The sequence below is a fragment of the Stenotrophomonas sp. ATCM1_4 genome (genome assembly GCF_004348115.1).
GTDB classification, from domain to species: Bacteria; Pseudomonadota; Gammaproteobacteria; order Xanthomonadales; family Xanthomonadaceae; genus Stenotrophomonas; species Stenotrophomonas capsici.
In genome coordinates, this window is the sequence record NZ_QPFB01000001.1 from 194,653 (window position 1) to 248,748 (window position 54,096).

General features: G+C 64.3%; 63 protein-coding genes, 2 tRNA genes and 1 pseudogene (2 of these 66 cut by a window edge). 53 read left to right on the forward strand and 13 right to left on the reverse strand.

Features of this window, described 5'->3' with window-relative positions:
* The 3 genes in view from ATCM_RS00880 to ATCM_RS00890 are tightly spaced (at most 36 nt apart) and all read left to right on the forward strand, a layout consistent with a single transcriptional unit that may run on beyond the window.
* Positions 1 to 348, forward strand: partial view of a pyridoxal-phosphate dependent enzyme gene (locus ATCM_RS00880; protein WP_132862416.1) — the final stretch only. Its footprint begins 615 nt before the window's first position; only the last 348 of its 963 coding nucleotides appear in the window; the start codon falls outside the window, past its left edge; its stop codon occupies positions 346 to 348.
* On the forward strand, positions 333 to 950 hold the full coding sequence (locus ATCM_RS00885) for a YdcF family protein (RefSeq protein WP_165931091.1): 618 nt from the start codon (positions 333 to 335) through the stop codon (positions 948 to 950). Before ATCM_RS00880 ends, ATCM_RS00885 begins: the two co-directional genes overlap by 16 nt.
* A 36-nt stretch (positions 951 to 986) precedes the next feature.
* Positions 987 to 1,412, forward strand: coding sequence for a ketosteroid isomerase-related protein (locus ATCM_RS00890; protein WP_132862418.1), 426 nt, complete (start codon positions 987 to 989; stop codon positions 1,410 to 1,412).
* 75 nt (positions 1,413 to 1,487) lie between these two features.
* Here ATCM_RS00890 and bioC read toward each other — a convergent pair whose 3' ends face one another.
* From bioC to bioB, 5 genes are all read right to left on the reverse strand, one after another.
* Positions 1,488 to 2,369 (reverse strand): malonyl-ACP O-methyltransferase BioC, encoded by an 882-nt coding sequence (gene bioC / locus ATCM_RS00895; protein WP_132862419.1) that lies wholly within the window; start codon positions 2,367 to 2,369, stop codon positions 1,488 to 1,490.
* A gap of 26 nt (positions 2,370 to 2,395) precedes the next feature.
* A complete protein-coding gene (locus tag ATCM_RS00900; RefSeq protein WP_132862420.1) occupies positions 2,396 to 3,178 on the reverse strand; it encodes an SDR family oxidoreductase in 783 nt (260 codons plus the stop codon).
* Positions 3,179 to 3,224: 46 nt separating this feature from the next.
* Entirely contained in the window at positions 3,225 to 3,992 is a 768-nt protein-coding gene (bioH, locus tag ATCM_RS00905) for a pimeloyl-ACP methyl ester esterase BioH (protein WP_132862421.1), read from the reverse strand.
* A gap of 16 nt (positions 3,993 to 4,008) precedes the next feature.
* Positions 4,009 to 5,220: an 8-amino-7-oxononanoate synthase gene (bioF, locus tag ATCM_RS00910; protein WP_132862422.1), complete on the reverse strand. Its 1,212-nt coding sequence runs from the start codon at positions 5,218 to 5,220 to the stop codon at positions 4,009 to 4,011.
* Between the two features lie 80 nt (positions 5,221 to 5,300).
* Positions 5,301 to 6,329: a biotin synthase BioB gene (gene bioB / locus ATCM_RS00915; protein WP_132862423.1), complete on the reverse strand. Its 1,029-nt coding sequence runs from the start codon at positions 6,327 to 6,329 to the stop codon at positions 5,301 to 5,303.
* Positions 6,330 to 6,378: 49 nt separating this feature from the next.
* On the opposite strand from bioB, the gene ATCM_RS00920 reads away from it, so the two are divergent.
* Positions 6,379 to 7,104: a ComF family protein gene (locus tag ATCM_RS00920; protein WP_132862424.1), complete on the forward strand. Its 726-nt coding sequence runs from the start codon at positions 6,379 to 6,381 to the stop codon at positions 7,102 to 7,104.
* 79 nt (positions 7,105 to 7,183) lie between these two features.
* Positions 7,184 to 7,750, forward strand: a complete 567-nt coding sequence (locus ATCM_RS00925) for a DUF308 domain-containing protein (RefSeq protein ID WP_132862425.1) — start codon at positions 7,184 to 7,186, stop codon at positions 7,748 to 7,750.
* 136 nt (positions 7,751 to 7,886) lie between these two features.
* On the opposite strand, the gene ubiA is transcribed toward ATCM_RS00925, so the two are convergent.
* Positions 7,887 to 8,783 carry a 4-hydroxybenzoate octaprenyltransferase gene (gene ubiA, locus ATCM_RS00930; RefSeq protein WP_132862426.1) on the reverse strand — a complete coding sequence of 299 codons (897 nt, stop codon included), beginning with the start codon at positions 8,781 to 8,783 and terminating at the stop codon, positions 7,887 to 7,889.
* A gap of 126 nt (positions 8,784 to 8,909) precedes the next feature.
* Here ubiA and ATCM_RS00935 point away from each other — a divergent pair.
* The 8 genes from ATCM_RS00935 to ATCM_RS00975 all read left to right on the forward strand — a co-directional run bounded on the left by ATCM_RS00935 (position 8,910) and on the right by ATCM_RS00975 (position 13,498).
* Positions 8,910 to 8,986: transfer RNA gene (locus tag ATCM_RS00935), tRNA-Arg, on the forward strand.
* Positions 8,987 to 9,147: 161 nt separating this feature from the next.
* Complete coding sequence (locus ATCM_RS00940) at positions 9,148 to 9,780, forward strand: integrase arm-type DNA-binding domain-containing protein (protein ID WP_207911757.1); 633 nt, start codon at positions 9,148 to 9,150, stop codon at positions 9,778 to 9,780.
* Positions 9,781 to 10,503: 723 nt separating this feature from the next.
* Complete coding sequence (locus ATCM_RS00950; protein WP_132862427.1) at positions 10,504 to 10,872, forward strand: Ref family recombination enhancement nuclease; 369 nt, start codon at positions 10,504 to 10,506, stop codon at positions 10,870 to 10,872.
* Positions 10,869 to 11,552, forward strand: coding sequence for a hypothetical protein (locus tag ATCM_RS00955; protein ID WP_132862428.1), 684 nt, complete (start codon positions 10,869 to 10,871; stop codon positions 11,550 to 11,552). The genes ATCM_RS00950 and ATCM_RS00955 overlap by 4 nt, the downstream gene beginning before the upstream one ends.
* A gap of 336 nt (positions 11,553 to 11,888) precedes the next feature.
* Positions 11,889 to 12,320 (forward strand): structural protein P5, encoded by a 432-nt coding sequence (locus ATCM_RS00960; protein WP_132862429.1) that lies wholly within the window; start codon positions 11,889 to 11,891, stop codon positions 12,318 to 12,320.
* Positions 12,320 to 12,643 (forward strand): hypothetical protein, encoded by a 324-nt coding sequence (locus ATCM_RS00965; protein WP_132862430.1) that lies wholly within the window; start codon positions 12,320 to 12,322, stop codon positions 12,641 to 12,643. Before ATCM_RS00960 ends, ATCM_RS00965 begins: the two co-directional genes overlap by 1 nt.
* Positions 12,644 to 12,752: 109 nt before the next feature.
* Positions 12,753 to 13,031, forward strand: a complete 279-nt coding sequence (locus tag ATCM_RS00970; RefSeq protein ID WP_207911759.1) for a hypothetical protein — start codon at positions 12,753 to 12,755, stop codon at positions 13,029 to 13,031.
* Positions 13,028 to 13,498 carry a lysis system i-spanin subunit Rz gene (locus tag ATCM_RS00975; RefSeq protein ID WP_132862431.1) on the forward strand — a complete coding sequence of 157 codons (471 nt, stop codon included), beginning with the start codon at positions 13,028 to 13,030 and terminating at the stop codon, positions 13,496 to 13,498. The genes ATCM_RS00970 and ATCM_RS00975 overlap by 4 nt, the downstream gene beginning before the upstream one ends.
* A gap of 16 nt (positions 13,499 to 13,514) precedes the next feature.
* Here ATCM_RS00975 and ATCM_RS00980 read toward each other — a convergent pair whose 3' ends face one another.
* The gene (locus tag ATCM_RS00980) at positions 13,515 to 13,706 is read right to left on the reverse strand and encodes a hypothetical protein (protein ID WP_243693933.1); all 192 of its coding nucleotides are present in this window, start codon (positions 13,704 to 13,706) and stop codon (positions 13,515 to 13,517) included.
* 129 nt (positions 13,707 to 13,835) lie between these two features.
* Here ATCM_RS00980 and ATCM_RS00985 point away from each other — a divergent pair, with 129 nt between their 5' ends.
* The 24 genes from ATCM_RS00985 to ATCM_RS01100 all read left to right on the forward strand — a co-directional run bounded on the left by ATCM_RS00985 (position 13,836) and on the right by ATCM_RS01100 (position 32,801).
* Complete coding sequence (locus tag ATCM_RS00985; RefSeq protein WP_132866025.1) at positions 13,836 to 14,195, forward strand: DUF1064 domain-containing protein; 360 nt, start codon at positions 13,836 to 13,838, stop codon at positions 14,193 to 14,195.
* Complete coding sequence (locus ATCM_RS19035; protein WP_165931093.1) at positions 14,195 to 14,362, forward strand: hypothetical protein; 168 nt, start codon at positions 14,195 to 14,197, stop codon at positions 14,360 to 14,362. Before ATCM_RS00985 ends, ATCM_RS19035 begins: the two co-directional genes overlap by 1 nt.
* 556 nt (positions 14,363 to 14,918) lie before the next feature.
* Positions 14,919 to 15,338, forward strand: coding sequence for a P27 family phage terminase small subunit (locus ATCM_RS00995; RefSeq protein ID WP_132862433.1), 420 nt, complete (start codon positions 14,919 to 14,921; stop codon positions 15,336 to 15,338).
* A 10-nt stretch (positions 15,339 to 15,348) separates the two neighbouring features.
* Entirely contained in the window at positions 15,349 to 17,031 is a 1,683-nt protein-coding gene (locus ATCM_RS01000; RefSeq protein ID WP_207911761.1) for a terminase TerL endonuclease subunit, read from the forward strand.
* Complete coding sequence (locus ATCM_RS01005; RefSeq protein ID WP_207911762.1) at positions 17,028 to 18,314, forward strand: phage portal protein; 1,287 nt, start codon at positions 17,028 to 17,030, stop codon at positions 18,312 to 18,314. The genes ATCM_RS01000 and ATCM_RS01005 overlap by 4 nt, the downstream gene beginning before the upstream one ends.
* A 4-nt stretch (positions 18,315 to 18,318) precedes the next feature.
* Positions 18,319 to 19,182, forward strand: a complete 864-nt coding sequence (locus ATCM_RS01010) for a head maturation protease, ClpP-related (RefSeq protein ID WP_132862435.1) — start codon at positions 18,319 to 18,321, stop codon at positions 19,180 to 19,182.
* Between the two features lie 12 nt (positions 19,183 to 19,194).
* Entirely contained in the window at positions 19,195 to 20,598 is a 1,404-nt protein-coding gene (locus tag ATCM_RS01015) for a phage major capsid protein (protein WP_132862436.1), read from the forward strand.
* 57 nt (positions 20,599 to 20,655) lie between these two features.
* Positions 20,656 to 20,895: a hypothetical protein gene (locus tag ATCM_RS01020; RefSeq protein ID WP_132862437.1), complete on the forward strand. Its 240-nt coding sequence runs from the start codon at positions 20,656 to 20,658 to the stop codon at positions 20,893 to 20,895.
* 2 nt (positions 20,896 to 20,897) lie between these two features.
* Positions 20,898 to 21,242: a head-tail connector protein gene (locus tag ATCM_RS01025; protein ID WP_132862438.1), complete on the forward strand. Its 345-nt coding sequence runs from the start codon at positions 20,898 to 20,900 to the stop codon at positions 21,240 to 21,242.
* Positions 21,242 to 21,580 carry a phage head closure protein gene (locus ATCM_RS01030; RefSeq protein ID WP_207911763.1) on the forward strand — a complete coding sequence of 113 codons (339 nt, stop codon included), beginning with the start codon at positions 21,242 to 21,244 and terminating at the stop codon, positions 21,578 to 21,580. The genes ATCM_RS01025 and ATCM_RS01030 overlap by 1 nt, the downstream gene beginning before the upstream one ends.
* A gap of 2 nt (positions 21,581 to 21,582) precedes the next feature.
* The gene (locus ATCM_RS01035; protein WP_132862439.1) at positions 21,583 to 22,071 is read left to right on the forward strand and encodes a hypothetical protein; all 489 of its coding nucleotides are present in this window, start codon (positions 21,583 to 21,585) and stop codon (positions 22,069 to 22,071) included.
* Positions 22,071 to 22,421, forward strand: a complete 351-nt coding sequence (locus ATCM_RS01040) for a DUF3168 domain-containing protein (protein WP_132862440.1) — start codon at positions 22,071 to 22,073, stop codon at positions 22,419 to 22,421. The genes ATCM_RS01035 and ATCM_RS01040 overlap by 1 nt, the downstream gene beginning before the upstream one ends.
* A 67-nt stretch (positions 22,422 to 22,488) precedes the next feature.
* A complete protein-coding gene (locus tag ATCM_RS01045; RefSeq protein WP_132862441.1) occupies positions 22,489 to 23,031 on the forward strand; it encodes a phage tail tube protein in 543 nt (180 codons plus the stop codon).
* Between the two features lie 54 nt (positions 23,032 to 23,085).
* Positions 23,086 to 23,448: a phage tail assembly chaperone family protein, TAC gene (locus tag ATCM_RS01050; protein ID WP_132862442.1), complete on the forward strand. Its 363-nt coding sequence runs from the start codon at positions 23,086 to 23,088 to the stop codon at positions 23,446 to 23,448.
* Positions 23,445 to 23,690, forward strand: coding sequence for a hypothetical protein (locus tag ATCM_RS01055; protein ID WP_132862443.1), 246 nt, complete (start codon positions 23,445 to 23,447; stop codon positions 23,688 to 23,690). Before ATCM_RS01050 ends, ATCM_RS01055 begins: the two co-directional genes overlap by 4 nt.
* Positions 23,691 to 23,700: 10 nt before the next feature.
* Entirely contained in the window at positions 23,701 to 25,890 is a 2,190-nt protein-coding gene (locus ATCM_RS01060) for a hypothetical protein (protein WP_132862444.1), read from the forward strand.
* Entirely contained in the window at positions 25,887 to 26,474 is a 588-nt protein-coding gene (locus tag ATCM_RS01065) for a DUF2460 domain-containing protein (RefSeq protein WP_132862445.1), read from the forward strand. The genes ATCM_RS01060 and ATCM_RS01065 overlap by 4 nt, the downstream gene beginning before the upstream one ends.
* Entirely contained in the window at positions 26,471 to 27,355 is an 885-nt protein-coding gene (locus tag ATCM_RS01070; protein WP_132862446.1) for a DUF2163 domain-containing protein, read from the forward strand. The genes ATCM_RS01065 and ATCM_RS01070 overlap by 4 nt, the downstream gene beginning before the upstream one ends.
* Complete coding sequence (locus tag ATCM_RS01075; RefSeq protein ID WP_132862447.1) at positions 27,352 to 27,759, forward strand: C40 family peptidase; 408 nt, start codon at positions 27,352 to 27,354, stop codon at positions 27,757 to 27,759. The genes ATCM_RS01070 and ATCM_RS01075 overlap by 4 nt, the downstream gene beginning before the upstream one ends.
* A gap of 74 nt (positions 27,760 to 27,833) precedes the next feature.
* Positions 27,834 to 28,796 carry a hypothetical protein gene (locus ATCM_RS01080; protein WP_132862448.1) on the forward strand — a complete coding sequence of 321 codons (963 nt, stop codon included), beginning with the start codon at positions 27,834 to 27,836 and terminating at the stop codon, positions 28,794 to 28,796.
* Entirely contained in the window at positions 28,793 to 29,809 is a 1,017-nt protein-coding gene (locus tag ATCM_RS01085; RefSeq protein WP_132862449.1) for a hypothetical protein, read from the forward strand. Before ATCM_RS01080 ends, ATCM_RS01085 begins: the two co-directional genes overlap by 4 nt.
* Positions 29,809 to 32,043: a phage tail protein gene (locus ATCM_RS01090; protein WP_132862450.1), complete on the forward strand. Its 2,235-nt coding sequence runs from the start codon at positions 29,809 to 29,811 to the stop codon at positions 32,041 to 32,043. The genes ATCM_RS01085 and ATCM_RS01090 overlap by 1 nt, the downstream gene beginning before the upstream one ends.
* Positions 32,040 to 32,390, forward strand: coding sequence for a DUF2793 domain-containing protein (locus ATCM_RS01095; RefSeq protein ID WP_132862451.1), 351 nt, complete (start codon positions 32,040 to 32,042; stop codon positions 32,388 to 32,390). The genes ATCM_RS01090 and ATCM_RS01095 overlap by 4 nt, the downstream gene beginning before the upstream one ends.
* A gap of 63 nt (positions 32,391 to 32,453) precedes the next feature.
* The gene (locus tag ATCM_RS01100; protein ID WP_132862452.1) at positions 32,454 to 32,801 is read left to right on the forward strand and encodes a hypothetical protein; all 348 of its coding nucleotides are present in this window, start codon (positions 32,454 to 32,456) and stop codon (positions 32,799 to 32,801) included.
* Between the two features lie 17 nt (positions 32,802 to 32,818).
* Here the strand turns inward: ATCM_RS01100 and ATCM_RS01105 are convergent, their stop codons facing one another.
* Both ATCM_RS01105 and ATCM_RS01110 read right to left on the reverse strand, forming a co-directional pair.
* On the reverse strand, positions 32,819 to 33,040 hold the full coding sequence (locus tag ATCM_RS01105; RefSeq protein WP_132862453.1) for a hypothetical protein: 222 nt from the start codon (positions 33,038 to 33,040) through the stop codon (positions 32,819 to 32,821).
* Positions 33,033 to 33,266, reverse strand: coding sequence for a hypothetical protein (locus tag ATCM_RS01110; protein ID WP_132862454.1), 234 nt, complete (start codon positions 33,264 to 33,266; stop codon positions 33,033 to 33,035). Before ATCM_RS01110 ends, ATCM_RS01105 begins: the two co-directional genes overlap by 8 nt.
* Before the next feature lie 52 nt (positions 33,267 to 33,318).
* On the opposite strand from ATCM_RS01110, the gene ATCM_RS01115 reads away from it, so the two are divergent.
* The 6 genes from ATCM_RS01115 to ATCM_RS01140 all read left to right on the forward strand — a co-directional run bounded on the left by ATCM_RS01115 (position 33,319) and on the right by ATCM_RS01140 (position 38,163).
* Positions 33,319 to 34,263: an SOS response-associated peptidase family protein gene (locus tag ATCM_RS01115; RefSeq protein ID WP_132862455.1), complete on the forward strand. Its 945-nt coding sequence runs from the start codon at positions 33,319 to 33,321 to the stop codon at positions 34,261 to 34,263.
* A gap of 39 nt (positions 34,264 to 34,302) precedes the next feature.
* Positions 34,303 to 34,659 (forward strand): hypothetical protein, encoded by a 357-nt coding sequence (locus tag ATCM_RS01120; protein WP_132862456.1) that lies wholly within the window; start codon positions 34,303 to 34,305, stop codon positions 34,657 to 34,659.
* A 233-nt stretch (positions 34,660 to 34,892) separates the two neighbouring features.
* Positions 34,893 to 35,747 (forward strand): hypothetical protein, encoded by an 855-nt coding sequence (locus ATCM_RS01125; protein WP_132862457.1) that lies wholly within the window; start codon positions 34,893 to 34,895, stop codon positions 35,745 to 35,747.
* Between the two features lie 76 nt (positions 35,748 to 35,823).
* Complete coding sequence (locus ATCM_RS01130; RefSeq protein ID WP_132862458.1) at positions 35,824 to 36,180, forward strand: hypothetical protein; 357 nt, start codon at positions 35,824 to 35,826, stop codon at positions 36,178 to 36,180.
* A 422-nt stretch (positions 36,181 to 36,602) separates the two neighbouring features.
* Positions 36,603 to 37,511, forward strand: coding sequence for a DNA-processing protein DprA (locus tag ATCM_RS01135; RefSeq protein WP_132862459.1), 909 nt, complete (start codon positions 36,603 to 36,605; stop codon positions 37,509 to 37,511).
* Complete coding sequence (locus tag ATCM_RS01140; RefSeq protein ID WP_132862460.1) at positions 37,492 to 38,163, forward strand: phosphoribosyltransferase; 672 nt, start codon at positions 37,492 to 37,494, stop codon at positions 38,161 to 38,163. Before ATCM_RS01135 ends, ATCM_RS01140 begins: the two co-directional genes overlap by 20 nt.
* Before the next feature lie 368 nt (positions 38,164 to 38,531).
* Here ATCM_RS01140 and ATCM_RS01145 read toward each other — a convergent pair whose 3' ends face one another.
* Positions 38,532 to 39,542, reverse strand: a complete 1,011-nt coding sequence (locus ATCM_RS01145) for a site-specific integrase (protein WP_132862461.1) — start codon at positions 39,540 to 39,542, stop codon at positions 38,532 to 38,534.
* 106 nt (positions 39,543 to 39,648) lie between these two features.
* Here ATCM_RS01145 and dusA point away from each other — a divergent pair, with 106 nt between their 5' ends.
* From dusA to ATCM_RS01165, 4 genes are all read left to right on the forward strand, one after another.
* Entirely contained in the window at positions 39,649 to 40,647 is a 999-nt protein-coding gene (gene dusA, locus ATCM_RS01150) for a tRNA dihydrouridine(20/20a) synthase DusA (protein WP_132862462.1), read from the forward strand.
* Positions 40,648 to 40,969: 322 nt separating this feature from the next.
* Positions 40,970 to 41,218, forward strand: coding sequence for a hypothetical protein (locus tag ATCM_RS01155; RefSeq protein WP_132866029.1), 249 nt, complete (start codon positions 40,970 to 40,972; stop codon positions 41,216 to 41,218).
* Between the two features lie 71 nt (positions 41,219 to 41,289).
* Positions 41,290 to 41,973, forward strand: a complete 684-nt coding sequence (locus ATCM_RS01160) for a response regulator transcription factor (RefSeq protein WP_003469280.1) — start codon at positions 41,290 to 41,292, stop codon at positions 41,971 to 41,973.
* 23 nt (positions 41,974 to 41,996) lie between these two features.
* Complete coding sequence (locus ATCM_RS01165; RefSeq protein WP_132862463.1) at positions 41,997 to 43,424, forward strand: ATP-binding protein; 1,428 nt, start codon at positions 41,997 to 41,999, stop codon at positions 43,422 to 43,424.
* Positions 43,425 to 43,516: 92 nt separating this feature from the next.
* Here the strand turns inward: ATCM_RS01165 and ATCM_RS01170 are convergent, their stop codons facing one another.
* On the reverse strand, positions 43,517 to 44,293 hold the full coding sequence (locus tag ATCM_RS01170) for a M90 family metallopeptidase (RefSeq protein WP_132862464.1): 777 nt from the start codon (positions 44,291 to 44,293) through the stop codon (positions 43,517 to 43,519).
* An 8-nt stretch (positions 44,294 to 44,301) separates the two neighbouring features.
* A complete protein-coding gene (locus ATCM_RS01175; protein ID WP_132862465.1) occupies positions 44,302 to 44,592 on the reverse strand; it encodes a hypothetical protein in 291 nt (96 codons plus the stop codon).
* A gap of 126 nt (positions 44,593 to 44,718) precedes the next feature.
* Between ATCM_RS01175 and birA the strand changes: the two genes are divergently transcribed.
* The 4 genes from birA (at position 44,719) to ATCM_RS01195 (ending at position 47,357) form a co-directional block, all read left to right on the forward strand.
* Entirely contained in the window at positions 44,719 to 45,684 is a 966-nt protein-coding gene (birA, locus tag ATCM_RS01180) for a bifunctional biotin--[acetyl-CoA-carboxylase] ligase/biotin operon repressor BirA (protein WP_132862466.1), read from the forward strand.
* Positions 45,681 to 46,418, forward strand: coding sequence for a type III pantothenate kinase (locus ATCM_RS01185; RefSeq protein ID WP_132862467.1), 738 nt, complete (start codon positions 45,681 to 45,683; stop codon positions 46,416 to 46,418). The genes birA and ATCM_RS01185 overlap by 4 nt, the downstream gene beginning before the upstream one ends.
* Before the next feature lie 9 nt (positions 46,419 to 46,427).
* Positions 46,428 to 47,216: an SPOR domain-containing protein gene (locus ATCM_RS01190; protein WP_132862468.1), complete on the forward strand. Its 789-nt coding sequence runs from the start codon at positions 46,428 to 46,430 to the stop codon at positions 47,214 to 47,216.
* A 65-nt stretch (positions 47,217 to 47,281) separates the two neighbouring features.
* Positions 47,282 to 47,357, forward strand: a tRNA-Thr gene (locus ATCM_RS01195).
* 259 nt (positions 47,358 to 47,616) lie between these two features.
* On the opposite strand, the pseudogene ATCM_RS01200 reads toward ATCM_RS01195, so the two are convergent.
* Positions 47,617 to 48,721, reverse strand: a pseudogene (locus tag ATCM_RS01200) (transposase); the annotation flags it as partial.
* Between the two features lie 571 nt (positions 48,722 to 49,292).
* On the opposite strand from ATCM_RS01200, the gene ATCM_RS01205 reads away from it, so the two are divergent.
* Together ATCM_RS01205 and ATCM_RS01210 are read left to right on the forward strand one after the other, a co-directional pair.
* Positions 49,293 to 49,832, forward strand: a complete 540-nt coding sequence (locus tag ATCM_RS01205) for a hypothetical protein (protein WP_132862469.1) — start codon at positions 49,293 to 49,295, stop codon at positions 49,830 to 49,832.
* Between the two features lie 155 nt (positions 49,833 to 49,987).
* On the forward strand, positions 49,988 to 54,096 hold the 5' portion of the coding sequence (locus ATCM_RS01210) for an OmpA family protein (RefSeq protein ID WP_165931094.1). 3,277 nt of this gene lie beyond the right edge of the window; only the first 4,109 of its 7,386 coding nucleotides appear in the window; it begins with the start codon at positions 49,988 to 49,990; its stop codon lies off the right edge, out of view.

Sequence of the window (54,096 nt, forward strand, 5' to 3'; positions counted from 1 at the left end):
CTGGCCGAGCCGGCCGGTGCCGCCGATACCGCGCGTTCTCTGGCCGCCGGCGAACGACTGCTGGACTTCGTGCCGGACACGGTCTGCGATGGCCTGCGCGGCGCGCTGGGCGCACCGAATTTCGAACTGCTCAACCAGCGCGCCGAGGTGATCACCGTCGATGACGTGGACACCGTGACCGCGATGCGGCGGGTCTGGCAGGTGATGAAGCAGGTGGTCGAGCCGTCATCGGCGATCACCCTGGCCGCGGTGCTGGCACAGCCGGAGCGTTTCGCCGGCCGCAACGTGGGGTTGATCTTCAGCGGCGGCAACGTGGATCTGGATGCGTTGCCGTGGGGGAAGGAATGAGCAGCAAGGGACGCACCGGCCTGGTGGGTTGGTTGTGGCGGTTCGGGGTGTTGCTGGCGTTGTGGTTGCTGGGCGTGGCGGCATGGATCATCTGGGTGGGTGACCGCGACCAGGCCGCGCCGGCCGACGCGATCATCGTGCTGGGCGCGGCGGCCTATGACGCCAAGCCTTCGCCGGTGTTCGAGGAGCGCATCCGCCACGGGCTGGACCTGTACCGGCAGGGCTATGCGCCCAAGCTGATCTTCACCGGCGGGTTCGGCGGGTCACGCGCGCGCTTCTCCGAGTCGCAGGTGGCGCGCCGCTACGCGCTCAAGCAGAAGATCCCGGCCGAGGACATCCTGATCGAGACCCGCTCGCGGACCACGCGGCAGAACCTGGTCGAGGCGCGCCGGGTGATGGCGCAGAACGACATGCACCGGGTGATCGTGGTCAGCGACCCGCTGCACATGGCGCGCGCGCTGCGCCTGTCGCACGAACTGGGCATCGACGCGTTGGCCTCCTCCACGCCGAGCACGCGCTTCCGCAGCTTCCACACCAGCTGGCGCTTCCTGGCGCAGGAAATCTATTTCTTCCACCGCGACCTGTTCGTCAAGGGCGCCTGAGGCGCGACGGCGGCGCACGACACGCAGGGGTTCTGCATGAGCAACGACGATACTTCCCGCCAGCAGGCGATCGCGCTGGTGCGCGGCTACTACGATGCCTTCAACCGCGGCGATTGGGCCGGCATGCTGGAACGGCTGTCCGACGACGTGGCGCATGACCTGAACCAGGGCGCGCGCGAGGTCGGTCGCCAGGCATTTGCCGTGTTCCTGCAACGCATGGAAGCCAGCTACCGCGAGCAACTGCGCGATGTGGTGGTGATGGCGAGCGAGGATGGCCTGCGGGTGGCGGCCGAGTACGTGGTGCATGGCCAATACCACCACACCGACGACGGCCTGCCGCCGGCGCAGGGGCAACGCTATGTGCTGCCGGGCGGTGCGTTCTTCGACGTGCGTGATGGGCGGATCAGCCGCGTGAGCAATTACTACAACCTGCAGGACTGGATCACGCAGGTCAGCGCCTGATCCGGCGCTGAGGCGGTATCGGCTTCGCGGCCGGGGCCGCTCCTGCGCGATGCCGCCTTGCGCGCGGGGCCGCGCCTACTGTTTGCGGCGGATCGGGATGGCCGACACCGGCACGGCGGCGACGTCGTGGCCGTGTTCGCGGATGGGGGCGCCCGGTTCCGGTGCCCAGGCATGGGCGTAGATGACTTCCCAGCTGCTGGGAAGCTTGCCGTCGGCGCCGCGCAGCGGCTCGTAGGCCTGGCTGGCGGCGGCGAAGCGGCTGCGGCCGGTCAGCGTGTGGCGGCGGTTGCTCATCGCGTTGGTCGCGCCGATCGCCTTGAGCTCGCGCATCAGCGCCGGCAGGTCGTCGTAGGTCAGGGTGAACAGGTCGCGGTCCAGCACCGGGTCGCGGAAGCCGGCCATCATCAGCGCATCACCGAACTGGGCGATCTGCACGAAGCGGCTGACGTGCGCGGTGTCGTCGGCCTGTGCGAAGGCTTCGCGCAGTTCCACCAGCGTGTCCGGGCCGAAGGTGGAGCACACCAGCAGGCCGCCCGGCTTGAGCACGCGGCGGAAGCCGGCGAACACCGCCGGCAGGTCTTCCACCCACTGCAGGCACAGGTTGCTGAAGATCACGTCCACGCTGTTGTCGGCCAGCGGCAGGGCGCGCGCGTCGGCGCACACCCGCGAGAACGGGCGCCACCAGCCGGCCTGCTGCTTTGCCTCGACCAGCATCGGCAGGGCCAGGTCCAGCGCGATCACCTGCGCCTTGGGCCAGCGCTTCTTCATCACCGCGGTGGCGTGGGCCGGGCCGCTGCCCACGTCCAGCACCACCTGCGGTTGCTTGTCGGCCAGGTAGTCCAGCGATTCCAGCAACCGCTTGGCCACCTCCTGCTGCAGTGCCGCCGCGGCGTGGTAGCTGGAGGCGGCACGCGAGAAGGCGCGGCGGACGTGCTTGGGATCGAACAGGGAAGACATGGCGGGTACGTCGGTAAGGTCGGGAGTCAGAAAGTGCCGGGGTAGGCGCCGCCGTCGGTCAGCAGGTTCTGCCCGGTGATGTAGCCGGCATGCACGCTGCACAGGAACGCGCAGGTGGCACCGAACTCGTCGGCAGTGCCGAAGCGGCCGGCGGGGATGCTGCCCTGGCGGCGCGCGGAGACGTCCGCCAGCGGCTGCCCTTGCTTGTCCGCGCTGGCCTGCAGGATGCCGCGCAGGCGGTCGGTGTCGAAGGCGCCGGGCAGCAGGTTGTTGACGGTGACATTGCGGGCCAGGTGGGTGCGGGCGATGCCGGCGATGAAACCGGTCAGGCCCGAGCGTGCGCCGTTGGACAGGCCGAGCACGTCGATGGGGGCCTTCACCGAGCTGGAGGTGATGTTGACCACGCGCCCGTAGCCGCGCGCGGCCATCGCATCGACGGTGGCGCGGATCAGTTCGATCGGGGTAAGCATGTTGGCGTCCAGCGCGGCCAGCCAGGTGTCCCGGTCCCAGTCACGGAAATCCCCGGCGGGTGGGCCGCCGGCGTTGGTGACCAGGATGTCGACCTGCGGGCACGCCGCCAGCGCCGTGGCACGGCCCTGCGCGGTGGTGATGTCGGTGGCGACGGTGACCACCTGCGCGGCACCGGGCAGGGCGCGCAGGTCCGCTGCAGCCGCTTCCAGTGCGTCGGCACCGCGCGCAACGATGACCACGTTGACGCCTTCGGCCGCCAATGCGCGTGCGCAACCCAGGCCAAGGCCTTTGCTGGCACCACAGACCAGGGCCCAGCGGCCGGCGATTCCAAGATCCATGCTTATTCCTCGTGCGACGCGGGGAGCGACATGATCGGACAAATGCTCACGCGCAGCCTGCAACGAAGTGTTGCAGCAGCCCGGCGACCTGGTCGGCGTGGCCCAGGAACGGCGCGTGGCCGCCGCCTTCGATGGTGTGCGCGGCGTGCAGCCCGTCCGGCGCCAGTGCGGCTGCGGCGTGCATCGCGCGGGCCGGCACCAGCCGGTCGCGCTGGCCGCCGATCCACAGCCCCGGCTTGCGCAGGCTGGGCAGGGCACCGCGCAGGTCGCTGCGCTCGAGCAGGGCCAGGCCTTCGTGCAGGGCGCGCGGCGCCGGCTCGCCGCGGGCGACCAGGGCCTCGCGAAGGGTGCGCAGCTCGCTGCGGCCGTGCTGCGAGCCCATCACGTCCAGCGCGAGGAAGCGCTCCAGCGTGCCGCGGTAGTCCTGTTCCAGGTCACGGCCGAACTGTTCGAACACGCTGGCCTGGACCGCATCGGGCCAGTCTTCGCCACGCACGAAGCGTGGCGTGGCGGCCAGCATGGCCAGGCCGCGCACCTGCGGCAGGGTGGCGGCGGCATGCAGGGCCACCAGCCCGCCCAGCGACCAGCCGCACCACACTGCGGGCGGGGTGGCGGCGGCGATGGCGTTGACCAGGTAGGGCAGGCGCAGCGGCGTGGCGTCGTCACGGCTGTGGCCATGGCCGGGCAGGTCGACCAGGTGCAGCTGGAAATGCGGCGCCAGCCGCTCGACCAGCGGTGCGAAGATGCCGCCATGCAACGCCCAGCCGTGGATCAGGACCAGTGCCGGTCCGCTGCCGGTGACTTCGATATGCATGGGGCGTACAACCTGCTCAGGCGCCGACGGTGTTCAATGATTTCTGGTACAGCACCAGGTCGCGGGCCTTGGCGATGGCTTCCAGCAGCGCCTTGACCTGGTCCACGGTGTGCAGCGCCGACAGCGTCACGCGCAGCCGCGCCTTGCCTTCGGGCACGGTCGGCGGGCGGATCGCGCTGACCAGGAAGCCGGATTGTTCCAGCGTCGCCGACAGCGCCATCACCGTGGCCTCGTCGCCGCACAGCAGCGGCTGGATCGGGGTTTCCGACGGCATCAGCTCCAGTCCGTGGCGGCGCGCGCCCTCACGGAAGGTGGTGATCAGCTCGGTGAGTTTGTCGCGGCGCCAGTGGTCGCGGCGGGCCAGCTTGACCGCCGCCAGCGAGGCGGCGGCCTGCGCCGGTGGCAGCGCGGTGGTGTAGATGTACGGGCGCGCGGTCTCGGCCAGGTGCTGGATCAGCGCATCCTCGCCCAGCACCACCGCACCGTGGCCGCCGAGCGCCTTGCCCAGCGTGGCCAGCTGCAGCGGCACTTCGTTCACGCCCAGCCCGGCGTCGGCCACGCAGCCGCGGCCGTGCTCGCCGACCACGCCGATGCCATGTGCGTCGTCGACGTAGAACAGGGCTTCCTGCATGCGCGCCACCAGCGCCAGCGAGCGCAGCGGGGCGATGTCGCCATCCATGCTGAAGACGCCGTCGCTGATCAGCATGGCCGCGCCGTCGGCGGCGTTCTTGAGCTGGCGCATCGCGCCTTCGCTGTCCAGGTGCGGGTAGCGGCGCAGCCGGCAACCGGCCAGGCGGGTGGCGTCGAGCAGGCTGGCATGGTTGAGACGGTCCTGCACGCAGACGTCGGTCTCCTCGCTCAACAGCGCCTGCTGCACGGCCAGGTTGGCCATGAAGCCGCTGTCGAACAGCAGCGCACGCGGGTAGCCGAGCCAGTCGGCCATTTCCCGTTCCAGCTGCTGGTGCAGGCTGTGGTGGCCGCAGACCAGGTGCGAGGCAGTGCTGCCCACGCCCTCGCGCGAGGCCGCGTCCTGCAGCGCGGCGATGACCTCGAACTGTTGGGCCAAGCCGAGGTAATCGTTGCTGCAGAAGCCGGTCAGCCAGCGGCCATCGACCTCCAGGCGCACGCCATCACGCCGGCCGACGGTGCGGCGGGTGCGGATGCGGCTCTGCGCGAGACGCAGCTTACGCTGGTCCTGAATGCGGTCGTGGATGTCGGGACGGGCCATGGCAGCGGTTCATGGTCGGACGGCCGGTTAGCGTAACCGGTTGCCCGCGAGAATTCCCGGAGGCGGTCGCCAGCCGGGGCTCAGGCGCCGTGGGCGCAGGCCGGGGCGATGTCCAGGTGCACCGTGCCGGGGTGGTCGTGGTCGTCCGCGTCCACGCTCACCTGCATCGGCCGGATGCCGAGGCGGGCGAACAGGGCCTGGTCGCGCTCGGTGTCCGGGTTGCCGGTGGTCAGCAGCTTCTCGCCGTAGAAGATGGAGTTGGCACCGGCCAGGAAGCACAGCGCCTGCAGTTCATCACTCATGCTCTCGCGGCCGGCCGACAGGCGCACCATCGAGCGCGGCATGGCGATGCGGGCCACGGCGATCATGCGTACGAACTCGAACGGGTCCAGTTCGGCACTGCCGTGCAACGGGGTGCCGGCCACCTGCACCAGCCGGTTGATCGGCACCGAATCCGGGTGCGCCGGCAGGTTGGCCAGCGCCAGCAGCAGGCCGGCGCGGTGCTCGCGGGTCTCGCCCATGCCGACGATGCCGCCGCAGCAGGTCTTCAGGCCGGCGTTGCGCACGTGTTCCAGCGTGTCCAGGCGGTCCTGGTACTGGCGGGTATGGATGATCGAGTCGTAATAGTCCGGCGCGGTGTCCAGGTTGTGGTTGTAGTAGTCCAGCCCGGCGTCCTTCAGTGCCTGTGCCTGGTGGCCTTCCAGCATGCCCAGGGTGGCGCAGGTCTCCAGGCCAAGCGCCTTCACTTCCTGGATCATCGCCGCGACCTTCGGAATGTCACGGTCCTTGGGCGAGCGCCAGGCCGCGCCCATGCAGAAGCGCGAGGCGCCGGCCTGCTTGGCGGCACGGGCGCGGGCGACCACGCTGTCGGTGTCCATCAGCTTCTGCGCGTCCACGCCGGTGTCGTAGCGCTGGGCCTGCGGGCAGTAGGCGCAGTCTTCCGGGCAGCCGCCGGTCTTGACCGACAGCAGCGTGGAGACCTGCACCTCGGCCGGGTCGAAATGGGCGCGGTGCACGCTGGCGGCCCGGTGCAGCAGTTCGGGGAACGGCAGCTCGAACAGGGCCAGCAGCTCTTCGCGTTTCCAGTCGTGGCGGATGACAGCGGACATCGGTGTTACCTGACGGTGGTGACTACAGAAGCGGCGCAGTCTGGTGAGCATGCGCGAAGCTGTCAACCTGAACATGATATCGATGGTTTACAGGATGGCCGGAGGGCTGTCCCGCGGGGTGTTCCCGCCGCAGTGCCTGGTGTGCGGCGAGGCCGGTGCCGGCGGGCGCGACCTGTGCCGCGCCTGCGCCGGGGACCTGCCGTGGCAGGGTGCGGCCTGCCTGCGTTGCGCGCTGCCCCTGTCGGCCGGTGATGTCGGGCAGGTCTGCGGGTTCTGCCGGCAGCAGCGGCCGGTGCTGGAGCAGGTGCACGCGGCATTCCTGTACGCCAGCCCGGTCGATGGGCTGCTGCGGCGCTTCAAGTTCCATCGCGACCTGCCGGCCGGCCGCCTGCTGGCCGGGTTGATGGCCGAGCGGTTGTCCGGCGTGGCGCGGCCACAGGCGCTGCTGCCGGTACCGCTGCACCGTGCGCGGCTGCGCCAGCGCGGCTATGACCAGGCACGCGAGCTGGCCCGGCCCCTGGCCCGGGCGCTGGGCATCCCACTCTGCGATGGCCTGCGCCGGACGCGCGCGACCCTGCCGCAGTCGGAGCTGGATGCCGACCAGCGGCGGCGCAACCTGCGCGCGGCCTTCCTTGCCAGGCCGGGCTTGCCGGCGCACGTGACATTGCTGGATGACGTGATGACCACCGGCACCACGCTGCAGGCGGCGGCGCTTGCCCTGCGCCGTGCCGGCGTGACCCGGGTGGACGCCTGGGTCTGCGCGCGGGTGCCGTGATCGCGCCATGACAGCGCCGGTGGCATAAAGTCAGTGCCGAGGGGGTATCAACTTTCGTGCATCACATGAGGAGATGGCTATGGGCGGTTCCCCGGTGTTTCCCGCAGGTTCGTTGTTCAGTGCGCTGACGCGCAACTGGTGGGTGGTGCTGCTGTTCGGGCTGCTGGCGGTGGTGTTCGGCGTGCTGACGCTGATGTCGCCGGTGCGCACGGCGGCCCTGCTGGCGTGGTGGCTGGGCGTGATGGCGGTGGTCGAGGGCGTGGTGGTGCTGGTCGGCCTGGCCAGCGGCGCGGCGCCGGTGTCCCGGGGCTGGGCGGTGTTCTATGCCCTGGTATCGATCGCCTTCGGCGTGCTGGCCATCCTCAACCCGTTGGCCACGGCCAGCGTGTTGCTGTTGTTCCTGGCCGGCTGGCTGATCGTCGGTGGCATCTATCGCATCGTGTTCGCCATCCGCGTGCGCAAGCACATCCGCGGCGAGTGGATGTTGGTCCTCAGTGGCCTGCTGGCGGTCGCGCTGGGCGTGATGTTCGCGCTCAACCCCTTGTCGGGGCTGATGGTGACCTCGTTGTGGATCGGTGCGCTGGCCCTGGTGTACGGGGTGCTGCAGGTGATCGCGGCGTTCCGCTTGCGCGCGCTGAAAGCCTGAGCGACGCAGGTGCGGCCTGGGCCGCGAAGCCGGCGATGGTGCCGGGGCGGGAAGAGCCGGTACCCGTTGCAGGGTGTCGGCCTCGCGCCTGGAGGCGCTCCAGCATAGAAAGAAGGCCCGCATTGCGGGCCTTCTGCTATCGGTTGAGGTATTGGCTGGCGACGATGCCGGCAAACAACACCGCGCCGACCCAGTTGTTGTGCAGGAAGGCCTTGAAGCAGGGCTCGCGCTCGCGGTTGCGGCACAGCCAGAACTCGTAGACCACCATTGCCAGGGCCACCGCCAGGGCGGCCCAGTACGCGCTGCCGAGCGCCGCGCGCTGCCCGACCAGGGCCATCGCGCCGAAGAACAGGGCGTACAGGATGCCCTGAATGACCAGGTCCAGCTCGCCGAACAGGATGGCCGTGGAGCGCGAGCCGACCTTCAGGTCGTCGTCGCGGTCGACCATGGCGTACCAGGTGTCGTAGGCGGTGGACCAGAGGATGTTGGCGCCGTACAGCACCCAGCCCAGCGGCGGCACTTCGCCCTGCACCGCGGCGAACGCCATCGGGATGCCCCAGCCGAAGGCCATGCCCAGGTAGACCTGCGGCAGGTGGGTGTAGCGCTTCAGGTAGGGATAGCTGGCGGCCAGGAACACACCGATGAAGCTCAGGCCGATGGTCAGCGCATTCATCGTCAGCACCAGCGCGAACGCCACCAGCATCAGCCCGGCGAACAGGGCCAGCGCCTCGCGGCCGGAGACCGCCCCGGTGGCCAGCGGCCGCTCCTTGGTGCGCTTGACGTGTGGGTCCAGCCAGCGGTCGGCGTAATCGTTGATCACGCAGCCGGCCGAGCGGGTCAGCCAGACGCCGGCGGTGAACACGAACAACGTCCACAGCGGGGGCAGGCCGTCGGCGGCCAGCCACAGCGCCCACCAGGTGGGCCACAGCAGCAGCAGGGTGCCGATCGGGCGATCGGCGCGCATCAGCTTCCAGTAGTGCCCGAACCGCGACGGGGTGCCGGCGGCGGGCGGATTTCGGGGGAGACGGCTCATGCGTAAAGGGTACCAGTTGGGCCCGGGCGGGCCCCAGCGCGATGATTAAGCTGAGTGGGGGAAGACCTGCGGCGACTTTGTCGTTAGAATGCGCCTCCGCCCGGCGATCCGGGTCGGGTCTACTCTGCGCCCGTAGCTCAGCCGGATAGAGTAGTGGCTTCCGAAGCCATTGGTCGGGGGTTCGAATCCCTCCGGGCGCGCCAGATTGAAGTCCGAGCATGTCTCAGGATGTCCAAAACCCCAGAGAAATCTGGGGTTTTTCTTTATCCGTGGTCCAGTCAGGTCCGGGGGCATCTGTTGCAATCCAGGTCATCCGGGGCAAGTTCGGGGGCATCCAGACCCCCGAAATGCGGACATGCCCCCAATGGCCCTGACTGACATCCAAGTACGTAAAGTCAAGCCTGTTGAGAAACCCCAGCGACTCTTCGATGGCGGAGGGCTCTACCTTGAGGTCACCCCAGCGGGTGGCAAGCTTTGGCGGTGGAAGTATCGCGTTGCTGGAAAGGAAAAGCGGCTGGCCTTGGGTTCATACCCGGAGGTGAGCTTGGCTGAGGCCCGTGAGAAGCACATGGCGGCGCGAAAGACTTTGGCTAACGGCATTGACCCTGGCGAGCAGCGGAAGCTCGAAAAGCTGGTTCGCAGCGGAGGCTCTGAGAACAGCTTTGGGGCGATCGCGCTGGAGCTTCTTGCTATGCGAACCAAGAAGAACGCTAAATCCACGGTTGTAAGGAACGGAAGGATCATTGAGAAGGATCTCAATCCTTACATTGGTGAAAGGCCGATCAATGAGATTTCCGCTGTCGAACTGCTTGCTGTGCTGCGAAAGATGGAGAAGAGGGGGGCGGTGGAGACGGCGCATCGAGCGCGTGGTATTGCAGGAATGGTTTTCCGGTATGGAGTTCCCAGGATTTCCCAGACAGAGCTAACCTCTGTTGGGGGGCATTGGGAGACAGTCATGTCTGCAGGCAAGATCACCAGCAAGACCCGGCAAGCCTAAAAATTCATCGATGCGCATCGGGACGAGTTCAGTGTCCAGATGATGTGTCGTCTGCTTGGGGTTGCTCGAGCCGGCTACTGCGCATGGCGTGAACAACCGATTTCCGATCGAGCGCAAGAAGATGCGCGGTTGCTTCGCTTGATACGTGCGTCGTTTACCGTCAGCCACGGAATTTATGGCGCCCCCAAGGTGTTTCTCGACCTGAGGGAGCAAGGGGAGGCATGCAGCAAACATTAGGTTGCCCGCTTGATGCGGGTGAACGGATTACACGCGTTGCATAGCTATTACATACGGTACATCCCCGCTCCAGAACCTCATGTCTTGATCCCTAATTTTCTCCAATGTCAGTTCAGCGTATCGCGCCCGAACGAGGCGTGGGTGAAGGATATTACCTACATCCGCACGTGGCAGGGTTGGCTGTACCTGGCGGTTGTGCTGGATCTTTTCTCGCGCAGGATTGTTGGTTGGGCTGTCAGACCAACGATTGATCGAGAACTTGTTCTGGATACCGTGATGAAAGCCGTGCGCAGCCGACGGTAATCCCCCCGCAGATTAGCTGACGCCAAAAGTGGAATTTTCTCGTACCCTTTTGGCCCTGCGAGATCGAGAGGGCGACCTGCCGGAGGCCCCCGAGCCCGACCGCCCTGCGTCGAGCGCTGGTGGCAAGAACAGGTTCTTTGGCGGTGGACGCCGCGGCGGCTTCGGGGATCAGGACTGATGGCGATGCAGCACTCCACGGGCACTCCGACCGCGGCGGAAGCCGCGCGCATCGAAGCGGCGAAGGCTGGCCCGTGCATGGCTTGCCTGTCGCTGCTGCTGGCCGGGCTGCTGGACGCTGGGCTGGTCGTCTACGGCTGCGACTACAACCATGCCAAGAGCGGCAACGTGCGACGTGGGCACATGTTCGGCTACGCGCTCTGCACCTGGCACCACCGTCGGCACCCGATTGAGGGCAACACCTTCGCAACGATGCGGGAGGTGTACGGCCCGAGCCTGCTGGATGGCTCCCGTGTGTTCCACGAGACCTACGGCACCGATGACGACCTGATCGAGCAACAGACCTACGTGATTGAACAAAGGAGAGCGGCATGACCGACGTGCGCGAAATGCTGGGGGCGCGGTTCAACGCCAAGACCGCCCGCTTTGATGCTGGCCCTGGCGGCGGCAAGCCGACTTTCGAAGCCATCGACGTGGCTCACGCGCTCGGGCTGGTTCCGGCCGGCTTGGGCCGAGAGGTCCTTGAATGTTGCTACCTGGACGCGGAGGTGAGGCCTTCGCCGAAGCTGCGGGTCCACGTGCTGAATGCCGTGATGGGCGAGTGGCGCCGGCAGGAGGATGCCCTTGCCGCTGCAAAGCTGGAACTGGGCTTCTGTCAGGCCATGGCCGAGTTCGCGCGCTCGATGTCGTCCGAGTTGCGGACCAAGCTCGAGGAGGCCCAGGGCGCGTACGACAGTGCCAAGGCGCAGTGCTGGCCCCGCGACGCCGCGGCGATGCTTGCGCCGATCACCCTGGCAGCGCTGCAGGAAGTGGCCGGGTGTTCCGCATGCGATGCCTGCCATGGGTTCCCGATGGTCCCCTGCACGCGCTGCGGCGGTACCGGTTACGTGTCCTGGTCCGAGCGCACCCGCGCGACAGCCATTGGTCGCAGCAAAACCGTGTACCGAACCATCTGGGCGGCGATGTACAACTGGATCGTTGCGCTGCTTCGCAATGCTGAGCAGGAAGCCGCTGAAGTGATGAAACGCGCGCTGACCACGAGAGAAGTTGCGTAGCGAAATGGTCGGTTGAAGCCCGACCGCTTTGCGCTATAGCCTGTGTACATTCGGCAGATTGGCCCAATAGGGCCAAACCCGCCAGGAAGCCCCGCCCATGTGCGGGGCTTTTCATTTCAACCCCGATCACCACCGCGCCGAAATCCCCTCCGCTCGCCGTGAGGCGATTGGGGCCGGTGCCGCGCGCAAGCGCGTCAGTCCCGCCATGCCTGGCCTGTGCACCTAGGCAGCGGTGGTGATCGGTCCTTCTACGCCCGTCCACTCTCACCGGACCAATCATCGAGCCAGCCAGCCGGCTGCGGTGACGGGCACCTTTGCCACACAGGGGATTCACCCATGAGCACGAAGCAGGAGCCGCGCGGCGTCCGCAACAACAACCCGGGCAACATCGACCGCAGGGCCCAGGTGTGGCAGGGCGAGGACCGCAGCCCAGCAGCACTGGCGAGGGAGGAGCGCTTCTGCGTGTTCGATACGCCGCAGGCTGGCTTCCGCGCGCTGGCAAAGACCCTGCTCACGTATCAGAACAAGCACGGGCTGAGGACGGTCCGCGAGATGATCAACCGCTGGGCGCCGCCGGTGGAGAACCCCACCGAGGCGTACATCACCCAGGTGGCCCGGGAGGTCGGTGTGGGCAGCCGTGAGGTGGTGAACCTCAACAAGCAGGTACCGCTGCAGCGCATGGTGACGGCCATCGCCCGGCACGAGAACGGCGGCCTGTTCTGGGATGAGGCGGTGATCGAGGCTGGCGTGCGCCAGGCTCTCGCCTGATGGACGGTGATCCGAGCACCGCGCCCTGGTGGGCGGCCGGCGGTGCCTTCGCGCTGTGGCTGGTCCGGGAAATCTGGGGCGTCATCGCGAGCCGGAAGAAGGACCGCACCGAGACGGACGCCAACGTCACCCTGGTGGGCGGCCTGACAGAGCGCATTGATCGCCTTGAGCAGTCGCAGGCCCGGATGGACACGCAGCTGGACGAGGAGATCAAGCTGCGGCGTGAGGCCCAGGAGGAAGCGCACCGGTTGCGCATGCGAGTGCAGACGCTGGAAGGCCTGCTTCGCGGACTGGGGGCGGTAATCCCGCCCGAACCGCCGTGATGTACCTGGGCATAGGCCTGCTGGTCGGCCTGGCCGTCGGCGCGCTGGCGTACTGGCACGGCGACATCGGAATGGACCCATGACAGCCCTCGCGGGCGCGGAGGTTTGAATGAACGCACTTCAACGCCCCGGCTACGATGCTCTGTGGGGCTGGTTCGGGCTGAGTCGCGCATCTTGGCTCCCGCTGCCGCGCGTGCTGATGCATGAGATGCCGGACGACTGGCAGGCCCGGATGACGGTTCTGCTGGAGGAGTTCGACGCGGCGTTCAAGAACCTGCCTCGCTACGACGTGCAGATCCAGCTCAAGCAGAACGGCCGGTTTGTACCGATGCCGGGCTGGATCAGCTACAGGCACCCCGACCGGGCAACCATTGAAGGTTTCAGATGACCAGAGTGCACATCGTCGTCGGGCTGTTGCTGTTCCTGGCGGGGTTCTTCCTGGGCCGGGAGTGGCGTGACCGCAGTGCGGACATAGCCGCCGGCAAGCAGGAAGTGAAGCAGCTCAACAGCCAGGTGCAGGCCGAGCAGGGTGCTCGCGCGCTGGAACAGACCAAGGGTCAGGAGTTGGCCCAGATCGGAGCGAAGCATGAAGAAGACCGGGATGCGGCCGAGGCCGTCCCTGCTGCTGTTGTTGCTGACCTGCGTGCTGGCAACCTCCAGTTGCGGCGGCAGTGGGCAGCGTGTGAAACCAACCGTGTGTCCGAGTCCGCAGCCGGCGCCGCCGAACGTGATGCGCTCGCCGAGCTACGAGCAAAGGATCAGGGTGATCTTGTTCGAATCGGCCGAGAAGCCGACGACCAAATCAGAGCCTGCCAAGCGGTAGTGAGGTCCGATAGGAACCAGCCCTCGTCATGAGGGCTGGCGGTGATCGTTACGGGGCAGGGCAGGCTTCCGCTTTGCAGCGCTCATAGGCTGCATAGCATTGCTCATCGGTGAAAACGCCATTCTGCAGGCAACGGTTGAGTTGCACTTCGCACATGGAGCAGGGAGTCACCTGCGCGGTAGCGAAGCCGGATACGGCAACGAGCAGGAACAGTACGGTCTTCAAGGCCTTCTTGATCATCACGTCAGTCCTTTGCTTGCCCGGGATAGGGCAAGCCCGACGCTACATAGAGAAACGCACCCGTTCAATCTGCGCTGCCGCACGCGGTGAGTGCAGGTGATGGAGCGTGATTCAAAGGGGATGGAATTCATGGCGCCACATTGCAAGAGCCGTGCTCATCTGGCTCTCGGTCGGCTCAAGACTGGTGAATTGAACAAGACCGAGCAGGCCTATGCCGAGCGGCTGCGCGCGCTGGAGCATGCGGGGAAGATCCTCTGGCACAAGTTCGAGGGTCTGAAGCTGCGGCTCGCGGACAACACGTTCTACACGCCGGACTTTGCAGTGCTGGCTGCTGATGGCGTCATGGAGCTGCACGAGGTAAAGGGCTTCTGGCAGGACGATGCCAGGGCCAAGATCAAGATTGCCGCGGCGATGTACCCGTTCCGGTTCCTCGCCGTGAAGGTGAGGGCCAAGCGGGACGGCGGCGGCTGGGACGTGGAGGAATTCTGATGGACACGCTGAGAGCGGTTGACGAGCGACTGGAGCGTATCGAGAGGAGGCTGGATGCACTGCTCGCCGCGCTGGCCGACGACGCCCAGGACGATGAGCAGGTCCAATTGTCGTTGGATGGCGAGCCGTGTGGGGCCTCTCGCGATCAGAACAGGGGGCTGGGCTGATGCCTTCCTTCGCGCCTAAGCACAAGCCGATGCAGCGCATGGCACCTGTACACACACCACCTGTCGCTGAGCCGCAGCGATACGGGAATGGGAGAGGCGGCAGGCCATGGCGCAGGCTGCGTGACCGCATCCTCGTACGTGACCGCTACCTGTGCCAGTGCGGCGAGTGCCAGGCAGGTGGGCTGCCCCTGCTGGCCGATGAGGTCGATCACATCATCCCGATAGCGGAAGGCGGCACGGATGAGGAGAGCAACCTGCAGGCCATGAGCAGCGTCTGCCACGCAAAGAAGACGGCCGAGGAGGCTGGAAGGGGATCGCGGCGGAGAGTGGAGTCCGACTCCACCCGCTGACTGGCGAGCGGCGGAGATGCGAGGGGGCATGAGAACCGTTCTCAAACGCATCCCGGCATTCGTTCAGCTATGTGAAGATAAGAATGATTCTCATCCATACCCCGGGGGGAGGGGAAATTTTTTGAGGTCGTTCCCCCTCGGACACCGGCCGCCCAGTGGTTTTTTTGCACCGTCAATTCAGAAATTTCAGTTTTTGAGGTTCCGACATGGCCCGACCCCGTAAGCCGACATCGCTAAAGGTGGTGGCCGGGACCGACCGGCCCGACCGCGAGCCAGCAGCAGTAGCCGAGTTGCCGCTTGTCGATTCCGTGCCATCGCCGCCCGACTGGTTGCCGAACGGGCACGCGATCAAGGAGTGGAACCGGTTGGCCCCGATTCTCCACGCGAACAAGTTGCTGACTGAGGCGGGTCTGTCCGCCCTGGGCCAACTGTGTGCCCTGCATGGAAAGGTGGTGCAGCTCTACTCCGCCGGGGAGGCACCGGTTGCGTCGATGGTGGCGCAGCTGCGCGGGCTGATGAACGACTTCGGGCTGACCCCCGTTGCACAAGGGAAGGTGAGGCCGAATGGCGACACGGAAAAGCCGGGCAACAAGTTCGGGGCACTCGGCCAGCCCGGCACCAGGTGACTACGTAGATGTGGCGGTGGCCTATGCAACTGAGGCTGCAGCGAACAAGGGGAAGCGATTCGGACGGCTCATCCATCTTGCCGCAAAGCGGTTCCTCGGCGACCTGAAGCGCGCACAGAAGAATGGGGCTCCGTTCTACTTCTCGCGCGAGCATGCCAACCACGTCTGCAGCTGGATCGAGCTTCTACCGCACGTCGAGGGCAAGTGGGACACCCCCGAGATCAGATTGCATGCCTCGCACGTCTGGTTTCTCGTGCAGTTGTTCGGCTTCCGCAAGCCAGATGGGAATCGCCGGTTCACTTCGGCCCTATTCGCAGTGGCCCGCAAGAACGCGAAGTCCACGTTGGCCGCAGCGATCCTGTTGTACTGCGAGTGCTGCGAGAACGAGGAAGGCGCGCAGATCATCTCAGCGGCGACCACATTCTCCCAGGCATCGATCATCTTCAACGTTGCCAAGCGCATGGTTGAGAAGACGCCGGACCTGCGGGAGCAGTATGGGTTGGAGACGTGGGCCAAGTCGATCAGCCGCGTGGAGATCGGCGCGAGCTTCAAACCTGTGCACGCGAAGGCGAGCACGCAGGACGGCCTCAATCCGTCGCACGTTGGACTTGACGAGATCCATGCGCACAAGACGCCCGACCTACTGAACGTCCTACAGTCGGCAGCCGGTGCACGTGGTAACCCACTGTGGCTATTCACCACGACAGAGGGCTACACCAACCCTGGGCCATGGGCAGAGATCCGGCAGTTTGCCAAGCAGCTATTGGAGGGCGTCTTCGGCAACACCGCAGACCACTACCTGGTGCTGTTCTTCGCGGTGGACAAGAGCGACCGGGACTTTGACGAGTCCGCGTGGTTCAAAGCTAATCCGCTGATGGACGTAAACCCGAAGCTGCTGACCGCGATTCGCAAAGAGGCGGTCGAGGCCAAGGCCATGCCGTCGAAGCTGGCGGAGTTCCAGATCAAGCGGTTGAACCGGCCAGCATCACAGGCCAATGGTTTCATCCTGCTGCCGAAGTGGAACAAGTGCGCGGGTGTGGTGGATCTGGAGGAACTGAGAGACGTTCCGTGCTGGGGCGGGCTCGATCTTGCGAGCACAACCGACCTAACGTCCATGCGCCTGGTATGGCGCGTGGAGGACCGAATCCTTACCTGGGGACGCCGCTGGGTGCCTGCCGAGGCCGTAAAGAACCGAAGCGAGCGCGGAACTGTTCCGTATCAGGGGTGGGTTACAGCAGGGCACATTGAGCAGACCGAAGGCGAGGTGACCGACTATGCGGTGATCGAGCAAGCGGTACTCGAAGTGCACGATCGGTTCAACCTGCAGGCGATGGCCTTTGATAGGTGGAACGCAACTGAAATGGTCAGCCGCTTGGTCACTGCGAACGTTCCGATGGTGGAGTTCATCCAAGGAACGAAGTCGTATCACCCCGCTGTGCGGGAGCTCGAAATGGCATACGTCGCCGGCCGGCTGGTGCACACCGGTGATCCGGTGCTGTCCTGGTGCGCATCGAACTTGGTTATTCGTCGGGACCATAACTTAAACATGGCACCGGACAAGCGTAAGTCGCCGGAAAAGATCGATGACATCACAGCACTCCTGATGGCGATAGGCCTAAGTATCCCGGCGGACTGCAACGAGGACGGAAATATGGACGACTGGCTGAACGATCCCGTGAGGAATGCAAGGTGAAAAGAAACAAGCCGATAGCCGGAATCATGGGTCGAATCGCCGCGGCGATTGATGGATGGGTGCGTTCGTTCACGACGAGGGATGAAGAACTGTACGTGGACCGGGAGATGGTAAGCGAGTCAGGCGTTTCGGTCACTCCTCGCGCCGTGCTCCAAGTGGATGCAGTCTGGGCGTGTGTAAGGTTGATCTCCGAGACGATTGCGACACTTCCGCTGTCTATCTACGAGCGCACCAGCAGCGGTAAGCAGGTGGCTAGCAATCACCCGCTACATTTCGTCGTACATGACCAGCCGAACGCCGATTCGACGGCTGCGATCTTCTGGGAAGCCATGATCGTCGCCATGCTGTTGCGCGGCAACGCGCACGCGGAAAAGCTATATGCCGGGCAACGAGTCATCGGGCTGCAGTTCTTGGACCCGGGTAGGTTGACGGTGAATCAAGACGCCAATGGAAAAAGGGTCTACACCTACAAGCGCTCGAACGGGACGCCCCGAGTCATTCCCGCAGAGAGAATATGGCGGATACCCGGCTTCACGTTGGACGGCGATAACGGCGTTTCGGTGATTGCCTACGGCGCAAAGGTTTTCGGGAATGCAATCGCGGCCGATCGCGCAGCGGCGAGGACCTTCAAGAACGGTCTATTGCAGACGCTGTACTACAAGATCAATGCCTTTCTGAAGCCAGAGCAGCGCACCGAGTTCAAGAAGAACCTACTTGGGGCGATTGAACGCGGCGAGACGCCGCTGCTGGAGGGCGGCACCGAGGCTGGAACGCTCGGCATCAACCCGGCTGATGCCCAGCTCCTCGAATCGAGGTCATTCGCTGTTGAGTCGATATGCCGTTGGTTCCGAGTGCCTCCATGGATGGTTGGACACACCGAGAAATCGACCAGTTGGGGCACAGGCATCGAGCAACAGATGATTGGCTTCCTGACATTCACACTTGGGCCCTGGCTTCGCCGGATTGAACAGGCCATCAGCAAGGACCTGATGACGCCTGCTGAGCGGATCAAGTTCTACCCGAAATTCACGGTTGAGGGCCTGCTTCGTGCGGATAGCGCTGGCCGCGCCGCGTTCTACGGTGTGATGGTGGATAAGGGCATTCTCACCCGCGATGAGGTCCGAGAGCTGGAGGACCGAGCGCCGATGGGCGGCAATGCCGCTGCGCTGACCGTGCAATCCGCCATGACCACACTGGACAGCGTTGGCCACGCGTCCGATGTAAACAAAGCCAGGGCCGCTCTCCGCACGCTCCTGGGCTTCTCAGAAGACAAGAAGGACTGACCATATGACGATCAAGACACTGCCGGGTGTGCCGGAGGGTCGCCCATGCGCCGCTGTCAGCAGCCAGATCCAGCCGCGCGCCCTTGACCGCTGGGAGGCTGGCGTCAGGGCGGCCTCCGACACCGATGCGGAACGATCCATCAGCATCTACGACGTGATCGGCTACGACTACTGGACCGGCGAAGGCGTGACCGCCAAGCGCATCGCGGCATCCCTGCGCGGGATGGGGAAAGGGCCGGTCACGGTCAACATCAACAGCCCGGGCGGCGACATGTTTGAGGGCCTGGCGATCTACAACCTCCTGCGCGAGCACGACGGCGAGGTCACGGTGAAGGTGCTGGGCTTGGCGGCATCGGCTGCGTCTGTCATCGCCATGGCCGGTGACACGGTCCAGATCGCACGCGCCGGCTTCCTGATGATCCACAACGCATGGGTGGTTGCTGTTGGGAATCGTCATGACCTTGCCGACGTGGCCGCAACGCTCAAGCCATTCGACGAGGCGATGGCCAGCATCTACGCGGCGCGTACCGGTGCCGAGCAGAGGGCGATGTCCAAGTTGATGGATGCCGAGACATGGATCGGCGGTGCCTCCGCTGTGGAGGACGGCTTTGCCGACGAGCTGCTCGCCTCTGACCAGGTGGAGAAGGGCGCCAGCAAGGAGAACGCCTCAGCAGTTCGCCGCGTGGAGGCGGGCTTGCGCGCTACCGGAATGCCGAAGTCCGAAGCCATGCGTTTGATCAGTGAAATCAAGTCCAGCCGGGGCGAGCCCGCTGGCAGCGGTGAGGGTGATCCCACCGATAACGGCCGCAAGGCCATCCGTGTGCAGGCAGAGCCTCTGCCGCGCCTTTCGTTCAACCTCCCGAACTAGGAGCAATACCCAATGAAGTCCATGAAGCTCTCCGCTACCTTTTACCTGGTCGTTCTCGCCATCGCCTCAGCGATTCCGTTGATGGTTGGTGCATCCACGAGCCTGACTCTGCCGGTGATCGGCATGAGCCTGCTGGGGAGCGCCGGTGTGATTGTCCTGGCGTCCATGCTGATCAAGCCCAGTGCAAGCCGACAGTTCCGTTGCCATTCGCAGTTCGGTGATGTCGGCGAGGATGTTGAAAAGCAGTACAAGCAGGTCAGCGCCGACCTCAAGACGGTAGGTGACCAGCTGAAGTCCTACGCGGAGGTTGCTGCGAAGAACTCCGAGTTGTCGTCCGAAACCCGGGCCAAGGTCGACGAAATGCTGACCAAGCAGGGTGAGCTGCAGGCCAACCTGCAGGCGGCTGAGCAGAAATTGGCCAAGATCGAGGCCAATGGTGCCGGCGGTGACGTGCAGCACCAGTCCTTCGGCCAGCTGTTCGTCAACGGCGAAGAGTTCCAGGCCTTCGCAGGCAGGACCACCCCGCGTGGCCGTGTCGACATGACCTTCAGTGCTGCGATCACGTCGGTCACCACGGACACCGATGGCGCGGCAGGTGATCTGGTCACCAGTACCCGACTGCCGGGCATCATCGCGCCGCCGGATCGTCGTCTGACGGTACGCGACCTGATCACCCCGGGTCGCATGGATGGCAACGCGCTGGAGTACGTGAAGGAGACCGGCTTCACCAACAATGCGGCGCCGGTAGCCGAGGGCGCGAAGAAGCCGGAGTCCAGCCTGAAGTTCGATCTGGTGAGCACCACTGCCAAGGTGATTGCGCACACCATGAAGGCATCGCGCCAGATCCTCAGCGATTCCTCGCAGCTGGCCAGCTACATCGACGGTCGCCTGCGCTATGGCTTGGCCTTCAAGGAAGAGCAGCAGTTGCTCAACGGCGATGGCACCGGGCAGAACCTGTTGGGCATCATCCCGCAGGCCACTGCTTACGTTGATCCGATCGCCCTGGCCGACGCAACCGTGATCGACAAGATCCGCCTGGCCATGCTGCAGGCCCAGTTGGCAGAGTTCCCGGCCAGCGGCATCGTGATGAACCCGATCGACTGGGCGCGTGTGGAGCTGGAGAAGGACACCACCGGCCGATACATCATCGGCAACCCGCAGGGCGTCATCGGCGCCACCTTGTGGAACCTGCCGGTGGTGACCACCCAGGCCATTGCCGAGGACAAGTTCCTTACCGGCGCCTTCCGCTTGGGCGCCCAGGTCTTCGACCGCTGGCAGGCGCGCGTCGAAGTGGCCACCGAGAACGAGGACGACTTCGTCAAGAACCTGGTGACCATCCTGGCTGAAGAGCGCCTGGCCCTGGCCGTGTACCGCCCGGAAGCCTTCATCTACGGCGACCTGGGCAACGTCGTCTAATCCGTCGTTCCAGAGCAACCCGGCCTGCCACCGCGCAGGCCGGGTTTGGAGAGGATCATGCTAATCAAGTTCAAAGAGCCCGACCCGCGGGCCGGCACCACCGTGCGGATGGACAGCAGCCGCGGGCAGCACTTCATCAACACGGGCGCCGCCGACGCCGTGAGCGAGCAGCCCCAAACAGAGCTTCCGGAGCCGCTGCTGGAAGAAGCCACCGTCGCTGAAGCGGCCGAGGAAGCCGACGCCGTCAGCGGGCAACCCGCGGGCAGAAAGACCCGCAAAGGCCAAGCCAGGGCCTGACCATGGAGCTGATCACCCTTGAACAGGCGCGCACGCACTGCAGGATCGATTCGGAAGACGACACGATGCTGGAGCTGTACGGCAGCGCATCAGAAGAGGCGGCGCAGCAGTTCCTCAATCGCCGAGTGTTCCCAGATGCCGACACCATGGCCGCCGCCGTTCTCGACGGCACTGCTGGCATCGATCCCATCCTCGTCAATGACTCGATCAAGGCCGCTGTGCTCCTGATGCTCGGCCACCTATACCGAACGCGGGAAGACGTACAAGGGAGTGGTGGGGCGACAGTGCAGGTACCGATGGGGGCGCACAGTTTGCTCTGGCCGTACCGCATCGGCTTGGGGGTCTAATGAGCATCGGAGCCGGAGAGCTGCGTCATCGCGTACTAATCCAGCAGCAGGTGACGACCCGAGACGATGACGGCGTGTCGTATACCACCTGGGCCGACGTGGCCATGGTGTGGGCCGCCGTTGAGCCGCTGTCGGCGCGTGAGTTCATCCAGTCCGGGCAGACGCAGGCGGCGGTCACGGCGCGCATCACGATCCGGTACCGCGCCGGGCTGCAGGCTTCGATGCGCATCCTGCACCGCAGCCAGGTCTACAACATCGCCGGCCTTCTGCCCGATGAGGTGTCTGGCCTGGAGTACATCACAATCCCGGTGTCAGGCGGCGTCAATGAGGGGCAATAGCCATGGATGTTGGCCGTGTAGAGATCAGGGGGGCAGACGAGATTCAGCGCCTACTGAAGAATCTTCCCACCGAGGTCGTGAGCAAGCGTGGCGGTCCGGTGAAACTTGCCCTTGCGAAGGGCGCAAGGTTCATCAGGGATCGCGAGAGAGAGGCCCTGCGCTCGGTCCTGGTGGAGGGCGAACAGTCCACTGGCCTGCTGGAGGAGAACATCATCGCAAGTCGCGGCAAGCCACCCAGCGGCGGCAACGGCGAGCGTTACCTCGTCAGGGTCAAGCGGAAGATGTATCCAGGGCGGAAGGGTCAGCGCGTGAGTACGTTGAAGTCGGCGCAGATCAAGGAATACGGCTCCTCGAAACAGGCCTCCGCCTCGTTCATTCGTCGCACCGTGCGAACCCATGGGGGGCAGGCCATCACCATCATTGTCGAGGATCTCAAGGCCCGCCTTGATCGTATCGTCAAGAAGCTTGCAAGCAGCGGAGGTGCCGGCTGATGTTCCCGAAGATCTACAGGACGATTCACACCCCTGCCGTCGCTGCCATCGTTGCGGACAGGATTGGAAGGCATGGCGAGATTGGACCGACAACGGACAAGCGATACATCACCTGGCAGATCATCGGTGATGACCCGCAGTTGCAGCTCAGTGGCAATCCATGCACCAACTTCACGGCAGTGCAGATTGACTGCTATCACGACGAGGATGCTGGCGCGGAAGCCTTGGCAGTCGCGGTGCGGACCGCGCTCAACGCCGCTCGTATCGCAAACCGCGTTGTCATTGATGGCCGCGACACAGATACCCGTCTGTACCGGGTAGGCCTACAGGCCGACTTCATCGGGCTTTAGCTCGAACCACAACCCGCAGTGAGCCGCCCTTTGGCGGCTTTTTTTATGCCCGGAGGAGGGCTAAGCAATGGCCGAAACCGACGAAACCGTACTCACCCAAGGGACGGAGCTTTTCTTCGTTGACACGATCACCACGCCGGGAACTCCGCGCCTGGTCAAACTGAACTGCCCCACGGGCATCACCGGCATGGGCGGCGGCGCACCGTCGCAGATCAGCACCACGTGCCTGGGCAACAAGGTGGGTGAAACCTCCAAGCCCGGCCTCAACCAGGTGGCGTCCCTGTCCGTCCCCTACAACTTCAAGCCTACCCGCATCTCCCATCGCCTGCTGACGAAGATGCAGGAATCAAAGCAGGTCTTCCACTGGATGGCCTGCCTTTCCGATGGCGTCGATCCCCCGGAGCTGGAGGCGGATGGGACGCTCACCGCTCCTGAAGGCCGCACGTCCATCGAGTTCGATGCGTACGTGGCAACCAACACCCTGGACATCGCCACCAACGAGATCGTGCGTGGCACCGCAAGCCTGACCCAGCAGGCAGAAGGCCAGGTATTCCACTGGAACGGCGGGGCAGTCAACAACGCCGACCTGGTGCCGCCGCCCGGCCCGTAATAGACACCATCCGCGCCGGCTCCCAGCGGTGGGCCGGCGCTACTGAGGAACAACATGCAGAACATTCCCGCATCCATGTTCGTCTCTGACGAGATCCACAAGCACCCGATCAAGCTGCCTGACGGGTCCAGCCATGAGTTCAACTTCCGCGAGCTGCCGAGCATCGACTTTCGCCGCATCATCCAGATTGAGGCGAGCAAGGATGCCGAGGAGCGCGCGTCCGCGTGGGCACTCGCGATCTCGCTTTCCATCGTTGACGACGCCGGAGAGCGCGTTCTGACGATGGAGCAGGCTGCAAAGCTGAAACCGTCCGTATCGGTTGCGATGTGGGCCGTCATTACCGAACTGAACAAGTTCTCGGGAAAAGCTCCTTCGTCGGTCGAGGCGGCGAATGGTTCCGATACCAGCTCGCATTGAGCCTTGGGAAAACCCTCGGGGAGATCGATGCCATGCCGCAACGCGAGTTGCACGGGTGGCGTGAGTTCTTCGTTCTTTACCCATTCGATGACCACCACCGCTTCCACAAGCCGGCTGCATTGCTTGCGGCGGTGTTTGGCGGGAACTACGACAACAGCATCGCCTTCCTCTCGCCACGTCCAAATCGCGTGAATGAGGCGGATGCCCGCACCCTTGCCGCGTTCGGCATAAAGACCCAGTAGGAGGCCAACGATGGCAACTGCAGGCTCAATCGTCATTGATTTGCTGATGCGAACCGGCTCCTTCGTGACCGATTCGGAGCGTGCAGAGAAGGCGGTCAAGAAGCTCCAGAAGGCCGCAAAGGAGATGGGGGCGGTTCTTGGCGCCGGACTGGCGACCGCCGCAACCTCGTTGACCATGCTGGTCAAGTCATCCATCGACACAATGGATGAGATGAGCAAGACCGCCAAGGTCTTGAACATGGGGACGGAGGACTTCTCCAAGCTGGCGTACGCCGCAAGCTTCGCGGATCTCTCCGTCCAGGATCTGCAGACGACTATCGGACGCCTGACCAAGGCGCAGGCCGAGGCGCTGGACCCGAGCAGCAAGCAGGCAAAGCTCTTCGATGCGCTGGGCATCAGCATCAAGGACGCCAATGGCAAGCTTCGCCCGACCATCGATCTCCTCTACGATTTCGCTGATGCCTACAAGGCGCAGAAGGGGTCTCAGGAAGTCGTTGCGGCGGGAATGTCGATCTTCGGCAAGAGTTTCCAGAGCCTGATCGACCTGTTGAAGGATGGCTCGCAGGGATTGCGGGATGCCGGCGCTGAGGCCGAAGCGTTCGGCCAGGTCGTCTCCGGTACTGCGGGCACCAATGCGGAGGAGTTCAACGACAACTTGGCGCGGATGAAGATCTTCGTCCAGGGCGTCGGGAACGCCGTCGCTGCCGACCTGCTGCCAGACCTGTTGAGCATGTCCGGCCAGTTCCTGGACGGCGCGCAGAATGGGGAAAAGCTCAACGAGGTGGCCGGCAAGATCGCCGATGGCTTGCGCGTCATCGGCACAGGTGCGAGCTACGTTGCCAAGGCCTTCGAAGTGGCCGGCACGGCCATTGCAGCAACGCTGGCGACGGCGCATGGCGGACTTCTGGTCCTGCAGGGGGAGTTCAAGCAGGGCTTCGAGATGTTCGGTATGGGCCAACAGGGCCTGATCGATTCGTTCAGGAGTGGGAGCGGTGGCGGTAAGCGAGCTGCCACGCAGCCGGCTGACGCCACGGGAATGGCCGCTGAGGCCATGTCGTTCCTCAAGGGCGTGCAGGGGCAGGCGGACGCAGAGAACCGCGCCAAGGAGGTAGAGGACGCGCTGCGGAAGCTGCTTGCCGGTGGGGAGGGTGGCACAGGCGGCGGCAAGTCCGGCGGCGGCGGGCAGAAGAGCCAGACCGATGAACTCGCCCGCGCGTACGAGCGGATTAACGCTCAACTGGATGAGCAGATTGCGCTGCATGGGAAGGTGGGTGCGGCTGCCAAACTCGACTACGACCTGACGGCAGGTGCGCTGAAAGGATTGTCTGACGCGGAGAAGGAAAGCCTGCGCCAGAAGCAGGCCACCATGGACCTGATGGACCAGCGCAAGGCTGCAGACGAACGAGCCCGCAAGGAGCTTGAGGAGCAGCGGGAGGCCGAGGAGGACCGCAAAAAGGCGTTCAAGGAGCAGAAGGACGACCTTGAGTTTGAGCTGAGCATCTTGTCGCTGACGAACAAGGAGCGCGAGAAGGCCATCGAACTCCGATACCTGGGTGCTGAGGCCACCGAAGAGGAAAGGAATGCTATTGGGCGACTGTCGGATTTCCTCTATGACCAGTCCAAGGCAATGGGGGATCTGGTTGGCCTGCAGGATCAAATGCGTGGCGCGTTCGCGGATAACTTCTACGACCTGGTGAAGGGTGCGGCGAGCGCGAAGGATGCCGTAACGGACTTCTTCGACTCGGTGGCGAGCAACATCTTGAAGATGATCGCAAACAACTTCGCCGCGTCCCTGTTCGGAGAGCAGGGCCAGAACGGTGGCGGACTCCTGGGTGGGCTGATGTCGAAGATGTTCAGCGGCATGTCCGGTGGCGGAGGTGGCGCTTCGGGCGGTGGCTTCCTGTCAACGCTGATGTCCGGTGCTGCAAGTCTGTTCGGTGGCGCAAAGGCAACTGGCGGTGACGTTCTGTCGGGCCGTGGGTACTGGGTCGGCGAAGAAGGGCCGGAGTGGTTCGCGCCGCGAGGCACAGGGACCATCGTCCCGACCGCGGCGGCTATGGCTTCGGCGAGGGGCGGCAGGCAGGTCGTGCAGAACTTGAATGTCACCGTCGCCGGGAAGCCTGATCGCAGGACGCCCATGCAAATCGCCCGTGAAGTCGGCAGGGAGTCATCAAGAGCTATGGCGAGGAATGGCCGATGAGTGGGTTCATTGATACGAGGCTGCCCGAGTGTGTCGCCTATGGCTTCCAAGGTGGCCCGGAGTGGAATACCGCCATTGTCGAACTGGACAACGGCGGCGAAGTGCGAAACGGGCAATGGCGGTATCCACGAATGCGGTACAGCGCCGCATTCAACAACCTGTCCGCGGCCGGGCAGCGGGAAGTGATGGCTGCTTTCTACGCGGCGCGTGGACGGCTCTACGCATTCCGCTTCAACGATCCCCTGGACAACGTTGCCAAAGCGGAGCCCATCGCCCCAGCTATCGGAACGACGGATGCAGTGCAGCTGACCCGGACATACCGACTCGGCCCGGAATCGGCAACACGGCGCATCCAGGCAATCGTCACTGCGGTTATTCGCAACTCTGCGGGAACCGCCGTGGCGGGATCTCTGGATGCTGGGAAGGGGCTTTTCGTCCCTGCTTTGGCATGGGCGGACGACGATTACACGTGGTCTGGGGAGTTCGACGTTTGGGTCCGGTTTGATAGCGACCACAACGCCTTCACTCTCGGCGACCTGGATGCCCATAGCGCGGACATCGAGCTGGTGGAGGTGCGCCGATGAAGCAAATCCCGATCCTGCTGCAGGAGCATCTCCGCGAGCCTGCAACCACCTGGTGTTTCCTCCTGCGTGTCGCCTGCGTGGGCCGTTGGGAAGGGGTGGTGTTTGGGTTCACGACGTTGGATGTTGATCTCTCCTATGACGATGGTGCGGGGCTCATCGCCTACCGGGCAGAAAACGGCTTCAAGCCTGAGCGCATCCAATCGGCCGCAGACTTTGGTGTAGACAACACCGACCTGATGGGATGGGTGGCCGCGACCGGCATCACCGTCGAGGAGGTGTCGGCCGGCCTGCTGGACTATGCGGAGGTGACGGTCTACCGGGTCAACTACATGGACCTTTCGCAGGGGCATGAAGTTGTCATGTTCGGAACCTGCGGGCAGACCAAGTGCCATGGCAACGCCTGGGTGACCGAGTACCGGTCGCTAATGCAGCAGGCCAAGCAGACCATCAGCACGGTGTACTCGCTGACCTGCAGAGCCGGCTACGGCGACGAGCGTTGCGGCATGCGGTTCGTCTGGACGGACGGCGTTGTCACGACGGAGGGCGATGACCCCGACCGGGTATTCACTGCGAGTGGGTTGGCCGGGGCTGCAGGGTTCTATGACCTTGGGATCATCCAGTGGCTCACCGGGTCAAACGTCGGGCTGGAAAGCGAGGTGTTCAGCTTCGAAGCTGGTGGCCGCATCCGCCTTGCACTACCGGCTGGCTTCGACATCGGGGCTGGCGACACCTTCCGCATCCGGCAGGACTGCGACAAGACATTCGCCACGTGCAAGCAGAAGGGCAACGTCCTGAACTTCCGTGGCGAGCACCTTACCCCCGTATCGGACACGTCCCTTTCCGTGCCTGGTGCCTACGTTCGCTCGGTGGATGCCGCATGACAAACCCAATCGAGAAGGCGCGGGCGCTCATCGGCGTGCCGTGGTGCCACCAGGGCCGGAACCCCGAAATCGGCATCGATTGCGCCGGTCTGCTGATCCTTGCCTTTGACGTGCAGAGCCCCACGCCAAGCTACGGGCGCAATCCGTGTCGTGGGCTCCTTGAGGCGACGATGGAGGGGCTGCTGGGGGCTCCGCTGGAGGAGGGGGCCGAGATGCGCCCTGGAGACGCCGTAGCGGTGGCCTACGGCGGGCCGATCCGGCATTGCGGCCTGATCGCCGATGACATCCATGGCGGGCTTTCGTTGATCCACACGGACAGCATCCTGGGGCGTGTTACAGAGCACCCTCTGGATGAGAAGTGGCTGCGGCGAATCCGCCGCATATACAGGCGGGGTGCCCGGTGAGCGGATCAACTATCGGTGGTGTCGTTGGTGGTGTAGCTGGCGGAATCATTGGGTTCTACGCTGGCAACCCAGTAATGGGTGCACAGATCGGATTCTCGATTGGTTCTGCCATTGGCGGATATGTTGACCCCGTACAGGTGAAAGGCCCGCGTCTCACCGACGCAATGAGCCAGACTTCGACGGTCGGCGGCGTAATCCCATTCGGATACGGGCGATACGTGACAGGCGGAAACATCATCTGGTGCGACCGCCTGATTGAGCACGTCAAGCGCCAGCGGCAAGGAAAGGGCGCAAGTTCGAAGACCACGACCTACACGTACACCCGCAGCTATGCGGTCGGAGTCTGCCAAGGCGAGATCTTCGGCTTCCACTGGATCAAGCGGAACGGGAAGAAGGTCTACACGTCCGATCCAGCCGCCACCGCCGAGGAGAAGGCTTACAGCGCCAAGTGGCTGGGGAAGGTCACCCTCTATCGTGGCGGCGAGTCGCAAATGCCCGACTCAACCATCGTGGCGGTAGAGGGGGCCGGGAATGTCTCTCCGTTCCGTGGGCTTGCGTACATCGTTGTCGAGAACGACGACCTCACGGACCTGTCGGGCGCTGTTCCGCAGTATGAGTTTTGCGTCATTGCTACGCCGCCAGAGGCCTATCTAACGAGCAAGCCATACCCGCAACTTACCGGCGAATCGCAGTCGTATGAAGTGAGTCCGCTTGGAATGTCGCTGCGGTCGATGGTTGTTGATGGAGGAGCCTACAGTGAGGCTTCAAGCTATGAGGTTACTCCTGGCGAGATCAAGCTGAAGGATAGCTATAACGCCACGTACATGGATGACGAAGTGGTCGCCGTGAACGCCGCGCCACATGAGCTGGTGTTGGTGCGCGTCTTGGTATCCATTGATGCAGGTCAAAGTGAGTCGGTTGGCGTGCATGCAGATCCGCAGTTGATAGAGCTGAAGTCGGCGCTGGTAACCATCGCTGGACTTGCGAATGAATCGACAACTGTCAGAGTAGAACCCATAGGAATATCGCTAACATGAACTCACCGATCGCACTACTGAAGCTCGCCGTATCAAGCAAGTACAAGCTCATCGCCAGAAGGATGGATGAGGCAGTGTCTGCGGAGAGCGGATGGAGCGACAACATAATCACGACGCATGGAGATAATCAGTTCTTTGCGCTGATGGGCGGAAGTCTTTCCGCCTATGGCCCGGTTCGCCCAAAGATCGTCGTTGGTACTGGTTCGTCGGCGCCGGTCAAGGGCGACACTGCCCTCGCTGCGTTCCGCGCTGGCGCTGCCTGGGACACTGTTCAATCCGGGGCCGACAGCACAAGCACAATTTCCTACGACGACGATTACGTCTACTGCGAAATCTCGATGCGTCAGCGACTCCCTCAAGGAGCCGCTTCGGGGAACATCTCAGAAGTTGGCTGCGTATGGGACACGAATGTGGCCGCTCCAACTGCCGCGTCGCTGCTGTCATCGCGGGCCCTTGTAAGGGATTCGGGCGGAAATCCGACGAGTGTTCCGGTTCTGCCAGATGAGTTCCTTGACGTGATCTGGAGGCTTCGCGTTGCATTCCCGCGCAAGGTTGCCTCCACTGTCCCGCGAAACATCAAGGGCGTAGTTGGAAACTCCAATTGCGTAGTGAAGGCGGCCGCAATGACGACCCAGGCGCGCAATGGAGATGGATTCTCACTCACCTCCACGCCGAACGCGATTGGTGGTTCGGACGGAATAGGGTTCCCTACGAACGGCCCTGCAACGCCTTACAAGTCGGCAGGAGAGCCGGACAACTCAGCAGCCACGCCTCCTGCTGGAAGCACCGCTGGCAGCAATGCAAGCTCTTCCACTCTCGCTAACTACACGACTGGAAGCCTCTATCGAGATATGACCTTCACTTGGGGGCTGAGCGCCGGAAACATCGCTGACATCAATTGCTTCAAGGTGAACTTCGGCCTCGGCACGTTGTGGCTGTACCTCACCGATGGGTACAAGTTCACCAAAACCAATCAGGACCAGATGTCAATCACGATAAGGTTCACATTCTAATGATCCCTGGAAACCTGCTTTCAACCAATGCAGTGATCAGCGGGTTCTCGTTCCCGGTAAAAGGCCCGTCGTCGGAAGACAAGGCGATTGCGTATGAGCTGGGAGGGGTTGCGTTGAATGACCCCTCCCAAGGGCTCGCGGTGAAGCTCTGGACGGCCAGGCTTGAGATCGACAAGGAGACTGGCGTTGGGAGCGTCTACGTTCAGGCCACCGCCGTGGTCAAGACGCTTCTCTTCTCAGGCATGGGGATCGATGAGATCGATGTCTGCTTTGACCAGAATATGAATCCGTTCGTTGCTTACATGCAGAACGGGCAAGGCAGGTTCTATTGGTACAACCCGGTGATCGGGGGTATGGATCACACTGACCTGCCGGCAGGATGCTATGACCTTCGGTGCAGCCTTGACGAGAAGCGGCCTTTCAACATCGCCGAGTCTGACATCGTTCTGAGCTACATCCGGGCGGGCAATCTCTGCATGCGCTACCAGCGAGATAGGTTCACGGTTGAGTACGTGCTTCGTGACGACCTTGGGCCTTCCGTGCGGCTGGTGAGCATGGCGATGAATCGCGGTTCGCGTATGCAGTGGAGGTTGCGGAACTACCGCAGGACGGATGACCCTGGCGCGCTCCAGGCAGCTGACCCGTTCGTTGCGGACGTGATCGATGACCTCTATCGAAGGTCGGGTGTCTCGGTTCAAAGCATCGACACGAGCGGGTTGTTTGGCACGACCACTGAGGGTTTCAAGGTCGCAAGCGAGGGCGGGGCGGACGTGATGGTCCAGTCCTTGCAGGCGGCGTTCTTCTTCGACCCGGCCGAGTCGGACAAGAAGCTCAGGGCAGTCCTGCGTGGGGGTGATCCGGCGCTGTACATCGGCAGCGATGCCCTAGTGGCGCGTGACGATGATGCGCTCACTATCGACCGCGTTCAGGAGGCGGAGCTGCTGCGCAAGGTGAACGTGACGATGGTGGATAGCTCCATCGACTACACGACCAACAAGCAGACGGCAGAGCGGCGCAGCACGACCGTTAACGCGAAGGCTGAATCCTCGATTGAGATCCCGCTTACCGCATCGCCAGATTTCCACGCCACTGTCGCCATGCGGCGGCTCAACGTTGCGTGGGGCGAAATGGAGACGTACGAATTTGAGCTGCCCATCGCGTACAGCGCGTTGGTCCCTACGGATGTGATCGTCCTCACCGACAAGCGCGGCAAGGCGCACCGGATGCGCATCATGGAGATCGAGGAGGACGGAGGAACGCTCATCGTCAAGGCGTCCAAGGATTCCCCATGGATCTACGACGCCAACGCGGTGGGCGTGAGGGCGGAACCGCCTACGTCCACTACCCCGGGGCTTGTCGGCGACACCATTGTGGCAGTTCTGGATATTCCGGTGCTGCGTGACCAGGACGATGAGCTGGGCTACTACGTCGGCGCGCGTGGCACTGGTCGGGGCTGGCGCGGGGCGGAAATCCAGATGAGCACGGATGGGGGCGTGAGCGTTGGACAGTCCCTTCAGGTGGACGTGCCGGCAGTCATCGGTGTGACCGCTTCGGACCTGCTGCAGGAAGTGGGCTCCGAGTACCTGTCGCAACAGCGTCTCACTGTCGTTGTTCCTGAGCAACTGGAGTCCATCGACTACGAGCAGTTGCTGCGCTACGGGAACAAAGCGGCAATCCGGCGCGCAGATGGCAGCTGGGAGGTTCTGCAATTCCAGACTTCAACCCAGCTCAGCGAATCCACGTTTGAGCTGTCGGGGCTGGTTCGCGGAAGGTACGCCACTGCGCCGCTCGCCGTGCCTGCGGGCTCGATGTTCGTCCTGGTCGATGACTCCCTCGTGTTCGTGCAAGTTCAGCAGTGGATGACCGGAACGACGATCTCCTATCGCGGCGTGAGCTACGGTCAGGACAGCGATGAGGCCGATTGGTCATCCTTCGCCGTCGATGAGCCGCAGAGCCAGCAGGAGTGGCCTGTTCACTACGTCAGGGCCGTGAGGAACGGTTCGAACGCCGTAACCGTCAGCTGGATTGGCCGTGGCCGGCTCGGCGTCGAAACCGCCCCGCGTCAAAGCAAGTATTTCGCCGGCTACCGGGTGACCTATAGCGACGGCTTCACGGCCGACGTGACCAGTACAACCCACACCCGCGCCAGCACGCCAAGCGGCGTGACGGTCACCGTGGCCGCCATCAACACCATTACCGGGCCAGGCCCGGCAAGCGAGGCTATCCCAACATGAGTACCCCGAACCTTGGGCTTGAGCTTGTCCCGTCCAACTCCCTGCAGCCCTCCGTCCCGATTAACGACACGCTGCAGGCGATCGATGCCCTCCTGCAGCTGGCGGTGGTCGATAAAGACCTGGCGGCGCCGCCTACAACAGTGGAATCCGATTCCGGTAAGCGGTGGATCATTGGTCCAGCCGCTACGGGGGCATGGACGGGGAAGTCCGGCCAGGTTGCCCTCTGCACCGGGGCGACCCTGTGGCGCTTCCTGGAGCCGCGCGATGGCTGGGAGGCGGTTGTTCTCGATGAGGGGGCGCTTGGCACCCGGTATCGGTACATCGGCGGGGCCTGGTCAGCCGTGTGAAAGTTGAGGGAGTGGGCGGGCTAGCCTACCATCGCATTTCACCAATGGATTGATGGGGGCGGTATGCGTATTGGATTGGCGTTGGCGGCAATGCTGGCGGTCAGCGGGTGCACGACCATGCAGTACACCGCCAATGCGCCTGCCGGTGCTGTTGATGATGGAGTCCGCGTTCTTTATCAGTACCCCGAGGGCGAGAAGTACCAGAATCTTGGGTTGATTGACTTCGACTTCTACAAGCCTGGATGGCGTGAGCCCACTGTGACCGATGCGCTGCCCGACCTGAAAGCAAAGGTTCGCTCTGTTGGTGGGAACGCACTGATCGTCAGAAATCAGCGCGTGGGTCACCTCAACAATCGGTCCATGAACATTTCTGCAGAAGTTCTGAAGGTGGACTGGGCCGCACAGCCATAGTCATCCGGATCGCACGGTTACACCTTACCGTGCAGCGATGCCTCGGGCTGCACGCCCATGTGGACGAGCCATGCGGCGATCATTTCGATGATCGCGCTGTCGTCCTCTGGGTAGCTGTCGATCAGCCGGGCTTCGACCGCGTCGCAGATGTCCCAGAACGCCGGTGTGTCGCCATGCTCCTGGAAGGCGTGGGCCAGTTCTCCGTACGCCAGCTCATAGTCACCGCGGCGGCTACTCATGGGCGGCTCCGGTTTCGACCATGCCGGCGTCCCGGATGATCGCCTCCACACGGTCGTGAAAGTGCGCGAGATCGGCCGCATCGACCTCCTGCTCCAGCGCCTCGGCCTCGCCGGCCAGCTCCTCGGCCTGGTCTCCGGGCGGGCTGGACTTTGCGATAACGGCCGCGCGGGCCTTCAGGCCCTCCAGGGCTGCGTCGAGTTCGGGGCGGGAAAGCTTGGTGTTCATGCACAGATCCTAGGCCCCGCGGGCGTTATGCTCGGGTCAAAGGAGATGACCCATGTGTTATTCCGCTCAGATCGAAGCCGACTACATGAGGCTGCTGCGGGCCTTTGGCCCTGTGCTGTCGCTCGAAGAGTTCACGCGGCTCTGGCTGCGGGACGCCGGCAAGGAGAGGCGTCGCATCCCCAAAGCGCTTGTCGACCAGGTCGGGCCGCTGCTTCCGGCGACCGCCCAGGCCACCTTCGCGGCCGCCGCGGCCGGCGACGAGGCGGCCTGGCAGGAGGAGCTGTTCAAGCAAAGCCGGCGGGTCGCCGACGCTGAGCGCAAGCTCGCGCTGAAGTTCACGAAGACCGCCGAGAAGGACCTCACTATCGGCCGGCGGAAGGTTGACCAGCTCAAGGGCTGGCTGGGGGACCTGCATCGACAGAAGTTGGCGTCCCGGGACTGGCGCTTTTTCCCGCAGTGGTGGGCACCGGTGCTCGTCCGGGAGGGCGATGGCTACGCAATCAAGCCGATGCGATACCAGCTTCGGAAGCCGGGGATGCCGGCCAGCTCAGACTATGTCGGTACGGGCGTCAGTCGCCGGATGTCGGGGACGTACAACGCGCGCCGCGACAACCTCGAGCGCTACTGGCACAAGCAGTTCGGCCACAAGCATGGCGTGATTGTCGCCTCCCGGTTCTACGAGAACGTGGAAGGCCCCGACGGGACCTCGCAGCGGCTGGAGTTCACGCCGCGGACGGGCGAGCCGCTGCTTGTCGCGTGCCTCTGGGACCTGTGGACGGACCCGACGGGCCAGGAGTCGGACATGCTCTGCTTTGCGGCGATCACTGACGAGCCGGAGCCTGAAGTTCTGGCCGCGGGCCATGACCGCACGGTGATCAATCTGAAGCCTGAGCATCTCGAGGCCTGGCTCAACCCGGACCCGGCAGACCGGGCTGCGCTGTACGCGATCTTCGACGACAAGAGGCACCCGTTCTACGAGCACAAGATCGCAGCCTGATCCCAGCGGGTGAGACGGCTCTGCATATCCTCTCCGGCCATGACCACCTACACCCGACACCCCGACCTGGCCCCCGAGTTCGTCTGGGGGCCACGCACCAGCTTCGACACCCTGCCGACGGCGCTGACGCTGCACGGGGAAATCCTCGTGTCGATGCTCGACGGCGTGCACGGCCAGTGGACGGCCAGGTTGCACCTGGAGGACGGGCTCCACGCCCCGCTGATCTTGCGCAGCTGCACGGACTTCAACTCAGGCCGGCATGGCGCCGAGCGGTGGGTGCTGCGGCACGAGGCTGAGCTTCGGGCAAAGGTCGCGCGGAAGCTGGAGTGGATTCAGGAGCACGTGGCCCAGCATCCAGCGAGCAGGGGCGCAGGTGGCGCGCCGCTGGGCAGGTAGGAGGAATGCCGCCCCGGTTGAAGTCCCTTTCACCGGCGGGCGGCGGGCCGCAACCGGACCATCATCAACATGAGGCCTATGCTCCCTTCTTTCGATTGGCTATCGGCGCCCACGCGAATCGATAAGTAGTTCGAGAGTGGATAGTTTGACGTGCTCCGGGTAATCCAGAAGGACGCATTGCGCTACTTTGATATTATCCCGAGAAACAACAGGGGGAGGTCAAGATGGGGGCAATGATATTCCATGAGTTCGAAAGGGGCTTCTGCCTAACCGAGGAGGGGTTGCGCAGAATTCAGGCGATCATCAAGGAGCGGATTCCGCGCGATTGCATTGTCACGTATGTAGTTACGCGCGGTGACGCTTTTACGTACAGAACGAAAGAGATTGACGACGTACTCGATGAGGTAAATGATGCGACCCGGCAGGTGGTCGCACTAGAGGTCGAGGCTCAACCCGAACGCGTTGATCGAGAGGAGGGGGGCGCCGGGGAAGTAAGTTTCCGCCTCATGCTCGTATTTCGATCAGCTCGGACGAGCGCCTCCTACTGGGAGCATGCTGGCTGCACGCTGGAAATTCAGGGTGCGGATCGTGATGCGGCCTACCTGATGCTGAGTGAGCTAAAGAACTACATCTCAAGCGATGTTGCCAACCTAAGGCGATTTGACAAATCAAACGTAGAGCTTTTTGCCGCAATCATCGCGCTGGTCCTGCTTCTTACCGGTGTCGCTGTATATATTCTCAAGCCAGAGTTCGGCGCGCATGTGTTGGCCGGTGCGGCGCAAGAAGCACTTAAGTCCACCGATATTTCAGAAAAGCTGAACTATCTTATTTCCGTCGAGGCAAAGCGAAGGTCACTTTCGGGTCTAGCTGTTGTTTGTGTCCTGGCTGGGGTAGTTGCCTTTGGATCATCAGCTGTAGTATCGAAGACTCTCGGTCGGTTCTTTCCTACCGACATTTTTGCTTGGGGGAAGCGCAAGCAGAAGTATGACAGTGACGTGGAACTGCGGGGCAAGCTCTTCTGGGGCCTGGCAGTAGCTTTCGCCGTAAGCATCGTGGCCGGTGTAGTTGTGTGGAGAATTACCATCTGAGGACATCGTCGAAGGTCCTCGGCTTCCCAATCGCCAGTCCAACGCGGTGAGAAGGCCCTCCATATCCTCTCCGGCCATGAACGAGTACCGCCGCCACCCTGACCTGGGCCCCGAGTTCGTCTGGGGGCCACGCACCAGTTTCGACACCCTGCCGACGGCCCTCACGCTGAACGGGGAAATCCTCGTGTCGATGCTCGACGGCGTGCGCGGCCAGTGGACCGCCCGCCTGCACCTGGAGGACGGCATCCACGCACCTCTGATCCTGCGCCGCTGCACGGACTTCAACTCAGGCCGGCATGGTGCCGAGCGGTGGGTGCTGCGGCACGAGGCCGAGCTGCGCGAGAAGGTCGCCCGGAAGCTGGAGTGGATTCAAGAGCACGTGGCCCAGCATCCGGCGAGTAGAGGCGCAGGCGGCGTGCCGCTGGGTAGGTAGGAAGTCGGAGGTTGCCGCCCCGGATGAAGTCCCTTTCACCGGTGGGCGGCGGGCCACGGCCGGATCTTGGGAGCGTCGTGGCGACGCCGGATTCTACCCATCGATCTTTAGCTGACAAGTCAGCCCATGAGCAGGTGTCAATCTCACTGGTGGTCGGTTCATGGCGGGAGGGTGACTACCCCCGTTCTGCGCCCACCGGTACGCGGCTTTGCCCATATCGCGCTGTCCCGGTTGGCCCTTGCCAAGACTGCCAACTGGATGGCATAGGTAGCCAGAGTGGTTGGCGATCTGCGCCTGCCTTCAGGTCTACATTACGCGGAAAGGGTATGATATAGGGTCGGCTCAGAAGGCCGGCGTTCCCCCTGCACACTGGACGTTTGGGTGAGGAATCTATGTTTTATGAATCCCCGCAGCAGCCTGAGATGAACCAAGTCTCCGACTTTTCCATCTTTTCAGCCCCCCCCATAGAGCTCCGTCGAGAGATGGCCGCTTACGAGTCACTGTGGCTGGGGCAGGGAGCTTGGTTCAAGAACATCGCCCAGCTTTTCGCCGACAACCCTGGCCGCGTGCCTTCTGAGTTGGTTTCCCGGCTTGAAGTGCGCGATACGTGGAAGCGACTCCTAGAAGAGGTTGGCGCCGACCGCTTGAAGGAGGTTGGCGTTCGAGTTCATGGCGCTGGGGAGTATCCGGCGAAGCTGCGAGAGGCGGACCACCCGATCGAGCTTCTGTATTACCGGGGTAATTGGGAGTTGGTCGATACGCGGAGTGTTGCCGTAGTTGGCACGCGGAATCCGTCACCCGAGGGAGCCGCCAACGCTCGTCGGATTGCGCAGGCATTGGTTCGACATAATTTTACCGTGGTTTCCGGCTTGGCGCGTGGAATCGACTCTGCTGCGCATGTGGGTGCGCTAGAGGCTGGAGGTCGAACTATCGCTGTGATCGGTACGCCGTTGTTTGATTACTACCCACGCGAGAATGCTGCCTTGCAAGAGTCTTTGGCGCAGGATCACCTGATAATTTCGCAGGTTCCTTTCCTGCGGTATCGGCAACAGCATTACAAGGCAAATAGCCTGTTTTTCCCGGCAAGAAACGTCACGATGTCGGCTTTGACGGAGGCAACGGTTATTGTGGAGGCGGGTAATACTTCGGGAACTCTGGTTCAAGCCAGGGCTGCGTTGGCGCAGGGTAGGAAGCTGTTCATTCTGGACAGTTGTTTCCGTCGAGGCGATCTGAGCTGGCCCAAGAAGTACGAGGCGCAAGGGGCCATTCGCGTCCGAAATGTCACCGAGATCATGGAAGCTCTGGGTAGTCATGCGCCTTCAGATTCTTGAGCCTCGGGACTACACGTATCTGGAAGCGGGTGATTCGTGCTGGCACTACGGCGAATACACCAGCGACGGCGGGTATCAGGCAAGTGATACCAATCAGAAGATACTCAACCTAAAGAAGAAGCCGACCGTCAGTGAGGCGCAGCTCTACTACAAGAATCAAGCGATTGATTATTGGGGCAGAACGCTGGCGGGGGTGATCGATCTGCCTCGGACGATTGGCACGTCTACGTTCGTTCCTATGCCAGGATCGAAGCCAACGGGGCATGCTGACTACGATGATCGAATGCTGCGTGTGCTGAGGCGAATGGTGTTGGGATGCCCCGAGGTTGACGTTCGGCCGCTTTTGATTCAAACGGAAGAGCGAGAGGCGCAGCATCACGGTCATCGTCTGACACCGGATGAGCTGTGCGAAACACTTGCCGTCGATCACGGGCTCCTGGATCGTCCACTTGCAAGGAACGTAGTGGTGGTTGATGACGTCATCACTTTGGGTGCTTCCTTCGCTGCAGCCAAGCGCATGCTCGCCGACCTGCCACGCGTCGAGCACGTGAGGGGAGTTTTCCTTGCCAAGGCTGTCCGGCCACCCCCGGCAATCCCGATGTTGACGCCGGAGCAGATTCGCGAATTGCTCGCCGACATTCGAAGGCCGTAGCTGTTCCTGATAATCCGAGTGTCTAGACGGCTTTGGCTATCCTATCCGGCCGTGGCGGACGACCCGCACAACCTTCACCTAAGCCCCGAGTTCGGCTGGGTGCGCCACAGCCGCCTTGGGGATAAGATCTTGTTTTGATCGCAATCGGTAGTGGCTATGTCCCAGCGTCAAGAGCAGTTGGCTGAAGAGCGTGTTGAGAAGGCAAGGTCTGCGGTTTGGGACGCCCAGCAGCGGGTGAATCAGCTGGAGAGGGAGCTAGAAAGTGCCAAGCGGGCCCTTGCTAGCGCCCAGGCGGAGGAACGCCGTGCGATGAGCTCCAGTAGCTATTAGCCGGCAATGTGGGGGGAGGCTGCGCTCATGGGGATCTTCTACCTGATCCTGTGCAGCGACTCTGGGCGCAGATTCGTATAGCGCTTCAATGAGTGCCAATCGCGGTGGCCGGTGACGATGGCTACCTCCTGAATCTGATAGCCCTGCTCGAACAGGCGCGATGTCCCCTCGTGGCGCAGGTCGTGGAACCGCAAATCCTCGATGCCAAGGCGAAGGCATGCGCGCCCCAGGGCCGCTGTGACGCTGTCCCCCTTGTAGGGGAAGACCAGCCCCTTGCGGCCCGTGGCATCCGCTTGGCGCTCGATGATCTCCGCTGACTTTCCAAGGAGCGGAACCCACTGGTCGTTGCCATCCTTGATCTTTGGGTCTTTACGGTCGCGGATGAGGATCATCGGCTTGTCGCCGGGGCGGTAGTCCTCCCAGGTGATCCGCAGGATCTCGCCCTGCCGCATGGCGGTTTCGATGGCGAACGACACGATGTTCCAGACTGGGATCATTCCCTTGCGGTTGTTGTAGCGGAAGAACGTCTCCAGCTCGGTCAGCTCGGCTTCGGTTGGGCGCCGATCCCGCTTCATGGGCTTGGCGATTGATCCCGTGCGCCGCAGTGTTGGGGTTGCCGCCTTCACAACATCGGGGATCGTCATCAACCAGAGCGCGCGGCCCGCGGCCAGCACCTCGCCGAGGAAGCCCAACTCCATCGCCATCGTCGCGGGGCCAGCTTTTCGCGCGCTGAAGTGGTCGAGCACGTCCTGGGGTGTGAGGAGGGAAACCTCCTTGTGCCCGATCGTCTCCTTCCAGCGCGTGAGGTTCCCCCGCTTCGTAGCGGAAACCGGCTTGAAGCCGGCCATCTCCTTGATGTACCGGTCGATCAGATCGGCCAGCGTAACGCTGGCTTCGGGTGCGGTCTTGCCGGCCTTCAGGGCGTCCTCGGTAAGCTTGGCCCAGTCCTCTGCGGCCTTCTTCCCGTTGAAGGTCTTTGAGAGGGTAGGATGCCCCTTCAGGCGCACCAGGGCGCGCCATTTTTTCCCTCGCCGCTGAATCACCGCCATCTTGGTACACCGCCATTTCCTTGGTGCACTGATGGTACATCGCAGCGGGAGCGAGCGGGAAAATCAGGGACTTACAGGGAGTTCTAGACTCTCATTTCCAATCCAGATGCAGCGTATGTCATTGAAATATAAGGTTAACCCCATATCGGTTGCGCCGATGATGGACTGGACGGACCGCCATTGCCGGGTCTTCCACCGCATCCTCGCGCCGGGCGCGCGGCTGTACACCGAGATGGTGCACGCCAATGCGGTGATCCATGGCGACCGCGAGCGGTTGCTCGGCTTTGATCGCTGTGAACACCCGCTGGCGCTGCAGCTGGGGGGCAGCGAGCCAGTCGCGCTGGCCGCGGCGGCCCGGATCGCCGCCGACTGGGGCTATGACGAGATCAACCTCAACTGCGGCTGCCCCTCCGACCGGGTCCAGGCCGGGCGCTTCGGCGCCTGCCTGATGCGTGAGCCGGAGCTGGTCGGCGACTGCGTGGCGGCCATGGTCGCGGGGGTGGACATCCCGGTGACGGTCAAGTGCCGGCTGGGCGTGGATGAGGACAACGAGTACGACCGCTTTGCCGGGTTCGTCGACCGTCAGGTGCAGGCCGGCGCGGCGATGGTGGTGGTGCACGCCCGCAATGCGTGGCTGCAGGGCCTGTCGCCGAAGGAGAACCGGGAGATCCCGCCGCTGCGCTACGACTGGGCCTACCGGCTCAAGCGCGAACGCCCGGACCTGCCGGTGGCGCTCAATGGCGGCATTGCCAGCGTCCAGGCCGCGCAGGCGCATCTGCAGCACGTGGACGGGGTGATGCTGGGCCGTGCCGCCTACCACGACCCCTACGTGCTGCACGCGCTGGAGGCCGCCCAGACCGGTGCCGCGTTGCGCACGCGCGAGGAGCTGCTGCTGCAGATGCGGCCCTACGTGGAGGCTCGGTTGGCCGACGGACTGTCGATCAAGCACATCAGCAAGCACCTGCTGGGCCTGTTCCATGCCCAGCCGGGCGGGCGGGCGTTCCGCCAGGTCCTCAGCGAAGGTGCCCACCGTCCCGGCGCCGATTGGGGCCTGATCGAGCAGGCACTGCAGGTCACCCGCGACCAGGCCGAACGCGTCGCCTGAGGGCGCGTGGCGGGGCAGAAAGGCGGCAATTTGTCCGGTCATTTTGCTGAATGAGCGGCGCCGGAGCAGGCAGGGTTCAGACCGGATTCACTCCCAAAAATCAAGAATTTGCCGTGATTTCGTAGGGGCCGGGAAAAATTTTCAACGTCGCCTTTTACGAATTTTGAACGTTGCCCCGCAGTCCGTTAGGATCGTTCCCATGCATCCGCACTTTCGTCGTCGTCTGCAGATCACCCTCGCCGCCACGTTGACCGTGGCAGGTCCGGGCGTGGTCGCCGCGTCGGCCGAGCCGCCGCCGCGTGCGGAGCCGGCCCGGGCCCAGATGGTGGCCGAGCGTGGGCGTCCGGCCAACGACCGCTCCCTGTCCGACGCCGTGCGTCGGGTACAGCGCGAAACCGGCGGGCGCATTCTCGGTGCCGAGCGCGTGCCGTACGATGGGCGCGACATCAACCGCGTCAAGTACATGGACGACCGCGGTCGGGTCCGTTACATGGACGACCCTTCGCCGTCGCGGGCTGCTCCCCGGCCGCCGCGGTCCGATGACCAGCCACCACGCGGCGATAACTCCTGAACAGCGATAATCGCTACGCGTTCCGCATCAAAATGCCGGCAGGTGCCGGCCCAAGTTACTAGGGAGAGTTCATGCGTATCCTTCTGGTTGAAGACGAAGCCCCGCTGCGGGAAACCCTTGCAGCCCGCCTGAAGCGCGAAGGTTTCGCAGTGGATGCGGCACAGGATGGCGAGGAAGGCCTGTACATGGGCCGCGAAGTGCCGTTCGACGTGGGCATCATCGATCTGGGCCTGCCGAAGATGTCGGGCATGGAGCTGATCAAGGCGCTGCGTGATGAAGGCAAGAAGTTCCCGGTGCTGATCCTGACCGCCCGTTCGAGCTGGCAGGACAAGGTCGAGGGCCTGAAGCAGGGCGCCGACGACTACCTGGTCAAGCCGTTCCATGTCGAAGAGCTGCTGGCCCGCGTCAACGCGCTGCTGCGCCGCGCCGCCGGCTGGTCCAAGCCGACCCTGGAATGCGGCCCGGTCGCGCTGGACCTGGCGGCACAGACCGTCAGCGTCAGCGGCAGCAACGTCGACCTGACCAGCTACGAGTACAAGGTCCTCGAGTACCTGATGATGCATGCCGGTGAACTGGTCTCCAAGGCCGACCTCACCGAGCACATCTACCAGCAGGATTTCGACCGCGACTCGAACGTGCTTGAAGTGTTCATCGGCCGCCTGCGCAAGAAGCTGGATCCGGACGGTGAGCTCAAGCCGATCGAAACCGTGCGTGGCCGCGGTTACCGGTTCGCGATTCCGCGTACCGAGGGCTGAGCCCCTCCCAGGGGCGTTGCGGTATGACGGGCCGTCAGTGGCTATTGAAGCGTTGGCGGCCCCGCTCCCTGCAGGCCCGCCAGCTGTTGGCTGCCTCGGTGGGCCTGGTGGCGTTCCTGGCGCTGGCCGGTTACGCACTGGACGCCATGTTCGCTGACACCGCGCGAGCCAACCTCAGTGAACGCCTGAAGAACTACGCCACCGCCTATGCCGGTGGCGTGGATTTCACCCGCGACGGCTCGTTGTACATCCGCGAGCAGCCGCCGGATCCCCGCTTCGACGTGCCCGGCAACGGCCTGTACCTGCAGGTGGTGATGCCCGGTGGTACCGGCAATTCCATGTCCGCCGAAGGCCCGATGCTGCCTGACGTCAGCGGGCGCATGCTCAAGCCGCGCGAGGAAGTGTTCGAAGGCCCGTTGCCGATGACCCAGATCGACGGCACGCCCGGCGAGGTCTACCGCTATGGCATGGGCCTGGTCTGGGGCGGCGACGGCGGCCCGGAAACCGAATTCCCGTACACCATCTACGTGCTGGAGGACTCACGCGCGCTGGGCAAGCAGCTGCGCGTGTTCCGTGGCGCGGTGTGGTTCTGGCTGGGCGTCACCGGCTTGATCCTGTTGCTGCTGCAGACCCTGGTGCTGCAGTGGAGCCTGCGCCCGCTCAAGCGCGTGATCAATGAGCTGACCAAGGTGCAGCGCGGCGAGCGCGAGCGCATGAGCGAGTTGCACCCGCGCGAGCTGGCGCCGCTGACCGAAAGCATCAACGCCTTCATCGAAAGCGAGCGCGAGAACCTGGAGCGGCAGCGCAACACGCTGGCCGACCTGGCGCATAGCCTGAAGACGCCGCTGGCGGTGCTGCGCACCCAGCTGGACAGCGGTGCCAATGACCCGCAGGAGCTGCGCGAGGAACTGGACGTGCAGCTGCAGCGCATGAACAACCTGGTGTCCTACCAGTTGGCGCGTGCGGCATCGTCCGGTCACAAGCTGTTCTCCGCGCCGGTGCCGATCGAGTCCAACGCCGAGGAGATCGTGCGCGGGCTGGAGAAGGTCTACGCCGCCAAGGGCGTGCTCTGCGAGTTCGAGCTGGAGCCGGGCGTCAGTTTCTACGGCGAGCCGGGCGACCTGCAGGAGCTGCTGGGCAACCTGCTGGAGAACGCCTTCAAGTGGGCCAACCGCCGCGTGATGCTGACCGCACGGCCGATCGCCAGCGGTGGCGGCCGCCGTGCCGGGCTGATGCTGGCGGTGGATGACGACGGCCCGGGCATCGCCGACGAGAACATCGCCAAGGTGCTGCAGCGTGGCGTGCGCGGCGATGAGCGCGTGCAGGGCCATGGCATCGGCCTGTCGATCGTGCAGGACCTGATCAAGGCCTACCGCGGCCAACTGCAGGTGAGCCGCTCCAGCGAACTGGGTGGTGCCCGCTTCGAAGTCACCCTGCCGCCGGGTATCTGAGCACGGCGCAATCGCGGCATCGCGTTGCCGCAGGCAGGCGCGTCAGCCGTGACTTGCGCAGGCTGGGGTGCAATCCCGTCATCACCACGCGATCAATACCGCGCTTGGGCCGCACTGCCCGGCGACGGGCCATACAGACGGCGCAGGTGTGCGGCGACTGCCGGCATCGCCTGCTCCAGGACATCGGGTGCGGAGAAGTGGTACTCGCTGACCACCGCGAAGAACTCTTCCGGGGCTTCGGCCGCGTACGGATCGAGGGTGACCTCCTGCTCCCGGTCCACCTGCGCGCGGAAGTGGTCGTAACACTGCTGGAAATCGTGCGCCCATTGCCGCTGCCATTCGCGTGGCAGCGGCGGGGTGCCGTCAATGGCACCGTCCAGTGCGTCCAGCTTGTGTGCCATTTCATGCACGGCCACGCAGAAACCGGCATGCGGGTCGGCGATATCGGCCTGCACGTCGGCCCAGGACAAGATCAACGGGCCGCTGTCCCATGACTCACCGACCAGCTCGTCGTCCCATTCGTGTACCACGCCCCATTCGTGGCCGTCGTCGATGGCGTCGTCATGGCGGCGGCGTACCCGGAACGCATCGGGGTAGACCACCAGTTCCGACCAGCCGTGCAGGCCTTCGGCACCGAACTCGATCAACGGCAGGCAGCACAACGCGGCCAGCAGCATGCGCTGGCCTTCGTCCAGGACCAGGCCGGCGACCGGCGTGATGGTCTTGTGCTGCAGGAACAACCCGGTCAGGGCGCGCAGCCGTTCCTGCTGGGCGGGCTGCAGGGCATGCAGCCAATGACAACCCCGGCAGGTCTGTTGCCAGAGGGCGTCATCAAGGGGAGCAGGCGTGCGCCGGAACCAGCGCAGCAACGACTGGATCAGCGGAACATCCCGGGCAGCATGCGATGCCAGCGCGGTGCGCGCAGGCGCGGCAGGATGTCGTCGTCACTGCCGCCGCCGGCACTTTGCGTGGCCTTGGCCTTGGCCGGTGGCGTGGTGGCGGCCGGCGCGGTGGTGGCGATGTTCACCGAGGCCGCCGGGACGGCGACACGTTCCACCTCGCTGGGCGCGTAGCTGCAGCCGCCCTGGCCGGCACCGCCGAGCGCATCCGAAGCCTGCGCCGCAACCGGGGCCAGCAGTAGGATCAGGCAATGAGCGAGGTGGCGCATCGTCAACATCCACAGCAGGGTGAGTTCCCGATTCTAGCCTGCTTTCTGGACTGAATTGGGCCCCCCGTCGGGCGCTTTGCGAGGGCATGCCGCATAATTTCGCGGTCTGTTGTCGAGGAACCCCCTGTGGATGACCGCCAATTGCTGGCCAAGCTGGGCGCTGGAGCGTTCTCCGGCGACGCGCTGGCCCGTGAGCTCGGCCTGACCCGGGCAGCGGTCTGGAAGCGTATTCAAGGCCTTCGCGCCGCAGGCGTGGCCATTGAAGGCCGCGCCGGCGACGGCTACCGGCTGGCGCAGCCACTGGACCTGCTGGATGCCGCACGGATCCGCGCCGGGCTGGCAGCCCCCGTGCAGGGGTTGCTGGCAGGGCTGGAAGTGGCCTGGTCAGTGAGCTCCACCAACACCGAATTGCTGCAGCGCAGCGCGCCTGAGCGCGGGGTGGAGGTATTGCTGGCCGAGCGGCAGACCGGTGGCCGGGGCCGTCGCGGCCGGCACTGGGCCTCGCCGTTGGCCGCGCATGTGTACCTGTCGCTGTCGCGCAGCTTCGCCGGTGGCCTGTCGCGCCTGGGCGGGTTGAGCCTGGCCGTCGGCGTGGCCACGGTCGAGGCGCTGCAGGGATTGGGCTTCGGCCAGGTGGGCCTGAAATGGCCCAACGACGTGGTGGTGAACGGCCGCAAGCTGGGCGGCCTGCTGGTCGAGGGCGGCGGTGAGTTCGCCGGCCCGGCGCGTGCGGTGATCGGGCTGGGACTGAATGTCCACATGCCTGCGGCGGCGGCCGCCGACATCGGCCAGCCCTGGGTGGACCTGGACGCATTGGCCGGCCTGCCGGTGCGGCGCGATGCGGTGGTCATGGCGCTGCTGTCCTCGTTGCTGCCGGCGCTGGACCTGTTCGAGCAGGAAGGGCTGGCACCGTTCCTGCCGCGTTATGCGGGCATGGACGTGTTGCGTGGCCGCGCGGTGCGGGTGGAGGAAGGGGGCGTGATGCACGAGGGCGTGGCCTGCGGGCTGGCCGACGATGGCGCGCTGAAGGTGGAGATGGCCGGGCGGGAGACCTGTTTCCATGCCGGCGAAGTCAGCGTGAGGGCAGCATGAGCGACTGGTTGTTCGACCTGGGGAATTCGCGCTTCAAGTTCGCGCCCCTGCATGGCAACCAGGCCGGCAGCGTGCAGGCCTGGGCGCACGGTGCCGAAGCGATGACCGCCAGCGCGCTGGAAGCGCTGCCACGTGGCGAGGCCGCCTGGGTGGCCAGCGTGGCCGCGCCCGCACTGACCGGGGAGGTGATGCGCATCCTGTCCGAGCGTTTCGAGCAGGTGCATGTGGCGCGCACCCAGGCGCAGTGCGCCGGCGTGACCGTGGCCTATGCGCGCCCGGAGAAATTCGGTGTTGACCGTTTCCTGGGCCTGCTGGCGACGGTGTCGTTGCAACGACCGGTGCTGGTGGTGGGTGTCGGGACGGCGTTGACCATCGACCTGATGGACGGCGATGGCCTGCATCGCGGCGGCCGCATAGCCGCTTCGCCGACGGTGATGCGCGAGGCCCTGCACGCGCGTGCGGTGCAACTGCCCGCCAGCGGCGGTGATTACACAGAGTTCGCCAACGACACCGCCGATGCGCTGGCGTCCGGTTGCGATGGCGCGGCCGTGGCGCTGGTCGAACGCAGCCTGCAACAGGCCGGTGGGTTGCTGGGCGCCGCGCCGACGTTGATCGTGCACGGCGGCGGCGCCGCACCGTTGATGCCGCTGCTGCCCGACGCCGAACACCGGCCGGCACTGGTGCTTGATGGGCTCGCGCGCTGGGCCATTCACCACGGCGCCGGTGGACGGTAGGATCTGCGCATGCTGAGCCGCTTCCTGATCGTCATTCTTGTGATCCTCAACGTGGGCGTCGCGTTGTGGTGGATGGTGCCGCGCGCCGATACCGCCGCCGCACCTGCCAAGCCCGAGCTCGGCGTCGCCACGCTTGAGCTGATGCCGTCGCCGGCAGCGTCGGCCGCCACGGGCGATGCCGTACCGGCGGTTACTCCCGCGGCCGCAGTGGCGGCACCGGCCGTTGCACGGCCGGAGGACGCCGAGCCGGCAGCGTCGACACCGGCGCCGGCCAAGCCGACCGAAGCCAAGCCGGCCGAGGCCGTGCCGCCGGTGGCAGCCACGCCCAAGCCGGTCGAGCACTGCGCCAGCCTCGGCCCGTTCACCGACGCGGCCAAGGCACAGGCGGCGCAGGCGGCACTGGGTGCCGACGCACAGCGCCCACGCGTGCGTGAAGTTCCCGGCAAGTCCGGCAGCGGCAGCTACCGTGTCTTCATCCCGCCGGCGGCGTCGCGTGAGGAAGCGCAGGCCACGGCCAAGCGCATCGTGGAAGCGGGCTTCAGCGACTACTTCGTGGTCTCGCAGGGCGAAGAGGCCAATGCCGTCGCGCTGGGCCAGTACCGCAACCGCGAGGGTGCCGAGCGCCGTCTCGCCACGCTGGTGGCTGCCGGCTTCCCTGCGCGGCTGGCTGGCGGCGGCAACGAAACCCCGCCAACCTGGTGGCTGGACGTCGCCTCCAGCAGCGCCTCGCCAGCCATCCTGATGCAACGTGCTGGCGCCGCCCAGCAACAATCGCTGGATTGCGCGCGACTGCGCTAGAATGGCGCCCGCCTCCGGCCAGCCGGGGCGCCCGGCGGGTTCCCGCACCGCCCGAAAGATTTCTTGCCGCTTTAGCTCAGTTGGTAGAGCAACTGTCTTGTAAACAGTAGGTCATCCGTTCGATTCGGATAAGCGGCACCATCGCCTGATCCCATGGCGTCCAAGCAAGTCCAGAATTCAGACTAAGCCCGCAGAAATGCGGGCTTTTTTGTGCATTTTGGTCCGAGCTTGTCCACGTATATCCAGCGACGTTGGGGGTACAAGTGGGGGTACATTTCGGAAAACGGAGTTCAGCAAGGAGGATGTACCCCCAATGGGTGCTAAGCAATTGACGGATATGGCCGCGCGTGACCCACCCCCAATTCCCGGTGCATTTCAAAGTGGAAAATCCGGCGTTCTACGGCACCCTGGAGTTCGCATGGGCCCCGTGTTTCAGGGCGAATTCCTCCGGGGGTTTCCATCCTAATGCACTGTGGGGACGTTCCTCCTTATAGAAGCGCCGCCACCCTTCGATCTTGCTCCGCGCGTCGGCCAGTGACAAGAACCAATGCTCATTCAGGCACTCCTGCCGAAGGCGACCGTTGAAGCTTTCTACAAGCGCGTTGTCTGTCGGCGTGCCGCGTCGGGAAAAATCCAGCTCCACCCTGTTTTCATAAGCCCAACGATCCATTACCTTCCCGGCGAACTCGCTGCCGTTGTCCACCTTGATTGCGCCCGGCGATCCTCGCTGGGCTGCCAACCTTGTCATTGCCTCCGCCACATGCTCCCCGCGTAACGACTGGTCCACGACGATGGCCAGACACTCATGCGTGAAGTGATCAACCACGGTCAGCATCCGGAAACGGCGACCGTCAAACAGTGCGTCGCTGACGAAGTCCATTCCCCAAAGTGCATTGGGAGCAACGGCTACCTCTATCGGTTGACGCCGGCGTGCACTTCTACTGCGCCGAGGCCGGCAATGCCTTAAAGACAGGCCTTCTTCCTTGTAAATCCGATGGACCCGTTTGTGGTTGTCACGCCAGCCTTCTCGGCGCAGAACCACGAACACGCGCTCGCAACCGTAGTGCACCCGACTTGAGATGATCTCACGCATGCGCATTCGTACCGCCTGACTGTCCTTGCCTTGCCCTTGTACGAATAGCTGGAATACGACATCGCCACCATCTGCAGTGCCCGCCGCATGCTGACCCCAAAGCGCTCTTGCAGCCGGCCGACCCAGGTGCGTCGCTGGGCAGGCCTCAGAGCTTTTTTGTGACCACCTCCTGCAACATGGCTTTGTCCAGGCTGAGATCAGCAACCAACTGCTTGAGCTTTCGGTTTTCCTCTTCCAGCAGCCTTAAACGTTTCAATTCCGAAGGGCCAAGCCCACCGTACTTCTTTCGCCATACGTAGAAGGTGGCCTCGGCAATACCCATTTTCCTGCAGATCTCGCCTACTGCCGTTCCCAGCTCCGCCTGCTTCAGCGCGTAGGCAATCTGCTCCTCGGTGAAACGCGACTTCTTCATGCCTGAATCCTCGTTTGTCACGGGGCCCAATGCTGCCGACGTCTCTACTTTAGCCTGCACCAGTTTTCTGGGGGTGGGTCAGGGTGGGTCATGAAAATAGGGGAGTGAATTACGCCTCCTTCCATGAGCACCTTGATGTGCCCGGGTTTGAGGAACGGCCTGGTTCTTGCATGTCTCTGCCGAAGGGCTTGTACGGCAGGCACTGTCCGATGTTGGCGCGGTCAAGGACAATTTGTGACGCACATTGCCTGTTGAGTTTTCGTGAAGGCGGTCGCTAGAATTGTGACGGGGTGCAGTTCTGCGCAGGGGTGGTTTTCGCAGTTCTGAACAGAATTTCGTTGTTTTTGTGCACTGGCGCCGCTGCCTGCAGAGCAGCTGGCGCTGGTTCTGTGCGTGATTTATGCGCGGTCGGCGGAGCTCTGGTGGAGCGGAAACGCCGGTGAATGGATGTCTTGTAGAGCCTTAGGGTGGGGTGATGGGTTCATCAGCTGACGTATGCATGCGCGCCATGGCGGGCCGCGCGATGCCGCCACATGCACGCCAAACGGTCGCTCATCAGCTGCTGCAGGCCGTGTTTGCTCTGTTGTTGATCTGGTCGCCGCTGGCGCTGGCCAGCGCTGCGGGTACGCCGTCCTATGCCGGGGTGCCGCAGCGCCAGGCGGGCCTGTGGGAAGTGATCGTGCAGGCGCATTCGCCGCGCGGCATCGGCGGTCCCCGGCAGGAGGCGATGACCGTGCTGCAGTGCACTGATGCCAATGCCGAGCACGTGGTGCCGTTCTTCATGCTGCCGACACGGCAGACCTGCAGCAGCATCAACGTCAAGCGTGCGGCGAACGGTGCCGGGCACGAGGTGGCCACCGTCTGCGCGACCCATGGCCAACGGTTCGACATGCGGGTGCAGCTGTGGGGCGACATGCGCGGGATCTACGGTGGCACGTACACGATCACCCGCCCCGATGCGCCGCAGACCAACACCGGCCCGGTGCCATTCCAGGCGCGCAGGCTTGGTGGCTGCAGCCCCGGGCAGCGTCCCGGCGACATGGTTCTTCCCAATGGCATCACCGTCAATCCGGTGGATGACGCAAAGCGCGCGGGAGAACACATCCATTGAATCCGACGACGAACGGCCCGCCGCGCCAGCGGCACCAGGGCAGGGGCATGCCATGGCTGCGCGCGCACAGCGCGCAATCAGCAACTGCCATCCCCGGATCTTCGCCTCACCCCAAACAAGTTTCTGCCCATTCCGCCAATTCAACGGAACGCGTCATGCAAATCGGTGCTGTATTTCATAGCTGCCTGACTTCTCTCGCCAATCGGCGCTCGGTTGCCGGTGCCGTGCTCGCAATGGCCGCGTTGTTCGGCGCTGCACCCACCGTGCAGGCGCAGATCAAGAACGGCGGCTTCGAGGCCCAGAACTTCTCCGAGTGGAAGCTGGAGCGCTATACCCGTTCCGGTTCCGGTCTGGCGAGCGTGCCACCGACCACGGGAAGCCAGTTGACCCTTGGCAGCGTGCAGGAGAGCTTTCCCAACAGCAATACGATGTCCTCGGCGTTCGGGAACAATGTCAGGATACTGACCACGCCGGGAACCGCGGAATCAACAAACAACAACGGTGCCAAATATCCGTTCTCCGGTGCTGCGTCGGCGCTGCTGGGCGGCAACGGTGGCTTTGCCGCCTATGCGCTCGAGCAGACCGCGACAATGGCATTGAGTGACGTCGATCCGGTCGACGGCAAGGTGCATATCCGCTTCGCGATGGCGCCGGTGTTGAACAACCCGGGCCATCCGGCCGAGCGCCAGCCGTTCTTCTTCGTTGAAGTCACCAACGTGACCAAGGGCAGCACCCAGCTCTTCAACACGTTCAACTACTCCAACCAGACCGGCATTCCGTGGCAGTCGTTCGGTGCCTACCAGTTCACCAACTGGCAGGGCTTCGATATCGCACCGGGCAATGGCCGGCTGGACGTCGGCGACCAGGTGCGCTTGAAGATCTACGTGTCCAACTGTGCGGACGGCGGTGCGAACCATACCGCCCAGCTGTACATCGACGTGTTTGGTTCGAAGATGCCCGGCCTGAGCGTCGCGGCCACCGGTCCGTCGACCAGCAAACCGGGTGAGCAGGTCACCTATACGTACAACTACGTCAACAACTCGGGCGTCTACGCACTGGGTTCGATGGTCCGCCTGGCTGCTCCGATCACCGAAGACAACAAGAAGCTCACCTTCGTCCCGGGCACGTGGCCTGCCACCTGCACCGGCCCGCATGCGGGCACCCCGCCACGCGGGGACTATATTGATTGCCCGGTGGGTGATCTGGTCGCCGGCGCCGGTGGCAGCTTCCCGGTGACCTTCACGGTGCCGTCCAACGCGGTGACCACCAGCCCCAACAACGTCATCAACAACGGCGACTACGACGTCCGCGCCAACACGGTCAGCCCGTTCATCGGCCCGCTGGTGAAGACCAACATCCTGTCCGCCGCCACCACACTGCTGGACCTGGACATCAAGGTCAGCAACGGCAATGTCCCGTCGTACCTGGTCAACGGCGCCGTCAACTACACGGTGACGGTGACCAACAACGGCCCGGTCGCCGCCAATGGCGCGAGCATCTCGCAGACCGTCACTGGTACCAATGGCACGGCCAGCTGGACGTGTGCTGTACCGCCCGGCAGCACCGCCACCTGCGGTGCGACCAGCGCCGGTTCCGGCTTCATCTCGACCAGCACCGCCAACCTGCCGCTCGGCCAGTCGTTGACCTACACCGTCACCGGCCTGACCGCCGCGACGGCCGGTACGCCGGTGGTCACCGTGGTCAACGTGGTACCACCGGCCGGCATGTCCGACAGCGTCGCCGCCAACAACACCGACGGCCTCAGCACGCCGGTCAGCGCGGTCGAGCACCGGCTCACCGCGCACACGCTTGGCGCGGGTACCGGTCGCATCAATGCCATCCCCGCGGTCTACGCCTGCCCGTCCGGCGGTGCGCGCGTGGGCTGCAGCACGGCCAACCTGGGTGAAGGCCAGCAGGCCTACCTGACCGCGGTGGCCGACAACGGTTCGATCTTCAAGGGCTGGACCGGCGGCTGCAGCAACGTCAACGTCAACGAATGCCATGTGCTGATGGGCACGCAGGACCTGGATGTCACTGCCGAGTTCGCCCAGGTGTGGATGGTGACGCCGAGCATCACCGGCGGCACCCTGAACACCCCCTCGCCGCAGGTCGTCGAGGACGGGCAGGGCACCACCTTCACGCTGACCCCGACCACCGCAGGCCATATCCCGGTGCTGACCACGCCCTCCGGCGCGGCCGTGTGTCCGGGCACCCTGAGCGGCCCGGTCGCAGGCGTGTACACCTACACCATCAGCCCGGTGCACGCGGACTGCGCGTTCCATGTCGCGTTCGTCAGCCAGCCGAAGCTCTCGGTCAGCAAGAGTGCGTCGATCGTCGCGCCGGCATCGGCCGTGGTCGGGGCATCGTTCACCTACACGCTGACCGTCACCAATACCGGCGCGGCAGCGACCAACGCCGTGGCCACGGTCACCGACGTGATCCCGGCAGGCCTGACCATCGGCACGCTGCCGGCCAACTGCGCGGTCAATCCGTCCGGCAGCCAGACCGTGCTGTGTAGCATCGCCGCCGGCCTGTCCAGCGTGGCACCGGCGAACGCGGTGTCCTTCAGCATCCCGGTCACCCCGCAGGGCGCCACCAGCAACACCACGCTGAGCAACACCGCCACCGTAACCGGCGGCGGTGATCCGGCCTGCGCGACCGCCGGCAGCTGCAGCAGCGCGACGGTGGACACGTCGGTCGTCGCTGCACGCCTGGAAATCAGCAAGACCGGCCCGGCCACCGCGGTGGTTGGCGTGCCGTACACCTACACGATCAACGTGAGCAATGTCGGCCAGGCCGCCACCCCGGTCGCGGCCACCGTCACCGACGCGGTGCCGGCCGGCCTGACCATCGGCACGCTGCCGGCCAACTGCGCGGTCAATCCGTCCGGCAGCCAGACCGTTGTCTGCAGCATCGCTGCCGGGCTGTCGAACACCGCGCCGGGCAATGTGGTGAGCTTCGTCATCCCGGTCACCGCGACCGGCGCGGCCGGCACCAGCGTGAGCAACACCGCCAGCGTGACCGGCGGCGGCGACCCGGCCTGCGCCAGCGGCTGCGCCAGCACCGCGGTGCCGACCACGATCAACGCGCCGCAGCTCCAGATCAGCAAGAGTGGCCCGGCCACTGCCGTGGTCGGTGTGCCGTTCGACTACACGATCACCGTCAGCAACACCGGCACGGCCGATGCCACCGCCGGTGCGACCGTGACCGACGCGGTGCCGGCCAGCCTGGAAATCAACAGCGCCCCGCCGAACTGCACGATCACCGGCCAGAACGTCAGCTGCGTGGTGGCGATGGCCAGCCTGCAGATCGGCGGCCTGGTAACGATCACGATCAACGTGACGCCGAAGAGCGCCGGCAACGCCAGCAACACCGCCAGCGTGACCGGCGGTGGCGACCCGGCCTGCACCAGCGGCTGCAACAGCACGCCGGTGGCGACCACCGTGGCCGCCCAGGCCGGCGCGCTGTCCATCCTCAAGACGGTGACCTCGACCGGCCCGTACACGATCAACAGCACGGTCAGCTACCAGTTCGCGGTGGAGAACACCGGCAACGTGCCGCTGAGCAACTTGGTCGTGAACGACGCCCGGCTCGACGCACCGGCCAACTGCCTGTTGACCACCCTGCAGCCGGGTGCGAGCACCACCTGCACCGGCGTGCACACCGTGACCGCTGCCGAAGTGGCGGTGGGCAACGTGCACAACAGCGCGACCGCCTCCGGGCAGCCGCCGACGCCGCCGGGTGAACCGGTGCCGGCGGTGGTGACCAGTGCGCCGAGCGAGGTGGACACCGCGACCGACCAGGCCCCGGCGATGGCCGTGGTGAAGTCGGTGGTGTCCAGCGGCCCGTACGCGCTGGGCAGCCAGATCAGCTACGCCTTCGCCATCGTCAACACCGGTGACGTGGTCCTGACCGGCATCGTCGTCAACGATCCGCTGCTCGACGCACCGGCTAACTGCCCGCTGACCACGCTGCAGCCGGGTGCGGGCATCACCTGCACCGGCGCGCACACCGTGACCGCCGCCGAAGTGGCCGCCGGCTACGTGCACAACAGCGCCACGGTGTCCGGCCAGCCGCCGACGCCGCCGGGCGGCACGCCGCCGTCGCCGATCACCAGCACGCCGAGCCAGGTGGATACCGCCACCGCGCAGAACCCGTCGCTGGGCATCGTCAAGAGCGTGGTGTCGGCCGGCCCGTACGGCGTCGGCAGCGCGATCACCTACCAGTTCGTGGTGACCAACACCGGCGACGTGACCCTGACCGG

Coding starts and splice junctions, on each gene's coding strand:
- ATCM_RS01115 (WP_132862455.1), top strand. CDS start 33,319: ATGTGTTATTCCGCTCAGATCGAAGCCGACTACATGAGGCTGCTGCGG.
- ATCM_RS00955 (WP_132862428.1), top strand. CDS start 10,869: ATGACCGACGTGCGCGAAATGCTGGGGGCGCGGTTCAACGCCAAGACC.
- bioF (WP_132862422.1), bottom strand. CDS start 5,220: ATGGCCCGTCCCGACATCCACGACCGCATTCAGGACCAGCGTAAGCTG.
- ATCM_RS01065 (WP_132862445.1), top strand. CDS start 25,887: ATGAGTGGGTTCATTGATACGAGGCTGCCCGAGTGTGTCGCCTATGGC.
- ATCM_RS00985 (WP_132866025.1), top strand. CDS start 13,836: ATGGCGCCACATTGCAAGAGCCGTGCTCATCTGGCTCTCGGTCGGCTC.
- ATCM_RS01020 (WP_132862437.1), top strand. CDS start 20,656: ATGCTAATCAAGTTCAAAGAGCCCGACCCGCGGGCCGGCACCACCGTG.
- ATCM_RS01035 (WP_132862439.1), top strand. CDS start 21,583: ATGGATGTTGGCCGTGTAGAGATCAGGGGGGCAGACGAGATTCAGCGC.
- ATCM_RS01190 (WP_132862468.1), top strand. CDS start 46,428: ATGCTGAGCCGCTTCCTGATCGTCATTCTTGTGATCCTCAACGTGGGC.
- ATCM_RS01050 (WP_132862442.1), top strand. CDS start 23,086: ATGCAGAACATTCCCGCATCCATGTTCGTCTCTGACGAGATCCACAAG.
- ATCM_RS01175 (WP_132862465.1), bottom strand. CDS start 44,592: ATGCGCCACCTCGCTCATTGCCTGATCCTACTGCTGGCCCCGGTTGCG.
- ATCM_RS01010 (WP_132862435.1), top strand. CDS start 18,319: ATGACGATCAAGACACTGCCGGGTGTGCCGGAGGGTCGCCCATGCGCC.
- ATCM_RS00890 (WP_132862418.1), top strand. CDS start 987: ATGAGCAACGACGATACTTCCCGCCAGCAGGCGATCGCGCTGGTGCGC.
- ATCM_RS01155 (WP_132866029.1), top strand. CDS start 40,970: ATGGTGGCCGAGCGTGGGCGTCCGGCCAACGACCGCTCCCTGTCCGAC.
- dusA (WP_132862462.1), top strand. CDS start 39,649: ATGCAGCGTATGTCATTGAAATATAAGGTTAACCCCATATCGGTTGCG.
- ATCM_RS01095 (WP_132862451.1), top strand. CDS start 32,040: ATGAGTACCCCGAACCTTGGGCTTGAGCTTGTCCCGTCCAACTCCCTG.
- ATCM_RS01085 (WP_132862449.1), top strand. CDS start 28,793: ATGAACTCACCGATCGCACTACTGAAGCTCGCCGTATCAAGCAAGTAC.
- ATCM_RS01130 (WP_132862458.1), top strand. CDS start 35,824: ATGAACGAGTACCGCCGCCACCCTGACCTGGGCCCCGAGTTCGTCTGG.
- ATCM_RS01140 (WP_132862460.1), top strand. CDS start 37,492: ATGCGCCTTCAGATTCTTGAGCCTCGGGACTACACGTATCTGGAAGCG.
- ATCM_RS00970 (WP_207911759.1), top strand. CDS start 12,753: ATGAACGCACTTCAACGCCCCGGCTACGATGCTCTGTGGGGCTGGTTC.
- ATCM_RS01070 (WP_132862446.1), top strand. CDS start 26,471: ATGAAGCAAATCCCGATCCTGCTGCAGGAGCATCTCCGCGAGCCTGCA.
- ATCM_RS01015 (WP_132862436.1), top strand. CDS start 19,195: ATGAAGTCCATGAAGCTCTCCGCTACCTTTTACCTGGTCGTTCTCGCC.
- ATCM_RS00960 (WP_132862429.1), top strand. CDS start 11,889: ATGAGCACGAAGCAGGAGCCGCGCGGCGTCCGCAACAACAACCCGGGC.
- ATCM_RS00950 (WP_132862427.1), top strand. CDS start 10,504: ATGCAGCACTCCACGGGCACTCCGACCGCGGCGGAAGCCGCGCGCATC.
- ATCM_RS01060 (WP_132862444.1), top strand. CDS start 23,701: ATGGCAACTGCAGGCTCAATCGTCATTGATTTGCTGATGCGAACCGGC.
- bioC (WP_132862419.1), bottom strand. CDS start 2,369: ATGTCTTCCCTGTTCGATCCCAAGCACGTCCGCCGCGCCTTCTCGCGT.
- ATCM_RS00920 (WP_132862424.1), top strand. CDS start 6,379: ATGCGCGAAGCTGTCAACCTGAACATGATATCGATGGTTTACAGGATG.
- bioB (WP_132862423.1), bottom strand. CDS start 6,329: ATGTCCGCTGTCATCCGCCACGACTGGAAACGCGAAGAGCTGCTGGCC.
- ATCM_RS01045 (WP_132862441.1), top strand. CDS start 22,489: ATGGCCGAAACCGACGAAACCGTACTCACCCAAGGGACGGAGCTTTTC.
- ATCM_RS01145 (WP_132862461.1), bottom strand. CDS start 39,542: ATGGCGGTGATTCAGCGGCGAGGGAAAAAATGGCGCGCCCTGGTGCGC.
- ATCM_RS00925 (WP_132862425.1), top strand. CDS start 7,184: ATGGGCGGTTCCCCGGTGTTTCCCGCAGGTTCGTTGTTCAGTGCGCTG.
- ATCM_RS00980 (WP_243693933.1), bottom strand. CDS start 13,706: ATGATCAAGAAGGCCTTGAAGACCGTACTGTTCCTGCTCGTTGCCGTA.
- ATCM_RS00995 (WP_132862433.1), top strand. CDS start 14,919: ATGGCCCGACCCCGTAAGCCGACATCGCTAAAGGTGGTGGCCGGGACC.
- ATCM_RS00940 (WP_207911757.1), top strand. CDS start 9,148: ATGGCCCTGACTGACATCCAAGTACGTAAAGTCAAGCCTGTTGAGAAA.
- ATCM_RS01040 (WP_132862440.1), top strand. CDS start 22,071: ATGTTCCCGAAGATCTACAGGACGATTCACACCCCTGCCGTCGCTGCC.
- ATCM_RS01110 (WP_132862454.1), bottom strand. CDS start 33,266: ATGAACACCAAGCTTTCCCGCCCCGAACTCGACGCAGCCCTGGAGGGC.
- ATCM_RS01185 (WP_132862467.1), top strand. CDS start 45,681: ATGAGCGACTGGTTGTTCGACCTGGGGAATTCGCGCTTCAAGTTCGCG.
- ATCM_RS19035 (WP_165931093.1), top strand. CDS start 14,195: ATGGACACGCTGAGAGCGGTTGACGAGCGACTGGAGCGTATCGAGAGG.
- ATCM_RS01165 (WP_132862463.1), top strand. CDS start 41,997: ATGACGGGCCGTCAGTGGCTATTGAAGCGTTGGCGGCCCCGCTCCCTG.
- ATCM_RS01135 (WP_132862459.1), top strand. CDS start 36,603: ATGAACCAAGTCTCCGACTTTTCCATCTTTTCAGCCCCCCCCATAGAG.
- ATCM_RS00975 (WP_132862431.1), top strand. CDS start 13,028: ATGACCAGAGTGCACATCGTCGTCGGGCTGTTGCTGTTCCTGGCGGGG.
- ATCM_RS01030 (WP_207911763.1), top strand. CDS start 21,242: ATGAGCATCGGAGCCGGAGAGCTGCGTCATCGCGTACTAATCCAGCAG.
- ATCM_RS01125 (WP_132862457.1), top strand. CDS start 34,893: ATGATATTCCATGAGTTCGAAAGGGGCTTCTGCCTAACCGAGGAGGGG.
- ubiA (WP_132862426.1), bottom strand. CDS start 8,783: ATGAGCCGTCTCCCCCGAAATCCGCCCGCCGCCGGCACCCCGTCGCGG.
- ATCM_RS01075 (WP_132862447.1), top strand. CDS start 27,352: ATGACAAACCCAATCGAGAAGGCGCGGGCGCTCATCGGCGTGCCGTGG.
- ATCM_RS01160 (WP_003469280.1), top strand. CDS start 41,290: ATGCGTATCCTTCTGGTTGAAGACGAAGCCCCGCTGCGGGAAACCCTT.
- ATCM_RS00900 (WP_132862420.1), bottom strand. CDS start 3,178: ATGGATCTTGGAATCGCCGGCCGCTGGGCCCTGGTCTGTGGTGCCAGC.
- ATCM_RS01090 (WP_132862450.1), top strand. CDS start 29,809: ATGATCCCTGGAAACCTGCTTTCAACCAATGCAGTGATCAGCGGGTTC.
- ATCM_RS01105 (WP_132862453.1), bottom strand. CDS start 33,040: ATGAGTAGCCGCCGCGGTGACTATGAGCTGGCGTACGGAGAACTGGCC.
- ATCM_RS01025 (WP_132862438.1), top strand. CDS start 20,898: ATGGAGCTGATCACCCTTGAACAGGCGCGCACGCACTGCAGGATCGAT.
- ATCM_RS00965 (WP_132862430.1), top strand. CDS start 12,320: ATGGACGGTGATCCGAGCACCGCGCCCTGGTGGGCGGCCGGCGGTGCC.
- ATCM_RS01100 (WP_132862452.1), top strand. CDS start 32,454: ATGCGTATTGGATTGGCGTTGGCGGCAATGCTGGCGGTCAGCGGGTGC.
- bioH (WP_132862421.1), bottom strand. CDS start 3,992: ATGCATATCGAAGTCACCGGCAGCGGACCGGCACTGGTCCTGATCCAC.
- ATCM_RS01120 (WP_132862456.1), top strand. CDS start 34,303: ATGACCACCTACACCCGACACCCCGACCTGGCCCCCGAGTTCGTCTGG.
- ATCM_RS01080 (WP_132862448.1), top strand. CDS start 27,834: ATGGGTGCACAGATCGGATTCTCGATTGGTTCTGCCATTGGCGGATAT.